The 57,671-nt window shown below is 57.2% G+C and carries 51 protein-coding genes (2 of these 51 running past the window's edge); 21 read left to right on the top strand and 30 right to left on the bottom strand.

The genetic code is table 11. The features are described 5' to 3' along the window. The 4 genes from QRN38_RS15855 to QRN38_RS15840 form a co-directional block, all read right to left on the bottom strand. On the bottom strand, positions 1 to 396 hold the 5' portion of the coding sequence (locus tag QRN38_RS15855) for an NAD-dependent deacylase (RefSeq protein WP_005766661.1). 369 nt of this gene lie to the left of the window's left edge; 396 of the gene's 765 nt are visible here — the first part of the coding sequence; it begins with the start codon at positions 394 to 396; its stop codon lies off the left edge, out of view. Beyond that, positions 390 to 1,094 carry a DnaA regulatory inactivator Hda gene (gene hda / locus QRN38_RS15850; RefSeq protein ID WP_003381589.1) on the bottom strand — a complete coding sequence of 235 codons (705 nt, stop codon included), beginning with the start codon at positions 1,092 to 1,094 and terminating at the stop codon, positions 390 to 392. Before hda ends, QRN38_RS15855 begins: the two co-directional genes overlap by 7 nt. A gap of 229 nt (positions 1,095 to 1,323) precedes the next feature. Continuing rightward, the gene (locus tag QRN38_RS15845; RefSeq protein ID WP_005616381.1) at positions 1,324 to 2,397 is read right to left on the bottom strand and encodes an AI-2E family transporter; all 1,074 of its coding nucleotides are present in this window, start codon (positions 2,395 to 2,397) and stop codon (positions 1,324 to 1,326) included. A 39-nt stretch (positions 2,398 to 2,436) separates the two neighbouring features. Next, a complete protein-coding gene (locus QRN38_RS15840; protein ID WP_057417964.1) occupies positions 2,437 to 3,537 on the bottom strand; it encodes a DUF2066 domain-containing protein in 1,101 nt (366 codons plus the stop codon). Positions 3,538 to 3,867: 330 nt separating this feature from the next. On the opposite strand from QRN38_RS15840, the gene purM reads away from it, so the two are divergent. The 4 genes from purM (at position 3,868) to QRN38_RS15820 (ending at position 6,971) form a co-directional block, all read left to right on the top strand. After that, positions 3,868 to 4,926: a phosphoribosylformylglycinamidine cyclo-ligase gene (gene purM / locus QRN38_RS15835; RefSeq protein WP_057417965.1), complete on the top strand. Its 1,059-nt coding sequence runs from the start codon at positions 3,868 to 3,870 to the stop codon at positions 4,924 to 4,926. Continuing rightward, positions 4,926 to 5,576: a phosphoribosylglycinamide formyltransferase gene (gene purN, locus QRN38_RS15830; protein WP_005766657.1), complete on the top strand. Its 651-nt coding sequence runs from the start codon at positions 4,926 to 4,928 to the stop codon at positions 5,574 to 5,576. The genes purM and purN overlap by 1 nt, the downstream gene beginning before the upstream one ends. An 8-nt stretch (positions 5,577 to 5,584) precedes the next feature. Continuing rightward, positions 5,585 to 6,298 (top strand): DUF3108 domain-containing protein, encoded by a 714-nt coding sequence (locus QRN38_RS15825; protein WP_003381583.1) that lies wholly within the window; start codon positions 5,585 to 5,587, stop codon positions 6,296 to 6,298. A gap of 493 nt (positions 6,299 to 6,791) precedes the next feature. Continuing rightward, a complete protein-coding gene (locus tag QRN38_RS15820; protein WP_003381582.1) occupies positions 6,792 to 6,971 on the top strand; it encodes a hypothetical protein in 180 nt (59 codons plus the stop codon). A gap of 99 nt (positions 6,972 to 7,070) precedes the next feature. Here the strand turns inward: QRN38_RS15820 and QRN38_RS15815 are convergent, their stop codons facing one another. The 5 genes from QRN38_RS15815 to cysM form a co-directional block, all read right to left on the bottom strand. Continuing rightward, positions 7,071 to 7,610 (bottom strand): DUF2058 domain-containing protein, encoded by a 540-nt coding sequence (locus tag QRN38_RS15815; RefSeq protein WP_005616372.1) that lies wholly within the window; start codon positions 7,608 to 7,610, stop codon positions 7,071 to 7,073. A gap of 30 nt (positions 7,611 to 7,640) precedes the next feature. Next, the gene (gene mazG, locus QRN38_RS15810; RefSeq protein ID WP_057417966.1) at positions 7,641 to 8,474 is read right to left on the bottom strand and encodes a nucleoside triphosphate pyrophosphohydrolase; all 834 of its coding nucleotides are present in this window, start codon (positions 8,472 to 8,474) and stop codon (positions 7,641 to 7,643) included. A gap of 113 nt (positions 8,475 to 8,587) precedes the next feature. Continuing rightward, positions 8,588 to 10,831, bottom strand: a complete 2,244-nt coding sequence (gene relA / locus QRN38_RS15805) for a GTP diphosphokinase (RefSeq protein WP_007247360.1) — start codon at positions 10,829 to 10,831, stop codon at positions 8,588 to 8,590. Between the two features lie 156 nt (positions 10,832 to 10,987). Continuing rightward, positions 10,988 to 12,343: a 23S rRNA (uracil(1939)-C(5))-methyltransferase RlmD gene (rlmD, locus tag QRN38_RS15800; RefSeq protein WP_122222957.1), complete on the bottom strand. Its 1,356-nt coding sequence runs from the start codon at positions 12,341 to 12,343 to the stop codon at positions 10,988 to 10,990. Then, positions 12,343 to 13,245, bottom strand: coding sequence for a cysteine synthase CysM (gene cysM / locus QRN38_RS15795; RefSeq protein ID WP_005616363.1), 903 nt, complete (start codon positions 13,243 to 13,245; stop codon positions 12,343 to 12,345). Before cysM ends, rlmD begins: the two co-directional genes overlap by 1 nt. A gap of 272 nt (positions 13,246 to 13,517) precedes the next feature. Between cysM and QRN38_RS15790 the strand changes: the two genes are divergently transcribed. The 3 genes from QRN38_RS15790 (at position 13,518) to QRN38_RS15780 (ending at position 17,196) form a co-directional block, all read left to right on the top strand. Continuing rightward, on the top strand, positions 13,518 to 16,271 hold the full coding sequence (locus QRN38_RS15790) for a response regulator (RefSeq protein WP_057418687.1): 2,754 nt from the start codon (positions 13,518 to 13,520) through the stop codon (positions 16,269 to 16,271). An 83-nt stretch (positions 16,272 to 16,354) separates the two neighbouring features. Beyond that, positions 16,355 to 16,792 (top strand): hypothetical protein, encoded by a 438-nt coding sequence (locus tag QRN38_RS15785; RefSeq protein WP_005766645.1) that lies wholly within the window; start codon positions 16,355 to 16,357, stop codon positions 16,790 to 16,792. Further along, positions 16,789 to 17,196: an META domain-containing protein gene (locus QRN38_RS15780; RefSeq protein ID WP_007247363.1), complete on the top strand. Its 408-nt coding sequence runs from the start codon at positions 16,789 to 16,791 to the stop codon at positions 17,194 to 17,196. The genes QRN38_RS15785 and QRN38_RS15780 overlap by 4 nt, the downstream gene beginning before the upstream one ends. Before the next feature lie 146 nt (positions 17,197 to 17,342). Here the strand turns inward: QRN38_RS15780 and QRN38_RS15775 are convergent, their stop codons facing one another. Beyond that, positions 17,343 to 17,810, bottom strand: a complete 468-nt coding sequence (locus QRN38_RS15775) for a TlpA disulfide reductase family protein (protein WP_057418686.1) — start codon at positions 17,808 to 17,810, stop codon at positions 17,343 to 17,345. A 129-nt stretch (positions 17,811 to 17,939) separates the two neighbouring features. Here QRN38_RS15775 and arsC point away from each other — a divergent pair, with 129 nt between their 5' ends. From arsC to QRN38_RS15760, 3 genes are all read left to right on the top strand, one after another. Next, the gene (arsC, locus tag QRN38_RS15770; protein ID WP_005766642.1) at positions 17,940 to 18,293 is read left to right on the top strand and encodes an arsenate reductase (glutaredoxin); all 354 of its coding nucleotides are present in this window, start codon (positions 17,940 to 17,942) and stop codon (positions 18,291 to 18,293) included. Continuing rightward, complete coding sequence (gene wrbA, locus QRN38_RS15765; protein ID WP_003381567.1) at positions 18,290 to 18,895, top strand: NAD(P)H:quinone oxidoreductase; 606 nt, start codon at positions 18,290 to 18,292, stop codon at positions 18,893 to 18,895. Before arsC ends, wrbA begins: the two co-directional genes overlap by 4 nt. A 95-nt stretch (positions 18,896 to 18,990) precedes the next feature. Beyond that, positions 18,991 to 19,662: a DNA-3-methyladenine glycosylase I gene (locus tag QRN38_RS15760; RefSeq protein ID WP_005766640.1), complete on the top strand. Its 672-nt coding sequence runs from the start codon at positions 18,991 to 18,993 to the stop codon at positions 19,660 to 19,662. Positions 19,663 to 19,668: 6 nt separating this feature from the next. Here QRN38_RS15760 and ttcA read toward each other — a convergent pair whose 3' ends face one another. Next, positions 19,669 to 20,493 (bottom strand): tRNA 2-thiocytidine(32) synthetase TtcA, encoded by an 825-nt coding sequence (ttcA, locus tag QRN38_RS15755; RefSeq protein WP_005766638.1) that lies wholly within the window; start codon positions 20,491 to 20,493, stop codon positions 19,669 to 19,671. 204 nt (positions 20,494 to 20,697) lie between these two features. On the opposite strand from ttcA, the gene QRN38_RS15750 reads away from it, so the two are divergent. Continuing rightward, complete coding sequence (locus QRN38_RS15750) at positions 20,698 to 21,192, top strand: SprT family zinc-dependent metalloprotease (RefSeq protein WP_007247368.1); 495 nt, start codon at positions 20,698 to 20,700, stop codon at positions 21,190 to 21,192. A 65-nt stretch (positions 21,193 to 21,257) separates the two neighbouring features. Here the strand turns inward: QRN38_RS15750 and QRN38_RS15745 are convergent, their stop codons facing one another. From QRN38_RS15745 to QRN38_RS15730, 4 genes are all read right to left on the bottom strand, one after another. Further along, positions 21,258 to 22,610, bottom strand: a complete 1,353-nt coding sequence (locus QRN38_RS15745; RefSeq protein ID WP_005766635.1) for a dicarboxylate/amino acid:cation symporter — start codon at positions 22,608 to 22,610, stop codon at positions 21,258 to 21,260. Between the two features lie 356 nt (positions 22,611 to 22,966). Further along, positions 22,967 to 24,313: an ATP-binding protein gene (locus tag QRN38_RS15740; RefSeq protein ID WP_005739017.1), complete on the bottom strand. Its 1,347-nt coding sequence runs from the start codon at positions 24,311 to 24,313 to the stop codon at positions 22,967 to 22,969. Further along, positions 24,310 to 24,987, bottom strand: coding sequence for a response regulator (locus tag QRN38_RS15735; RefSeq protein ID WP_003381559.1), 678 nt, complete (start codon positions 24,985 to 24,987; stop codon positions 24,310 to 24,312). The genes QRN38_RS15740 and QRN38_RS15735 overlap by 4 nt, the downstream gene beginning before the upstream one ends. 27 nt (positions 24,988 to 25,014) lie before the next feature. Then, positions 25,015 to 25,365 (bottom strand): hypothetical protein, encoded by a 351-nt coding sequence (locus QRN38_RS15730; RefSeq protein WP_007247370.1) that lies wholly within the window; start codon positions 25,363 to 25,365, stop codon positions 25,015 to 25,017. 177 nt (positions 25,366 to 25,542) lie between these two features. On the opposite strand from QRN38_RS15730, the gene QRN38_RS15725 reads away from it, so the two are divergent. Then, entirely contained in the window at positions 25,543 to 26,331 is a 789-nt protein-coding gene (locus QRN38_RS15725; RefSeq protein ID WP_024666369.1) for a dienelactone hydrolase family protein, read from the top strand. Between the two features lie 465 nt (positions 26,332 to 26,796). Here QRN38_RS15725 and QRN38_RS15720 read toward each other — a convergent pair whose 3' ends face one another. Next, positions 26,797 to 27,330, bottom strand: coding sequence for an REP-associated tyrosine transposase (locus QRN38_RS15720; RefSeq protein WP_007245643.1), 534 nt, complete (start codon positions 27,328 to 27,330; stop codon positions 26,797 to 26,799). Between the two features lie 199 nt (positions 27,331 to 27,529). Between QRN38_RS15720 and QRN38_RS15715 the strand changes: the two genes are divergently transcribed. Beyond that, entirely contained in the window at positions 27,530 to 28,255 is a 726-nt protein-coding gene (locus QRN38_RS15715; RefSeq protein ID WP_217997754.1) for a 4'-phosphopantetheinyl transferase family protein, read from the top strand. Here QRN38_RS15715 and fhuF read toward each other — a convergent pair whose 3' ends face one another. From fhuF to QRN38_RS15700, 3 genes are read right to left on the bottom strand one after another with little or no spacing between them, the layout of a single operon-like run. Then, positions 28,256 to 29,002 carry a siderophore-iron reductase FhuF gene (fhuF, locus tag QRN38_RS15710; RefSeq protein WP_057418684.1) on the bottom strand — a complete coding sequence of 249 codons (747 nt, stop codon included), beginning with the start codon at positions 29,000 to 29,002 and terminating at the stop codon, positions 28,256 to 28,258. Further along, entirely contained in the window at positions 28,960 to 30,570 is a 1,611-nt protein-coding gene (locus QRN38_RS15705) for an ATP-binding protein (RefSeq protein ID WP_057418683.1), read from the bottom strand. Before QRN38_RS15705 ends, fhuF begins: the two co-directional genes overlap by 43 nt. A gap of 4 nt (positions 30,571 to 30,574) precedes the next feature. Further along, entirely contained in the window at positions 30,575 to 31,318 is a 744-nt protein-coding gene (locus QRN38_RS15700; protein ID WP_007245647.1) for a response regulator, read from the bottom strand. A gap of 697 nt (positions 31,319 to 32,015) precedes the next feature. Between QRN38_RS15700 and QRN38_RS15695 the strand changes: the two genes are divergently transcribed. Continuing rightward, on the top strand, positions 32,016 to 34,928 hold the full coding sequence (locus tag QRN38_RS15695) for a ribonucleoside-diphosphate reductase subunit alpha (RefSeq protein WP_007245648.1): 2,913 nt from the start codon (positions 32,016 to 32,018) through the stop codon (positions 34,926 to 34,928). A 115-nt stretch (positions 34,929 to 35,043) separates the two neighbouring features. Here QRN38_RS15695 and QRN38_RS15690 read toward each other — a convergent pair whose 3' ends face one another. From QRN38_RS15690 to QRN38_RS15680, 3 genes are all read right to left on the bottom strand, one after another. Then, a complete protein-coding gene (locus tag QRN38_RS15690; RefSeq protein ID WP_057419027.1) occupies positions 35,044 to 37,551 on the bottom strand; it encodes a phosphoketolase family protein in 2,508 nt (835 codons plus the stop codon). A 72-nt stretch (positions 37,552 to 37,623) separates the two neighbouring features. Continuing rightward, positions 37,624 to 38,847: an acetate/propionate family kinase gene (locus QRN38_RS15685; RefSeq protein ID WP_057419026.1), complete on the bottom strand. Its 1,224-nt coding sequence runs from the start codon at positions 38,845 to 38,847 to the stop codon at positions 37,624 to 37,626. A 314-nt stretch (positions 38,848 to 39,161) separates the two neighbouring features. Further along, complete coding sequence (locus QRN38_RS15680) at positions 39,162 to 40,052, bottom strand: universal stress protein (RefSeq protein ID WP_007245652.1); 891 nt, start codon at positions 40,050 to 40,052, stop codon at positions 39,162 to 39,164. Between the two features lie 250 nt (positions 40,053 to 40,302). Here QRN38_RS15680 and QRN38_RS15675 point away from each other — a divergent pair, with 250 nt between their 5' ends. The 5 genes from QRN38_RS15675 (at position 40,303) to QRN38_RS15655 (ending at position 44,899) form a co-directional block, all read left to right on the top strand. Beyond that, complete coding sequence (locus tag QRN38_RS15675; RefSeq protein ID WP_011103659.1) at positions 40,303 to 41,055, top strand: helix-turn-helix domain-containing protein; 753 nt, start codon at positions 40,303 to 40,305, stop codon at positions 41,053 to 41,055. 34 nt (positions 41,056 to 41,089) lie between these two features. Next, complete coding sequence (locus QRN38_RS15670; protein WP_005766615.1) at positions 41,090 to 41,539, top strand: potassium channel family protein; 450 nt, start codon at positions 41,090 to 41,092, stop codon at positions 41,537 to 41,539. 121 nt (positions 41,540 to 41,660) lie between these two features. Then, positions 41,661 to 42,308, top strand: a complete 648-nt coding sequence (locus tag QRN38_RS15665) for a BON domain-containing protein (protein WP_024668026.1) — start codon at positions 41,661 to 41,663, stop codon at positions 42,306 to 42,308. 105 nt (positions 42,309 to 42,413) lie between these two features. Then, the gene (locus QRN38_RS15660; protein ID WP_057419025.1) at positions 42,414 to 42,983 is read left to right on the top strand and encodes a GNAT family N-acetyltransferase; all 570 of its coding nucleotides are present in this window, start codon (positions 42,414 to 42,416) and stop codon (positions 42,981 to 42,983) included. Between the two features lie 668 nt (positions 42,984 to 43,651). Continuing rightward, the gene (locus tag QRN38_RS15655) at positions 43,652 to 44,899 is read left to right on the top strand and encodes a ribonucleotide-diphosphate reductase subunit beta (RefSeq protein WP_005766612.1); all 1,248 of its coding nucleotides are present in this window, start codon (positions 43,652 to 43,654) and stop codon (positions 44,897 to 44,899) included. Positions 44,900 to 45,407: 508 nt separating this feature from the next. On the opposite strand, the gene QRN38_RS15650 is transcribed toward QRN38_RS15655, so the two are convergent. Genes QRN38_RS15650 through QRN38_RS15625 form a run of 6 tightly spaced genes read right to left on the bottom strand, consistent with a single transcriptional unit; the run spans position 45,408 to position 55,114 of the window. Then, positions 45,408 to 47,363, bottom strand: a complete 1,956-nt coding sequence (locus QRN38_RS15650; protein ID WP_057419024.1) for a hypothetical protein — start codon at positions 47,361 to 47,363, stop codon at positions 45,408 to 45,410. Continuing rightward, positions 47,360 to 49,732 carry an ATP-binding protein gene (locus tag QRN38_RS15645; protein ID WP_057419023.1) on the bottom strand — a complete coding sequence of 791 codons (2,373 nt, stop codon included), beginning with the start codon at positions 49,730 to 49,732 and terminating at the stop codon, positions 47,360 to 47,362. The genes QRN38_RS15650 and QRN38_RS15645 overlap by 4 nt, the downstream gene beginning before the upstream one ends. 14 nt (positions 49,733 to 49,746) lie before the next feature. Then, positions 49,747 to 50,574, bottom strand: a complete 828-nt coding sequence (locus QRN38_RS15640) for a phosphoadenosine phosphosulfate reductase family protein (RefSeq protein ID WP_285362441.1) — start codon at positions 50,572 to 50,574, stop codon at positions 49,747 to 49,749. Continuing rightward, entirely contained in the window at positions 50,552 to 54,010 is a 3,459-nt protein-coding gene (locus QRN38_RS15635) for a hypothetical protein (protein ID WP_057419022.1), read from the bottom strand. The genes QRN38_RS15640 and QRN38_RS15635 overlap by 23 nt, the downstream gene beginning before the upstream one ends. Beyond that, positions 54,003 to 54,908 (bottom strand): DUF4007 family protein, encoded by a 906-nt coding sequence (locus tag QRN38_RS15630; RefSeq protein ID WP_057419021.1) that lies wholly within the window; start codon positions 54,906 to 54,908, stop codon positions 54,003 to 54,005. Before QRN38_RS15630 ends, QRN38_RS15635 begins: the two co-directional genes overlap by 8 nt. Next, positions 54,908 to 55,114 carry a hypothetical protein gene (locus QRN38_RS15625; RefSeq protein WP_057419020.1) on the bottom strand — a complete coding sequence of 69 codons (207 nt, stop codon included), beginning with the start codon at positions 55,112 to 55,114 and terminating at the stop codon, positions 54,908 to 54,910. Before QRN38_RS15625 ends, QRN38_RS15630 begins: the two co-directional genes overlap by 1 nt. Positions 55,115 to 55,376: 262 nt before the next feature. On the opposite strand from QRN38_RS15625, the gene QRN38_RS15620 reads away from it, so the two are divergent. Both QRN38_RS15620 and QRN38_RS15615 read left to right on the top strand, forming a co-directional pair. Further along, positions 55,377 to 55,889, top strand: a complete 513-nt coding sequence (locus QRN38_RS15620) for a hypothetical protein (protein WP_057419019.1) — start codon at positions 55,377 to 55,379, stop codon at positions 55,887 to 55,889. After that, positions 55,886 to 56,509 (top strand): class I SAM-dependent methyltransferase, encoded by a 624-nt coding sequence (locus QRN38_RS15615; RefSeq protein WP_081025499.1) that lies wholly within the window; start codon positions 55,886 to 55,888, stop codon positions 56,507 to 56,509. Before QRN38_RS15620 ends, QRN38_RS15615 begins: the two co-directional genes overlap by 4 nt. Positions 56,510 to 57,092: 583 nt before the next feature. On the opposite strand, the gene QRN38_RS15610 is transcribed toward QRN38_RS15615, so the two are convergent. Next, positions 57,093 to 57,341, bottom strand: a complete 249-nt coding sequence (locus QRN38_RS15610) for a hypothetical protein (RefSeq protein WP_080395300.1) — start codon at positions 57,339 to 57,341, stop codon at positions 57,093 to 57,095. Between the two features lie 232 nt (positions 57,342 to 57,573). Further along, on the bottom strand, positions 57,574 to 57,671 hold the 3' portion of the coding sequence (locus QRN38_RS15605; RefSeq protein ID WP_057419018.1) for an McrC family protein. It continues 1,189 nt past the right edge of the window; the window shows 98 of its 1,287 coding nt (coding positions 1,190-1,287); the start codon falls outside the window, past its right edge; its stop codon occupies positions 57,574 to 57,576.

Genomic DNA, 57,671 nt, shown 5'->3' with positions numbered 1-57,671 from the left:
CGAGAGTTGCCCGTGAATTTCGATCAGACGCTCAGGCGGGCTGCCGGCAGCGCGATGATAGCCATCGACGTTCTGGGTCAGCACCCAGCACTCGGGCTTGATACGTTGTAACTGGGCAATGGCGTAATGCGCAACGTTGGGCTCACCGCCCAGGCAGGCCTTGCCCAGTTCGGCGATGTATTTCCAGCACAGTTCGGGGTCACGGCGCAGCATAGGGCCTGACAGGGCCATTTCGATGGGCAGCCCGTCCTCGGTCTCGCCGTTGTAAAGCCCGCCTACACCGCGATAGGTCGGTAGACCGGAATCCGCCGACAGGCCCGCACCGGTGATGACCAGAATACGCTTCGCATGGCGTAACGCGGATGCGGCTTGTAACACCAGCGCCTGATCTACCACCCAAGCGTCTCTTTAAGGAAAGGGATCGTCAGCTTGCGTTTTTCCTGCAATGACGCCTGATCGAGGCGCTCGAGCAACTCGAACAGGGCACTCATGCTGCGCGTACCACGGGTCAGGATGAAATGGCCGACATCATCGGTCAGGTGCAGGCCGCGCCGCGAAGCGCGCAGTTGCAGGGCGCGCAGTTTGTCTTCATCAGACAGCCCGCGCATCTGGAACACCAGCGCCATGGTCAGGCGGGATTTGAGATCGGGAAGTTTGACCGGCAGTTCGCGTGGCGACTTGGACGCTGCAATCAGCAGACGACGGCCGCTGTCACGCAAACGGTTGAACAGGTGAAACAGGGCTTCTTCCCATTCCGGCTTGCCGACGATCGCTTGCAGGTCATCAAGGCACACCAGCTCGTACTGCTCCAGATGGTCGAACAGCTCGATGCCTTCATCGATGACTTCGGCGAGCGGCAGATAGACCGCAGGTTCGCCCAGTTGCTCGAAACGCAGGCACGCAGCCTGCAGCAGGTGCGTGCGCCCTACTCCATCCTTGCCCCACAGATAAATAAGGCTTTCCGTCCATCCGGCGTCGGCTTCGCACAGCCGCTCGACATAGCCGAGTGCAGCGGCATTGGCGCCTGGATAGTAATTGACGAAGGTGGCGTCATCACGCAGACGCACACTCAGGGGCAGCTGAATCGGTTTCATGCTGACTAACGGCTCATGCAAACCGTCAAGGGCCTCTGTGTAAAGAGCGCAAAGTTTATACCCGTGAGGCGGGTCGCACAATGCAACAGACCTCAAGCAAAATCAAAGGTTTGCGTCAGGACGGCGAAAGCGGGAACACAGGAAGGAGGTTTTGCGCAGTGAAGCCGGTGTATCAAAAGGCCTCTTCGCAGCGCTGCGAAGAGGCCTGCTTCGATGTCACAGGCGGGGGCTACAGATCAGGATCTTCCGCACCGGCATAGACTTCGGAGCTTTTATAGACGTCATGCATGTGGCGCACCAGCACCATGATGACTGCCGCAACCGGCAACGCCAGCAGGATGCCTGTGAAGCCGAACAGCTCGCCACCCGCCAGGATCGCGAAAATGACCGCAACCGGGTGCAGACCGATACGATCGCCCACCAGCAAAGGTGTGAGCACCATGCCTTCGAGGGCCTGACCGATCATGAACACGGCGACAATGCCCATCATCGGGTACAAATCACCACCAAACTGGAACAGCCCGGCAACCAGCGCCGAGCCGATGCCGATCACAAAGCCCATATAAGGCACGATGGCTGCCAGACCGGCGATGACCCCGATCAACAGGCCCAGCTCAAGGCCGACCAGCATCAGGCCGGCAGCGTAGATCACCCCCAGGCCGACCATGACCAGCAACTGGCCGCGAATGAACGCGCCCAAGACTTCGTGGCACTCGCCCGCCAGTTTGACGATCTGGCTTTCGCGCTGGCGTGGCAGCAGGCCGCGCACCTTGCCCATCATCAGGTCCCAGTCACGCAACAGGTAGAAACACACCACCGGGATCAGCACCAGATTGGTCAGCCAGCCGATCAGCGCCAGGCCGGAAGCCGTGGCCTGGGACAGCACGATGGACACAATATCCCCGGCCTGGCCCATGTGCTCGGAAATGGCTGCTTTTATCTTGTCGAACTTCCAGAAGCCATCGGCCAGACCGAATTTGGCCTGCACCCACGGCATGGCCGAGTGCTGAAGCCAGTCAAGTATCTGCGGGGCCAGCTCGTACAGACGAAACAACTGTTTAGCCAGCATCGGCACCAGTACCAGCAGCAACGTCATTAATACCAGGGTGAACAGACCAAACACCGCCACCACACTTAACGTCCTGGACAGACCGGCACGCTCCAGACGATCCACCAGCGGATCGCCCATGTACGCCAGCAGCAACGCCACCAGAAAAGGGGTGAGGATTGTGTGCAGCAGCACCACGAATGCGATCAGCAAGGCCAGGCCGCCAATCCAGAACCAACGCCGCGTATCAGTCATCAACATCCCTCTACCCAATGGAAAAGCGTTCTTGCCGGGTTACCAGCGGAAATACAGTTGTGGCGCAGACGCCGGGACAATCATCGGTGCAGCTGCTGGCGCAGCGGCCGGTACAGAAGCGGCGCCGGCAGCGGGTGCAACCGGGGCAGCGGCATCGACCGGGGCAGCAGCCGCCGCCATTGCGTCACTGGCGGGCACTTCCTGCAGTTTGGCCAGCGACAACTGCGAGCGTAGCTGATCGGCACTGCCGCTGACGTCAAACACCACTTTATCGCCCTCGACAGAACTCAGACGCACGCCGAACGGATCAAGTAACTGAAGCAGTTGCGCGTAACGCTCAAGCGTCATGCCCTGCACCTGCATCAGCAGGCCGGTCGATGCGCCGGGCCTGGCGACAAAACGCGGCGCCAGACGCTGGCTCACCGACAACAGCACCGCGTCGGCCAACGCTTCGGAGGTAGCGCCTGTAGCGGTGCCCTGCTCGCGCTGGTCGCCCAGCCACAAACGCCATTTGCCTTGCCATTGCCCGGCGTCTTCTTTGGCGTGTACGGCGAGTATCGCGTCGGCGCCGTAACGCTCTGAAGCCTCTTTTAGCGGCGCCGGGTCAGTGCCTTCCAGGGTTTTTGCATCGCCCACGCCCTGCTCGCTCAAGTCTGCCAAGGGCAGGCGCAGCGGCAAGCCACGGTGCTGCGCGGCACGGCGCAACGGTTCGGCCGCCGCCTGCCCGTCGCCGACCAGATTGGCGCCTTCGGCCGAATCATTCAGCCACCAGCCGAGAATCGAAGGGCGATTACTGCCCCAGATCGACAGGCCAGCATCGCGCAAGGCACGGTCGGTGGTTGCCGGGTCGAAATCGACCAACAGGGTTTCCGGCGGGCCGGCCTCGTAGCCGTACTGGCTGATGATCTGCTGCGGGTCCTTGCGCAGCGCGGCCATCGCCGAACCCTGCGCAGCCTTGGCGTCGCCGGTCAGGCGCAGCACCAGCGTGTCAACGGCGGCCTGAGTGGCGCGCGTACGTTCGTCGGGCGACTGACCGCTGACGGGTTCGCGAACCTGATAAAGGTTGGTGAGTGTTTCGGCAAGGCCTGGAAGGCTGACCAAGGAGAGACAGCCGGCTAGAAGAATTCTGGAAAAACGCATGGACAGTTCCCGAACGGAAAAAAGTGAAAAACAAGCAGTATCAGGAGGCGTACACGTCTGGGACAGCCGTGAACCGCCATTCATTCAATTTGCGCATAAAGTACACCTTAAACGCCGCATGCCGAACTGATCCGGGTTTTATTTGGCGCAACAGCGCCCTACCGTCGGCGCAAGGATGGCCCCTGGGGAGCAAGCCTGATAAAATCGCGCGCCTTCGCAGACCGGCAATCGCAACGGCCCCACATTACCATCGCATGACAACGCGGTGCTGAACGGGCCCTAACGCAGCGGTCGATACCTCCGAATCCCCCCTAAAGGCCTGGATTTTCTATGAGCAAGCAACCCTCCCTGAGCTATAAAGACGCCGGTGTAGACATCGACGCCGGTGAAGCATTGGTCGAACGCATCAAGAACGTCGCCAAGCGCACCAAGCGCCCGGAAGTCATGGGCGGCCTGGGAGGCTTCGGCGCCCTTTGCGAAATCCCGGCTGGCTACAAACAACCGGTTCTGGTTTCCGGCACCGACGGTGTGGGCACCAAGCTGCGTCTGGCGCTGAACCTGAACAAGCACGACACCATCGGCATCGACCTGGTCGCCATGTGCGTCAACGATCTGGTGGTCTGCGGCGCAGAGCCGCTGTTCTTCCTCGACTACTACGCCACCGGCAAACTGAACGTCGACACTGCCGCTCAGGTTGTCACCGGTATCGGCGCTGGCTGCGAACTGGCCGGCTGCTCGCTGGTGGGCGGCGAAACCGCTGAAATGCCGGGCATGTACGAAGGCGAAGACTATGACCTGGCCGGCTTCTGCGTCGGTGTCGTAGAGAAAGCCGAGATCATCGACGGTTCCAAAGTGGCCGCCGGTGACGCGCTGCTTGCCCTGCCATCGTCCGGCCCGCACTCCAACGGTTACTCGCTGATCCGCAAGATCATCGAAGTTGCCGGTGCCGATATCGAAAACATCCAGCTGGACGGCAAACCGCTGACCGAGCTGCTGATGGCGCCGACCCGCATCTACGTCAAACCGCTGCTCAAGCTGATCAAGGAAACCGGCGCGGTCAAGGCCATGGCGCACATCACCGGTGGCGGCCTGCTCGACAACATCCCGCGTGTGCTGCCAGAAGGCGCTCAGGCAGTGGTCGATGTTGCCAGCTGGCAGCGCCCGGCGGTCTTCGACTGGTTGCAGCAGCAGGGCAACGTTGAAGAAAACGAAATGCACCGCGTGCTCAACTGCGGCGTCGGCATGGTCATCTGCGTGGCTCAAGAGCACGTTGACGCCGCCTTGAACGTCCTGCGTGAAGCCGGCGAGCAGCCATGGGTGATCGGCCAGATCGCTACCGCCGCTGAAGGTGCAGCGCAAGTCGAGCTGAAAAACCTCAAGGCGCATTGATGTCTGCCACCTGCGATGTCGTGGTGCTGCTCTCCGGCACCGGCGGCAACCTGCAAGCGATGATCGACAGTTTCAAGGACGGGGCCAGCCCCGTCCGCATTCGCGCGGTCATTTCCAACCGTGAAGATGCGTTCGGTCTGCAGCGCGCCCGAGACGCAGGTATCGAAGCCTGCGTGCTGGATCACACCGCCTACGACGGCCGCGAGGCCTTCGACGCAGCACTGATCGAACTGATCGACACCTTCCAGCCGCACCTGGTAGTGCTGGCCGGATTCATGCGCATTCTCAGCGCAGGGTTCGTGCGCCATTATCAGGGTCGCCTGCTCAATATCCACCCCTCCCTGCTGCCGCGCTACAAAGGTCTGCACACGCACAAGCGCGTGCTGGAGGCCGGCGACGCCGAACATGGTTGCAGCGTGCACTTTGTCACTGAGGAACTCGATGGCGGCCCACTGGTCGTACAGGCAGTTATTTCGGTACAGTTGCACGACACGCCCGCCGCGCTCGCGCAACGGGTCCATGTTCAGGAGCACCGTATTTACCCACTGGCCATTCGCTGGTTTGCCGAAGGCCGATTGAGCCTCGGTGAACACGGTGCCTTACTGGATAGCCAGTTACTCCCGGCCAGCGGCCATCTGATTCGACATTAGGAGATATTATGCGTCGCGCTCTGCTCTTCGCTTTCGCTCTGCTCGCCTTGCCTGCCGTACAGGCCGCAGACCTTCAACCCTTCTCCGCCAGCTACACCGCCGACTGGAAACAGCTGCCCATGAGCGGCACGGCTGAACGCAGCCTGCAAGCCGGGGCCAACGGCATCTGGACCCTGAACTTCAAGGCCTCGATGATGATTGCCAGCCTGACCGAAGTCAGCACGCTGAAAGTCGACAAGGAAACCCTGCTGCCACAGACCTACAGCTTTGAACGCAGCGGCCTGGGCAAATCCAAGAAGGTTGACCTGGCGTTCGACTGGAACACCAAATTCGTTACCGGCACCGACCGTGGCGACGCGATCAAGCTGCCGCTCAACCCTGGCATCCTCGACAAGTCCACTTACCAGTTGGCGTTGCAACATGACGTCGCTGCGGGCAAGAAGAGCATGAGCTATCAGGTGGTCGACGGTGACGAGGTAGACACCTACGACTTCCGCGTACTGGGTTCGGAGAAAGTCACCACCAAGACCGGCCAGGTCGATGCAATCAAGGTCGAGCGCGTGCGTGACCCGACGCAAAGCAAGCGCACCACCGTGCTGTGGTTCGCCAAGGACTGGGATTACCTGCTGGTGCGTCTGCAACAGGTCGAAACCGACGGCAAGGAATACAACATCGTGCTGCTCGACGGCACCGTCAACGGCAAGGCCGTCAAAGGCAGCTGATTGCCCTGACACCCCGCACCACAGAGCCCCGCTTTTTAGCGGGGTTTTTTATTAGCTGAAGGCATGCGACGCAGAGCGCCGCACGATAGTCGGGATGATCGTTCCCCACGCTCCAGCGTGGGAATGCAGTTCGCGACGCTCTGCGTCGTCAAAGAGGACGCAGAGCGTCCAGAACGGCATGCGACGCAGAGCGCCGCACGATAGTTGCGATGATCGTTCCGCACGCTCCAGCGTGGGAATGCAGGTCTCGACGCTCCGCGTCATCTTTCTACACCGCTCAAGGCACATGAAAAATCCTTCACTTTGCCACCACTGCGCCATAAGCCTCGGCATACAAGGGCTGTAGGCGAACGATCTTTTTTTGATCAGCCGAGAACCTGAACAGGCTATTTACTTAGGCAGCTAACAAATTCTATAAAAGAGTCCTGCGACACATCGCCGCAGTATCCAGAGGCCTAATCATCAAGGCCATCAAAGTCAGGAGCTTACTACTATGACTGTCAGAGTGACTGAACGCGACGACGCCCACCTCTCTCACGAAGCCGTAGCCGACGGCATCCAGATCTGGGACGTGCATCAACAGGACCAACTCGTAGGCATGTTTCATATCGAGTCGGATGCCCTTCGATACAAAGAAGAGCTGGAAGCACTGGAAAGCCAGGGCAACCACTGAGCACCATCGCTGAACCGAAGCAGAAATCCCAGAACAAGAAACGACAAAACCCGCTGAATGCGGGTTTTGTGTTTTTGAACGTAGCAACAGTTCAGCGAATTACCACATCAGATCGTCTGGCACCTGATACGCGGCATACGGATCATCAGCATCCGGGGCTTCGGTTGGCGTGTTGAGCAGCACCACACGGCGCGGGTCACGTTCCTGAATCTTGAGTGCTGCTTCACGCGGGATGATCTCGTAACCGCCGCCATGATGAACGATGGCCAGCGAGCCGCTGCTGAGCTTGTTGCGCACCAGCGCATTGACCGAGATGCGCTTGACCTTCTTGTCGTCAACGAAGTTGTAGTAGTCCTCGGTGATCAACTTGGGCAGGCGCGACACCTCGATCAGTTGCTTGACCTGCGCGGTACGGGCCTTCTGCTCGACCTTTTCCTGCTGTTGCCGGTTCAGCTCCTGATCGCGTTTGATCTTCTCGGCCTGCGCTTCCTGGGCCGCACGCTTTTGCGAGTCGTCGGCCTGAGCCTGCCCCTTGTGCACCAGACGCTGCTCTTTCTGCTTTTCTTTGCCGACCTGTTTGGCCTGCTTTTGGTTGACCAGACCTGCCTTGAGCAACTGGTCGCGAAGGGAAAGGCTCATTGTCTACTCACTTATGCCGTTACCGCACCCTCAGCCGCAGCCGGGCGTGCTCTTTTCCTGACGTTTGGCTTCGCCCCACAACGCGTCCATTTCTTCGAGCGTGCACTCTTCAATGGGACGCTGGAGGTGGCGCAAGGCCTGTTCAATGAATCGAAAGCGTCTGTCGAATTTGCTATTGGCCGAGCGTAACGCAGTTTCCGGGTCAACTTTAAGGTGTCGGGCCAGATTCACCACGCTGAACAGCAGATCACCGACTTCCTCGGCAATGCCCTCGGCGTCATTGTCGGCCATGGCCTCAAGAATTTCATCGAGTTCTTCGCGCACCTTGTCGATGACCGGCAACGCCGCGGGCCAGTCAAAGCCCACCTGTGAGGCACGCTTCTGCAGTTTGCTTGCCCGACTCAGCGCCGGCAAGGCAGCCGGCACGTCGTCAAGCAGCGACAATTGCTCGGGCACGCCAGACTTTTCAGCGCGCTCCTCAGCCTTGATCTCGTCCCAGCGAAGATTGACCTGCTCGTCGGTCAGACGCGGAGTTTCCGGCGGCGCGTACAGCTCGCCGGTCGGGAACACATGCGGATGACGACGCAGCAGCTTGCGGGTAATGCCGTCCACCACGTCATCGAACTCGAAGCGCCCTTCTTCCTTGGCCAACTGCGCGTAGAAGACCACCTGAAACAACAGGTCACCCAGCTCACCCTTTAGATGATCAAGGTCGCCCTGCTCGATGGCATCCGCCACTTCGTAGGCTTCTTCCAGCGTATGCGGCACGATACTGGCGTACGTCTGCTTCAAATCCCACGGGCATCCGAACTGCGGATCACGCAGCCGGGTCATGAGATGCAGCAGGTCCTGAACTGTGTACATGGGGCTCCCGTATAAAAACAGCAGTTTAGCTTCAAGCTAAAAGCTGCAAGTTAAAGCAGATTGCGTTGGCTTCTCGCTTGCAGCTTGCAGCTAAAAACTTGCAGCTGCCTCTCTCAAGGCGTCCTGTTTCGGCGTGTTTCAATAATGTTCGGCAACTGGGATATCCGCCCCAGCAAACGGCCCAGCGCGTCCAGCCCCGGAATCTCGATGGTCAGCGACATGAGCGCGGTGTTGTCTTCCTTGTTCGAGCGGGTGTTGACCGCCAGTACGTTGATGCGCTCGTTGAGCAGCACCTGGGTGACGTCACGCAGCAGGCCGGAACGGTCGTAGGCACGGATGATGATGTCCACCGGGTAGGTGAGCACCGGCACCGGGCCCCAACTGACCTGGATGATCCGCTCGGGTTCGCGACCGCCCAATTGCAGCACCGAGGCGCAATCCTGACGGTGAATGCTGACGCCACGCCCCTGCGTGATGTACCCGACAATCGCGTCGCCCGGTAATGGCTGGCAGCAGCCGGCCATTTGGGTCATCAGGTTGCCGACGCCCTGAATCTGGATATCGCCGCGCTTGCCGGGCTTGTAGCCGGTGGCCTTGCGCGGGATCAGTTCCAGTTGTTCATTGACCCGATCCGGCTCGACCTGCTGTTGCGCCAGGTTGACCAGTTGCGCCAGGCGCAGATCACCCGCGCCCAGTGCGGCAAACATATCGTCGGCGGTCTTGTGGTTGGCTTTGTCTGCCAGCTTGTCGAAATCGACCTGTGGCAACGCCAGCCGCGCCAGCTCACGTTCGATCAGGGTTTTACCGGCCGCGACGTTCTGGTCACGGGCCTGCAATTTGAACCAGTGAACAATCTTCGCCCGCGCCCGGGACGTGGTGATGTAGCCCAGGTTGGAGTTCAGCCAGTCGCGGCTCGGCGTGCCGTGCTTGCTGGTGATGATCTCGACCTGCTCGCCGGTTTGCAGGCTGTAGTTGAGCGGTACGATGCGGCCGTTGATCTTCGCACCACGGCAGTTATGGCCGATCTCGGTGTGCACCCGATAGGCGAAGTCCAGCGGCGTCGCGTTCTTGGGCAGGTCGATGGCGTGGCCGTCGGGGGTGAAGACGTAGACACGGTCCGGCTCGATATCGACCCGCAACTGCTCGGCCAGACCACCGATGTCACCCAGTTCTTCATGCCATTCAAGGACCTGACGCAGCCAGGAAATCTTCTCTTCGTAATGATTGGAGCTGGATTTGACGTCGGTGCCTTTATAGCGCCAGTGCGCGCAAACGCCGAGCTCGGCCTCTTCGTGCATGGCGTGGGTGCGGATCTGCACTTCCAGCACCTTGCCTTCCGGCCCGATGACGGCGGTGTGCAGCGAGCGATAGCCGTTTTCCTTGGGGTTGGCGATGTAGTCGTCGAACTCCTTGGGAATATGCCGCCACAGCGTGTGCACGATACCCAGCGCGGTGTAGCAGTCACGCATTTCCGGGACCAGCACGCGCAATGCACGCACGTCGTAGATCTGGCTGAACGCCAGGCCCTTGCGCTGCATTTTGCGCCAGATGGAATAGATGTGCTTGGCACGGCCACTGATGTCCGCCGTCACGCCGGTGGCTTGCAGCTCATTGTCGAGCTGGGACATGACGTCGCTGATGAAGCGCTCACGATCGAGCCTGCGCTCGTGCAGCAGCTTGGCGATCTGCTTGTATTGATCGGGCTCCAGGTAGCGGAAAGAAAGGTCTTCCAGCTCCCATTTGATATGGCCGATGCCCAGACGGTGGGCCAGCGGCGCATAGATGTCGAACACCTCGCGGGCCACGCGGTTGCGCTTTTCGTCGTCGGCGTTCTTCACCGCACGGATCGCACAGGTGCGCTCGGCCAGCTTGATCAGCGCAACGCGCACGTCATCGACCATCGCCACAAGCATCTTGCGCAGGTTTTCGACCTGCGCCTGGCTGCCCAGCACCAGCGATTGTCGCGGGCTGAGGCTGGCGCTGATCGCCGCCATGCGCAGCACGCCGTCGATCAGCTTGGCGACCGTGGCACCAAAGCGCTGCTCGACGTCCGGCAACGGAATCACACCTTCGCGCACGCCACGGTACATGACCGCCGCGACCAGCGAATCCTGATCCAGCTTGAGGTCAGCGAGGATCTCCGCGATTTCCAGACCGGTCTGGAAACTGGAGGTGCCTTCTGCCCAATGATTCTTGTGAGCCTTGTCATTCTGCTCGGCTTGCCGGGCAAATTCACAGGCCTGTTTCATGACTTCCCGGTCCAGGACCAGGTCGACGCTGACAATATGATCGAGCCATGCGTCGAGATTGATACTGCCGTCTGTGTTTATCGGCTGGTTCGCTCTCACCTGTACCATGCTGCTTACCTTCCCTACGGCGCGATGAATAGCGCCATCAGTCGCCAGCCTTCTGAGCGAATGCCACTTGCCGGGCAAGCAAGGACCGGCATTCGCGGGCCAGTCGGATTAAATGAGGTCCCTGTCAGCAGCTAAACTCTATCCAATGAAGGCTGCTCACTTACTCACTTCAAATAAAGCCATCGCCTCGACATGCGCCGTTTGTGGAAACATATCAAGAATTCCGGCACGTTTTAATCGGTAGCCCTGTTTAACCAGTTCGACCGTGTCACGAGCCAAGGTTGCCGGGTTGCATGAGACATAAAGCAACCGTTGAGCGCCTGTTTTTCTGATCTGGCGCACCACTTCAAAGGCTCCGTCACGCGGTGGGTCCAAGAGTACCGCAGAAAACCCCTCTGCCGCCCAGTCGGCGTGTGTCAGCGGCTGGGAAAGATCCGCCTGAAAAAACCGCACATTGTGCAGATCATTACTCATTGCGTTGACCGCTGCACGTTCGACCATGGTCGCAACGCCTTCGACCGCCACCACGTCTTTTGCCAGACTCGCCAGCGGCAGGGCGAAGTTGCCCAAGCCGCAAAACAGGTCCATCACTCGTTCATCAGCCGCAGGTGCCAGCCAGTGCAGCGCCTGCTCGATCATCGCGGTATTGACCGCCGCGTTGACCTGAATGAAATCTCCCGGTCGCCATGCCAGTTGCAGGTTCCACGGTTCAAGCCGGTAACCCAGCGTATCGCCTGGGCTGGCCGGCTGTGGCTCACCTTCACCGTGCAGCCAGAGCTGCGCGCCATACGTCTTGCAAAACGCTTGCAGCGTTGCCAGATCAGCCTCCGCCAAAGGCGCGGTGTGACGCAGCAACACCGCAGTGGAAGAGCCGCTGAACAGCTCGACGTGACCCAACACTTGCGGTTTGCTGAAACTTTTGAGCATGGCCGGCAACTGACTCATGATCGGTTGCAAGGCCTGTACCAGCACCGGACACTCTTCGATACTGACGATGTCCTGGCTGGCCGCCGCACGAAAGCCCACGTCGAGCCGTTTGGCCTTGGCATCCCAGCGCACCGCGACCCGCGCGCGCCTGCGATAGGCCAGTTCGGCGCCGCTCAACGGCGCGGCCCATTCATCCGGCACCACGTTCGCCACGCGCAACAACTGCTCGGCGAGCATGCGCTGTTTCAGGGCAAGCTGTTCTTCGTGGGGCACATGCTGAACGCTGCATCCGCCACAACGGCCAAAATAATCACAGGCCGGGGCGCGTCGCAGGTCGCTGGCAACAAACACCCGCTCGGTGCGCGCTTCGACCACCTTGCCGCGCGCATTGAGCACCCGCGCCTCAACCTCTTCACCGGCCAGACTGCCCGCGACGAACCAGGTCTTGCCCTCAAGAAACGCAATGCCGCGACCGTCATCGGACAGCCGTTCGATGCTCAGGCGCTGCTTTTTACCGGCAGGAATCTGCACGCTTTTGACGCCGCCCGTGGGCTGGAAGCGCAGGCCTCGTTCATGCTTGGCCATCAGTTGGGCATGTCGTAGATACCGGTCGACAGGTAGCGGTCGCCTCGGTCACAGATGATTGCCACAATCGTGGCGTTTTCGACTTCGCGGGCAATACGCAGCGCACCGGCCACCGAACCGCCGGACGAAACGCCGCAGAAAATACCCTCTTCACGAGCCAGCCTGCGCATGGTTTCTTCGGCCTCGGTCTGCCCCATGTCGATGATGCGATCGACGCGATCCGACTGATAGATTTTCGGCAGGTATTCATAAGGCCAGCGGCGAATACCCGGGATCGACGCGCCTTCCATCGGTTGCAGACCGACGATCTGCACGTCGGGGTTCTGCTCCTTGAGGTAGCGCGAAGTGCCCATGATGGTGCCGGTGGTGCCCATCGAACTGACGAAGTGGGTAACGGTGCCTGCCGTTTGTTGCCAGATTTCCGGACCGGTGGACGTGTAATGCGCCTCGGGATTGTCGCCGTTGGCAAACTGATCGAGCACTTTGCCGCGACCCTCTGCCTGCATGCGATCAGCCAGATCACGCGCGCCCTCCATGCCTTCGTCCTTGCTGACCAGAATCAGCTCGGCGCCATAGGCGGTCATTGCCGCCTTGCGCTCGGCACTGGAGTTGTCCGGCATGATCAGAATCATGCGGTAACCCTTGATCGCCGCCGCCATGGCCAGCGCAATGCCGGTGTTGCCGGAGGTGGCTTCGATCAGCGTGTCGCCGGGGACGATCTGGCCGCGCAGCTCGGCACGGGTGATCATCGACAACGCCGGGCGGTCTTTTACCGAACCAGCAGGGTTGTTACCTTCCAGTTTCAACAGGATGGTATTGCTGGTAGTGCCCATCATGCGTTGCAGACGCACAAGCGGGGTGTTGCCGACGCAATCGGCGATGGTTTGATACTGCAGGGTCATGGCGTATTCGCGGTCCAGTCTGCGGGGGCGCCTATCATAACGGCAAACGCTCAAAGCCCATATCACGCAAAGTGCGGTCGTTATTCCCAAAAAGCATAACGCCGGATTGGCGAGCGCGTTCGTCGGCCATTTTCCAGCGCCGGCTTGCCACGGTGCGCAGAGTAATGTGCCCACACTGACGTTAAATGGCTAAACTCGTGCCCTTGTGCCGATACAGCCAGGCAGCCCTTGCCTGATATCGACGGATTGATACCTGTTGCTGGAGAAAAAGCGTGCTGACCAAGCTGGGTATAAAAGGCCGTGTGCTGCTACTGACGATTCTGCCTGCCAGCCTGATGGCCGCGATGCTGGGTGGCTATTTCACCTGGATGCAGTTGAGCGAACTGCAAAGCCAGTTGCTGCTACGGGGTGAAATGATCGCTCAGGATCTGGCACCACTGTCGGCCAGTGCACTGGGGCGCAAGGACAAGGTGCTGTTGAGCCGCATCGCGACACAGACACTGGAGCAGCCCGACGTGCGCGCCGTGTCGTTTCTGGATGTCGATCGCTCGCCACTGGCGCATGCGGGCCCGACGATGATCAGCCCCACGCCCATCGGCAACAGCTCGCAGCTGCTCAACTCGACGGGCACTGACGCCACGCGCTATCTACTGCCGGTGTTCGGCAATCAACGCCACCTGACCAGCCCGATCATCCCCGCCGAAGCCGACACCCTGATGGGCTGGGTGGACGTGGAAATTTCCCACAACGGCACCTTGCTGCGCGGCTATCGAAGCCTGTTTGCCAGCCTGCTGCTGATTTTCACCGGGCTGGCCATTACCGCCGTCGTTGCCGTGCGCCTGAGCCGGACCATCAACGGTCCGATGAGCCAGATCAAGCAGGCTGTCTCGCAACTCAAGGACGGCAACCTTGAAACCCGCCTGCCGCCACTGGGCAGTCGCGAGCTCGACGAGCTGGCCTCGGGCATCAATCGCATGGCGGCCACCCTGCAGAATGCGCAGGAAGAACTGCAAATGAGCATCGACCAGGCCACCGAAGACGTTCGGCAGAACCTGGAAACCATCGAGATTCAGAACATCGAACTGGACCTGGCGCGCAAGGAAGCGCTGGAAGCCAGCCGGATCAAGTCCGAATTTCTGGCCAATATGAGCCACGAGATCCGCACGCCGCTCAACGGCATTCTGGGCTTCACCCATTTGCTGCAGAAAAGCGAGCTGACGCCGCGCCAGTTCGACTATCTGGCGACCATCGAGAAATCTGCCGACAACCTGTTGAGCATCATCAACGAGATTCTCGACTTTTCGAAGATCGAGGCCGGCAAGCTGGTGCTCGACAACATTCCGTTCAACCTGCGCGATCTGTTGCAGGACACGCTGACCATTCTCGCGCCGGCGGCCCATGCCAAACATCTGGAGCTGGTCAGCCTGGTGTACCGCGACACGCCGCTGGCGCTGTCTGGCGACCCGCTGCGGTTGCGGCAGATTCTGACCAATCTGGTCAGCAACGCGATCAAGTTCACCCGCGAAGGCACCATCGTTGCCCGCGCCATGCTTGAAGATGAAACCGAAGAACACGCGCAATTGCGCATCAGTGTGCAGGACACCGGGATCGGCCTGTCCAGTCAGGATGTGCGGGCGTTGTTTCAGGCCTTCAGCCAGGCTGACAATTCACTCTCGCGCCAGCCAGGCGGCACCGGTCTGGGGCTGGTGATTTCCAAACGGCTGATCGAGCAGATGGGCGGCGAAATCGGGGTCGACAGCACCCCCGGCGAAGGCTCGGAGTTCTGGATCAGCCTGAAACTGCCCAAGGCCCGCGAAGACAAGGAAGAATCGCTCAATCTACCGCTGGAAGGGTTGCGCGCTGCCGTGCTTGAGCACCATGACCTCGCACGCCAGGCGCTGGAGCATCAACTGGAAGACTGCGGCCTGCACACCGTGGTGTTCACTAACCTGGAAAACCTGCTCAACGGCGTGACCGCCGCCCATGAAACCCCGGCGGCGATTGACCTGGCGGTGCTCGGCGTCACGACGCTGGAAATTTCCCCGGAACGCCTGCGTCAGCACATCTGGGATCTGGAAAACCTCAACTGCAAGGTGATGGTGCTGTGCCCGACCACTGAATACGCGCTGTTTCAGTTGGCGGTCCACGACGTCTACACCCAGTTGCAAGCCAAACCCGCCTGTACCCGCAAACTGCAAAAAGCCCTGTCCGAACTGATCGCTCCACGCGCGATACGTGCCGACATCGCCCCGCCGCTGTCGAGCCGCGCGCCCCGCGTGCTGTGCGTGGATGACAACCCGGCCAATCTGCTGCTGGTGCAGACTCTGCTTGAAGACATGGGGGCCGAGGTGATGGCGGTTGAAGGCGGCTATGCGGCGGTCAATGCAGTGCAGCAGGAAGCGTTCGATCTGGTATTGATGGACGTGCAGATGCCGGGCATGGACGGGCGTCAGGCCACCGAAGCGATCCGCGCCTGGGAAGCCGAGCGCGGCCAGAGTTCTCTGCCGATCGTGGCCCTTACGGCCCACGCGATGGCCAATGAAAAACGCTCGCTGCTGCAAAGCGGCATGGACGACTACCTGACCAAGCCGATCAGCGAGCGGCAACTGGCGCAGGTGGTGCTCAAGTGGTCGGGGCTGGCACTGCGCAACTCCGCGCCGGAACGCCAGAATGAATCACTCGAAGCCCACGTCGGGCCGCTGGTGCTCGACCCTGAAGAAGGGCTGCGCCTGGCTGCTGGCAAGGCGGACCTCGCCGCCGACATGCTGGCCATGCTGCTCGCCTCACTGGACGCCGACCGCGAAGCCATCCGCGTGGCGCGTGCCAGCCAGGACGTACAGGCCCTGATCGAACGCATCCACCGCCTGCACGGGGCCACACGTTACTGCGGCGTCCCGCAACTGCGCACCGCCTGCCAACGTGCCGAAACCCTGCTCAAACAGGACGCGCCGCACACTGGCGACGCCCTCGACGACCTGGACAAAGCCATCGTGCGTCTGGAAACAGAGGCGCGGGTGACAGCGTGATGCAGCCTCTCGTTAGTCATACTCACGCCCCAGGAAACGATCAAGGCTGAGCATGATAGGATGCGCGCAATTTTGGAGGACCCATGGCCGAACACGATTTTCGCTACAGCATGCTCAACCCGCAACACACCCTGACCGAATGCCGGACACTGGCACCTGGCCGCTATCAGGTCACCGGCAACGGCGGCTCGATCTATGACAACGACCAGTTGCTGGTCACCATCAAGGGCAGCAAAAGCCTGCACATGCGCCTGACGGTCGAGAAGGTCCGGCACCTGATCAACCCGCCCGGCCAGTGGATTGCAGTGGCCAAGGGCCCGGTATTCGACGAGCTGGCGATTCACCAGTGGCAAGTGCATTGCGACAGCTGCAACGCCGAACTGAATTTCGAGTTCATGGTAGAAAGCAAGCTGGGCGTCAAGGCGCAGAAACCTGCCGCCAATGCGCGTATTGCGGAGCTGGGCTGGAAAACCGATGGCGAGAAGCACCTCTGCAAAAAGTGCCAGGAGAAAGCGGCATGAAACAGTGTGCACTCCTGAGCCTGATCGGCGCCGCGCTGCTGGCCGGTTGCACTGCTGACCCGCTGCCGATCCGCCAGGATCATGGCTACGTGATGGAATGGATCGGCGAACGTCCGCTGATCGACAACAGCCGCCTGACCATGACCCTGGGCGCCGATGGCCGCGCGTATGGCAACGCTGGCTGCAACCACTGGTTCGCGCCCTATACGCTGAACGACCACACCATCAGCTTCGGCGCAGTGGGCAAGACCCGCAAAATGTGCGCCCCGGCACTGATGGAACAGGAACAACGCTTTATCAAAGCCATCAGCAGCGTGCAACGCTGGGACATCTCGCCCATTGAGCAACTGCGCCTGTGGCCAGCCCAGGGCAAGCCACTGCGCTTCTGGCTGGAAGATAGCTGACGGTGCCCCGGGCTGCTGCCCCGTGACTATCGTGCGACGCTCCGCGTCGCATGCCGTTCTGGACGCTTCGCGTCCTCTTGCGACGCAAAGCGTCGCAACCTGCATTCCCACGCTGGAGCGTAGGGAACGATAATCTCAACTGTCGATCAGCCCTCCCCGCGCAAGGCCTTGAGCTTCTGGATCACAGTCGCCGCCGATTGCTCGCCGAGCAATTGCTCACGCATCTTGCCTTTGTCATCGATGATATAGGTCACCGGCAGCGCTTCCGACGGCGGCAGGCTGTACTGCTCGGCCGGGTCCTGAGCCAGCACGGTGAACTTGATGCCCAGCGCATTGGCGGCATTTTTCAGCTCGTCGCCCTGCAGGTTGTCGAAGTTGACACCCAACACCGTGACCTTTTTGTCCTTGAGCTGCTCGGACAATGCATTGAATTCCGGCACCTCGGTACGGCAAGGGCCGCACCACTCAGCCCAGTAGTTCACTACCAGCCAATGGCCTTTGATTCGCTCGATGGCAACCTTCTGGCCATTCTGGTCAGTGCCCAGATCTACGCCACATCCGCTCAAAAGCAAGCTGCCGAAAAGTATCACTGCTGCTGTCAATCGCCTTGCCATGTGTTTCCTTCCTCGCCCCGTTCAACCTGCAATTACTTATACCCAAGCCACTGCTATTGACCATCCGATATGTCGGACAGTGCCATCGCTGGTTAGAATACGCCACCCCACACAAGATGCGACCTGCAAATGACCGATCTGACGCTGTATCACAACCCGCGCTGCACCAAATCCCGCGGCGCGCTGGAACTGCTTCAGGCCCGCGGCCTGACGCCCGACATCATTCTGTATCTGGAAACCCCGCCGGATACCGGCACATTGCACGACCTGCTCGGCAAATTGGGTATCAGCGCCCGGCAACTGCTGCGCACTGGTGAAGACGATTACAAGCAGCTCAACCTGGCCGACCCGAGCCTGAGCGACGAGCAACTGGTCGCCGCCATGGCCGCTCACCCGAAACTGATCGAACGGCCGATTCTGGTCGCAGGCAACAAGGCTGTGATTGGCCGACCACCCGAGAACATTCTGGAGCTGCTGCCGTGAGCACACCTTATATTCTGGTTCTGTATTACAGCCGTAATGGCTCAACCAGCGAAATGGCCCGGCAGATCGCCCGCGGTATCGAGCTGGGCGGCATGGAAGCGCGACTGCGTACCGTGCCCGCCGTTTCTGCCGACCACGAAGCGAGCGCCCCGGAGATCCCGGAAAACGGCGCGCTGTACGCAAGCCTGGATGACCTGAAAAACTGTTCCGGCCTGGCACTCGGCAGCCCGACCCGTTTTGGCAACATGGCCGCGCCGCTGAAATACTTTCTGGACGGCACCAGCAACCTGTGGCTGACCGGCGCACTGGTCGGCAAACCGGCTGGCGTCTTCACCTCCACCGCCAGCCTGCACGGTGGCCAGGAAACCACACTGATGTCGATGCTGCTGCCGCTGCTGCACCACGGCATGCTGATCATGGGCCTGCCGTACAGCGAATCGGCATTGCTGGAAACCGCTGGCGGCGGCACCCCCTATGGCGCCAGTCATCACGCCGGGGCCGACGGCAAACGCGCGCTGGACCGGCACGAAACCGACCTGTGCCGCGCGCTGGGCCAGCGCCTGGCGAAAACCGCGCTGCGTCTGGACGCACCGCGTAGCTGAACGACCCGCCCCCGAGCGTTCGGTTAAATCGCAAACTTGCAGCGCAAGGATCGGTCTGAATCCTTGCCCTGCCTGTTTAATTCTCTGGAGAACCGATGCACGACTACAAATGGCTGAACGAGTATTGCCTGAATCGATTCGGCTCCGCCAAAGCTCTGGAAGCCCACCTGCCCTCGCCCAAGACTGCGAAACAACTGCAAGCCATCAGCGCCGACCGTTACCTGTCGACCATGGCCCTGCGCGTGTTTCGTGCAGGCCTGAAACACAGCCTGGTGGACTCCAAATGGCCAGCGTTCGAAGAAGTGTTCTATCGCTTCGACCCGGAAAAAGTCGTGCTGATGGGCGCCGACCATCTGGAACGTCTGATGCAGGACGCACGCATCATTCGTCACCTGGGCAAGCTCAAGAGCGTGCCGCGCAATGCGCAGCTGATTCTGGACATCGAGCAGGAACACGGCAGTTTCGGCACATTCATCGCGCAGTGGCCGGTCGATAACATCACCGGGCTGTGGCAGTACCTCGCCAAGCACGGCAACCAGATGGGCGGGCTGTCATCGCCGCGGTTCCTGCGCATGATCGGCAAGGACACGTTCATTCCCACCTGGGACGTGGTCGCCGCATTGAACGCGCAGGATATCGTCGACAAAGTGCCGACCAGCAAACGCGATCAGGCCATTGTGCAGGACGTGTTCAACCAGTGGCATGCCCAGAGCGGTCGGCCGATGTGCCAGCTGTCAGCCATGCTGGCCTTCACCGTCAACCACTGATCGCAATCAGATATTGACCACATTGACGAACCGTGAGGCTGCGGTTTCGTCGATGCGCAACTGGCTGAAATCGAACAGCTTGCGGTCAGCCAACTGTGACGGCTGCACGTTCTGCAGGGCGCGGAAGATGCTTTCAGTGCGGCCCGGCGTCTTGCGCTCCCAGTCCAGCAGCATGTCCTTGACCACCTGACGCTGCAGGTTTTCCTGCGAGCCGCACAGGTTGCACGGGATGATCGGAAACTGCTTGAGGTCCGAGTAAGCCTGGATGTCCTTCTCGTGGCAGTAGGCCAACGGGCGAATCACCACGTTGCGGCCATCATCGGCACGCAGCTTGGGCGGCATGGCCTTGAGCGCGCCGTTGAAAAACATGTTGAGGAAAAACGTCTCGATAATGTCGTCGCGATGATGCCCCAGCGCCATCTTGGTAGCGCCGATCTGGTCGGCGAAGGTGTACAGCGTGCCGCGCCGCAGCCTTGAACACAGCGAACAGGTAGTCTTGCCTTCGGGGATCAACTCCTTGACCACCGAATAGGTGTCCTTTTCAACGATGTGGTACTCCACACCCAGCTCTTTCAGATACGCCGGCAGCACGTGTTCGGGAAAACCCGGCTGCTTCTGGTCCATGTTGACGGCCACGATGTCGAACCTGATCGGCGCAACCTTCTGAAAATGCATCAGTACATCAAGCAAGGTGTAGCTGTCCTTGCCGCCGGACAGGCAGACCATGACCTTGTCGCCCTCTTCGATCATATTGAAGTCGGCAACCGCCTCGCCGGCCAGCCGACGCAGACGTTTCTGCAGTTTGTTCTGATTGACTGAGAGGGTGCCCATGTACTGAAGGTATCCGCCGATGACGTTAGAAAAGGCCGCTATTTTACGCACAACCAACAAAGGGTTAAACAGGCTGCCTACGGGCCGGCGCTGCCATCGATAGCGCCCATCAATGGCTAGAGTCTGAAACGACCACCGGGCAGCCGGTATTGTCAGAGCATAGCGACATTGCGGCATACTTGGCGCACTGGAGACCCATAAAGCATGCACGAACAACTCAATTCCCGCGTTGAAACCTGTTACCTACAAGCCGAAACCTTCTTCAAACGCACCTTCAAACGCCCGGTGGTCAGCTTCCAGCTGCGTGGTCAAAAGGCCGGTGTCGCGCACTTGCACGAGAACCTGCTGCGCTTCAACCCGCAGCTGTACCAGGAAAACGCCGAAGATTTCCTGCGCCAGACAGTCCCCCACGAAGTCGCGCACCTGGTCGCCCACCAGCTGTTTGGCGGCGACATTCAGCCGCACGGCGAGGAGTGGCAACTGATCATGCGCGGCGTCTATGAACTGCCGCCCAACCGCTGCCACACCTACGCCGTTCAGCGGCGCAGCGTGATCCGTTACATCTACCGCTGCCCTTGCCCGGACAGCGACTTCCCGTTCACGTCTCAACGCCACAGCATGGTACGCAAGGGCCGGCGCTACCTGTGCCGCCGCTGCCGCGAGCCGCTGATGTTCAGCGGCGAGACGCGCACGGAATAATCCCCGACAAAACGCAGGCCTAAAAAAACCCATCCGAAGATGGGTTTTTTCATGGCCTGAAGTTATCAGACGGTCTTGGTGGTGTTCACCGCGTTGGCCGGAGTCGGGCCTTCGGCAACGCCGAGGTCGTCTTCAGGACGGGTTTCCAGGATGGCACTGCCACCGGAAGCCAGCTCGGACTGCAGCTTGTCGGTGTCCAGCTCGCCAACCCACTTGGCAACCACGACGGTCGCAACAGCGTTACCGACCAGGTTGGTCAGGGCGCGGGCTTCGGACATGAAGCGGTCGATACCCAGAATCAGCGCCAGACCGGCGACCGGCAGGTGGCCAACAGCCGACAGGGTGGCAGCCAGTACGATGAAGCCGCTACCGGTTACGCCGGCAGCACCTTTGGACGACAGCAGCAACACCAGCAACAGGGTGATCTGGTGAGTGATGTCCATGTGCGTGTTGGTCGCCTGAGCGATGAACACGGCAGCCATGGTCAGGTAGATCGAGGTACCGTCCAGGTTGAACGAGTAACCGGTCGGGATAACCAGACCTACGACAGACTTCTGCGCACCCAGACGCTCCATCTTGATCAGCATGCGTGGCAGGGCCGATTCCGAAGAGGAAGTACCCAGTACGATCAACAGCTCTTCACGGATGTAACGAACCAGCTTGAAGATGCTGAAACCGTGAGCGCGGCAGATGGAGCCCAGCACCAGCACCACGAACAGCACGCAGGTAATGTAGAAGCAGATCATCAACTGACCCAACTGCACCAGCGAGCTTACGCCGTAGGCACCGATGGTGAAGGCCATGGCACCGAACGCACCGATAGGCGCCAGCTTCATGATCATGTTGATGATGTTGAACATCACGTGGGCGAAGCGATCGATGAAGTCCAGAACCGGCTTGCCATACGAACCCAGACGATGCAGGGCGAAACCGAAGATCACCGAGAACATCAGGACTTGCAGGATATCGCCGTTGGCGAACGCGCCGACGATGGTGTTCGGAATCACGTTGAGGATAAAGCCGACGATGCTCTGGTCTTTACCGGCAGTCACATAAGCCGCGATCTTGGAGGCATCAAGCGTGCTGACGTCGATGTTCATGCCGGCACCCGGCTGAACCACGTTGACCACGATCAGACCGATCAGCAGGGCGATGGTCGAAACGATCTCGAAGTACAGCAGCGCATAACCACCGGTCTTGCCGACCGACTTCATGTTCTGCATGCCGGCGATACCGCTGACAACCGTACAGAAGATGATCGGAGCGATAACCATCTTGATCAGTTTAATGAACCCGTCACCCAGTGGCTTTAAAGCCTTGCCGGTTTCCGGGTAGAAGTGACCGATCAGGATACCGATGACAATCGCTACGATTACCTGAAAATAGAGGGATTTGTAGATGGGCTGACGAGTCGTCATTGCAGTTTTCCTCAAGGGCGTCGTCGGCATCTTCACCTGATGCACGCGAGCCTATAAAGCGCTAACCCTCCTGCACTGGAGGGATTTGTTTTGTCGAGCTGCACAAGGCAGACATCTACCCTCTGGATAGCAATAGCTGTGCCACGCAGTCAAAATGATATCAAAACCCCGCTCAGCAAGGCTTACACGGGTAACAGTAGCCGGGAATGGGAAGATGAGGTGGCGGTTTTCCGCCGTATGAATGAAAAGTCGGGGTATCAGTGGCGGATATCCGCCTTTTGCGTGTTGGTGATAACCCCAGCTATCGTGCGACGCTGGAGCGCCATGAACGATAACCTGGACCGTCGTGCCGACCATCACTGCGCCAGAAAATGAATCCTGAACGCCGCGCCGCCCAGCGGTGAGTCCCCCAGCGTCAGTTGTGCGCCATAGCTTTCGATGATGTCCTTGACCACCGCCAGGCCAATGCCCTGCCCGGGGTTCTGGCGGTCCAGTCGTTCGCCACGCTCAAGGATACGCGCGCGCTGGCTGTGCGGGACGCCGGGGCCGTCGTCTTCGATGCACAGCTCATCGCCGTCCGCTGAGCGGGTGAAGCTGACGCGTACTTCGCTCAGGCAAAGCCGATAGGCGTTTTCCAGCAGGTTGCCGAGCATTTCCAGCAGCGCGCCCTCCTCCATGTGCACCTGACAAAGCTCCGGCAGGTCGAGCGTGGCCTTGACCTGCTTGTCGCGGTAGACCTTGTCCAGCGTGTTGCACAGGCTTTCGACCACTGGCCGCAGCATCACGTGGTGGCGCACCAGACCGCTCTTGCGCAGGCTGGCGCGTTGCAGTTGATAGCCGATCTGCTGGCTCATGCGCTCGATCTGCGATTGCAGCACCCAGGCCTGCTCAACGTCCTCGGGGCGTTTGGCGATGTTTTCACTGACGCCCTGTAACACCGCCAGCGGTGTTTTCAGGCTGTGAGCCAGGTCGTCGAGGGAATCGCGGTAACGAATCCGTTGCTCACGCTCGCTGCGCAGCAGGCGGTTGAGCGAGTCGGTCAGGCGCAGCAGTTCGCTGGGATGCTCTTCACTCAAGCTGTCGCGCACGCCCGATTCCACCTGATCGAGCTCCTGACTCAGGCCGCGCAACGCACGCAACCCCCAGGTCAGGCCCATCCACAACAGCCCGAGCAGCACCGCCAACGCAGCGCCAAAGCCCAGGTAGAGTTTGCGGCGCAAACCGTCGATGGTTTCCTGGTAGCCGCGCAATGGCTGCACGGCGACGATACTGTAGGCGGCGTTGCGACCGCCGAGCAGGCGAATCTCGACGTCATAGACGAAGAACTCGTCGCCGTTGATTTCCTTGATCTTGGTGAATTCGCTGCCCTGCCCGTCATAGTGCGGGTGGTAGTCGATGTTCTCGGACTCGGTAGACAGCGAACGCCAGACCATCTGCCCCTGACGGTTATAGATGTAGCCCAGCAGCCGGCTGCCGGGCAGGTTGAACTGTTCGCCCGGCAGCACAGACGGCATCAACAGATGGTCGTCTTCGACGCGCGCCGCCGAAATCATGGTGGTCACATCGGAAGCCAGCCGTTGTTCGATCGCCCCGCGCAGCGCCAGGCTGAATGCGCCCTGCAGCGCAGGCAGCATCAGTAACATGAAGATCACCGCCAACGTGGCGGCGCCCAACATCAGACGCAGGCGAAGCGAACGAATCACGTACAGCGCTCATTGAACAGATAGCCCATGCCGCGCACGGTTTCGATGGGTTTGAACGCCACGCTGCTGTCCAGTTTACGACGCAGCCGGCCAACCAGCACTTCGATCACGTTCGGATCGCGCTCGTCGTCATCGGGGTACAACTGCTCCATCAAGCGCTCTTTGGGCACCACTTGCTGATGATGAAGCATCAGGTATTCGAGAATGCGGTATTCGTAGGCCGTCAGCGCCAGCGGCTGCTCGCCCAGCGCGGCGTGCTTGCGGTTGAGGTCCAGCAACAGCGGGCCAGCGGTGATGGTTGACTGAATAAAGCCGCTGGAGCGGCGTAACAAGGCGTTGAGCCGCGCTTCCAGCTCTTCGAACTGGAACGGTTTGACCACGTAATCGTCAGCCCCGGCGGCCAGCCCCTCGACCTTGTCCTGCCAGTTACCGCGCGCGGTCAGGATCAGGATCGGAAAAGCCTTGCCCAGCGCGCGCAACTGACGAATCAGGTCCAGCCCGCCGATGCCCGGCAGGCCGAGGTCGATCACGGCCAGATCGTGATTGAATTGGGCAACCTGATACAGCGCTTCTTCGGCGTTGGCCACCGCTTCCACCACGTGCCCCGCTTCGGTCAGACGGGTACGCAGGTGATGGCGCAGCAGCGCTTCATCCTCGACTACCAACAACTTCATGCAGCTCTCCCAGGCACAATCACAGCCTCAAGACAAAGAATGAAACGACATCGTCGCCTCAGTACTCAACAGGCGGGCGCTGACGGGCACAGGCTGTGTCACATCATAGCTGCCCAGCAGGATTTCGCGGCTGACAGGCACGCCATTGTGAGTCCCCGTCAGACTGCCGTAAACCGGCGGAGAATAAAGCGTCCCCACCGACACATTGGATCGCGCCTGCTCATTAAGCGCATGCCCCCAGCTGTTGGCGTCGTCGAACCTTTCACTGGTCTTGCCGAACTCGATGCGGGCCACGTCAAGCCTGCCATCGCCCGCCTGCGCCGCCGCACTGCCACCCAGAAAAGCCAAGGCCAGGAAAAACTTGTTGAGATTCAACATTTCGACTCCTTTTGCGCTCGGGGACGCTGTCAAGGTACGGCTCAACAGTAATCGCGCCGGGCTGAACCCCGACTGAACACGCGATGAACCGGCGCTGAACAGTCGTGCGCGCCGCAGGCGGCAGAATCGGCTATCTTTTGACATTCGTGCTGCACCCCACCCAAGAAGGAGCTGAACATGCGCTTGTGGATTGCAATGATCATGATGGGCCTGACTGGCCTCGGCCAGGCAGCGATCAAGACCGAGCAGATCGATTACAAAAGTGCCGACGGTACAAAACTGGTGGGTTACTACGCTTACGACGACGCCGTAAAAGGCCCGCGCCCCGGTGTGCTGGTGGTTCACGAGTGGTGGGGCCTGAACGACTATGCCAAGCGTCGCGCCCGTGATCTGGCGGCACTGGGTTACAGCGCCATGGCCATCGACATGTACGGCGAAGGCAAGAACACCGAGCACCCGAAAGACGCGATGGCCTTCATGCAGGCCGCGCTCAAGGACAGCGATGCGGCCGACAAGCGCTTTGATGCCGGGCTTGAGCAATTGAAGAAACAACCGCAGACCGACCCGAAAAAGATTGCAGCGGTGGGTTACTGCTTCGGCGGCAAGATCGTGCTGGACGCGGCCCGTCGCGGCGAACCGTTGCTGGGCGTGGTCAGCTTCCACGGCGCACTGGTCACCAATAGCCCGGCCAAACCGGGCATCAAAGTGCCAATGCTGGTCGAGCATGGTGCCAAGGACAGCATGGTCACACCGGAGAACGTCGCCGCCTTCAAGAAGGAAATGGACGACGCCAAGGCAGACTATAAATTCGTCAGCATCGACGGCGCCAAACACGGCTTCACCAACCCCGACGCCGACCGCCTGAGCCACGGCGAACACGGCGGCCCGGACATCGGCTACGACAAAGCTGCGGACCAGAGCTCGTGGTCAGACATGCAGGTGTTTTTCAAGAAGATCTTTGGTTGAGCGATAACTGAGACTCTGCGTCCACCCGAAACTGGGAGGACGCAGAGCGTCCGGAACGGCATGCGACGCGGAGCGTCGCACGATAGTTGATATCACGTTCCGCACGCTCCAGCGTGGGAATGCAGGTCTCGACGCTCTGCGTCGCCAAGAGGACGCGGAGCGTCCGAAACGGCATGCGACGCGGAGCGCCGCACGATAGTTGATATCTCGTTCCGCACGCTCCAGCGTGGGAATGCAGGTCGCGACGCTCTGCGTCGCCAAGGACGCGGAGCGTCCGGAACGGCATGCGACGCGGAGCGCCGCACGGTAGTTGATATCTCGTTCCGCACGCTCCAGCGTGGGAATGCAGGTCTCGACGCTCTGCGTCGCCAAGAGAACGCGGAGCGTCCGGAATGGCATGACGACGCGGAGCGCCGCACGATAGTTGCGATGATCGTTCCGCACGCTCTGCGTCGCAACACTTCGTTAATACCAGCGTTGAATATCGATCAAACCGCGCTGCCCTTCATAATCTCGGGCGCTGGAATATCTCCAGTGCTCGCCGACGTCCACATAGCCCCTCTTTACCGGGTTATGGTGAATGTAATCGAGCTTCTGCCGCATAACCTTTTCGCTCCACACCAGTTCGGCATGGGCTCCTTCCTGCCAGACCTGATAAACCCTGTCACTCTTGTGCAGGCGCTTGACAAACCGCAGACGCTCCAACGTGCTCTCGGCGTTGGCGTTCTCAAGTGCTTCGATTATCTGTCGAGCCGTAAACGACTTGAAACTGCTCACACATTTGTCCAGAGCGGGCGCTTGGGCCACAAAGTGCAAATGGTTTTCCAGTACGACATACCCGAAGAGCTGCAGTCCTTGATTAGCCTGTTGATAGCGCCAGGCATTCAACAGAATGTCTACCAGAACAGGCCGGGTAAAAAGCGGTAACCACTCCACCACTGTGCAGGTCAGGAAGTGAGGTTTTTCAGGTTCGGTGATGGTGTATCGACTCCGGCCCATCTGTTCATCCTTGAATCATCAGAGGTCCGAACGATACATCCCGACTGAGTGGGTGGAAATGATGAAAGTGTGACCAGTTTTTTGCTCTACTTGGCTTAGAGGACGCGGAGCGTCCAGAACGGCATGCGACGCGGAGCTTCGCACGATATGGCACCCAGCGCCCTTCCCTACAATCCAATCCCCCGGCAAAATGCCGCCCATGACTCAATTAACCAACCTCCCGCTTTGCTGCCCCGAACTCCTCCAGCACTGGCCACTGCCGCATGCGCTGCCGGGGGCGGTGCTGGTCAGTGGGCGTTTTGATCCGCACAAGCTGGGTGCCGATGACTTTCAGCGCTGTGCCGTCCAGACGCCTGCGAGCATTCAGCGCTCGGTCGCCAAGCGTCAGGCCGAGTTTCTCGCCGGTCGCCTGTGCGCCCGCGAGGCGCTAAGCCAGCTTGATGGCCGGCTGCATACCCCCACGCTGGGCGAAGACCGTGCGCCAATCTGGCCAAGTGATGTCTGTGGTTCGATCACTCACAGCACCGGCTGGGCCGCTGCGGTGGTGGCGCACAAGCAGCAATGGCGCGGGCTGGGGCTGGACACGGAAAACCTGCTGAGCCACGACCGCGCTTCACGCCTGGCCGGGGAAATCCTGACCGCCGCCGAGCTGGCCGACATGGCCGCCGGCCCGCAGGATCAACTAGCGTTGCGCGTCACTCTGACCTTTTCGATCAAGGAAGCGCTGTTCAAGGCCCTTTACCCCATCGTGCAAAAGCGCTTCTATTTCGAAGATGCACAATTGCTGGAGTGGTCCGCCGACGGCAACGCCCGCCTGCGACTGCTGATCGACCTGTCCAGCGAATGGCATGCAGGCAAGGAGCTGGACGGCCAGTTCAATGTGCTGGGCGATCATCTGTTGAGCCTGGTCGCGGTCGAAGGTTGATCACTCAGGCAGCGGGCAATGCTCGCAGCGCCCGACCCACTCAACCCGGTGGCTCAGACAACACACCCGCCGCTGCCGACGCGGCTCAGCCCCCTGCGCCTGCACCACATAACGCACCGCCTGAAACAACGGATTGGTCCGACCATCCGGCCGGCGTTTTTCAGTCAACAACGCCATACCCGCCGCCAGCGACGCATTGCTGCACTCAGCCAGTCGAGTAAGGCAGCCTTCCAGGTAATCACCGGCGCTGCTCCACAACACTGCGCCGGGCAGTTCGCCATACGCACTCAACGCGGTAATAAACGGTTGCAGGTTATCGTCCAGCAAACCGGCAAAGCGCTGAAACGGATCAACCGGAACATCCCGCCAGACCTCGCCCTGCCCCACCAACCTGACACCACAGGGCACGCCACGCTCGTCCAGCGCCACCCCCACCTGATCAAGCGTCAACGGCCAATGCCAGCCCTGCACCAGGCTGGCAACCAGCACCGGGGGAATGATCTGCATGAAGTAAAACTTGGCCCACTGCGAGACCAGCACCGGCAACTGACTGGGCATCAGTTGCGGCCCGTAAACACTCAGCAACAGTTGATCAAGCCGCGCGGGTTGCAGCAGTTCAGGCAACACCACCACCGGGCGCGGGTCATCTGCCGCCAGCAACGTGCACCCAAACGGCGCCAACGCTCCAGCAAACAAAGGCGAACTCAACGCGGCACCTGCGTGCGCGGCCAGGACAGGCTGAAACACGCCCCGCCCAGACCAACACTGCGCCCGACCAGCGCACGGCCTTCATGCCAGTGGATGATCCGCCGCACAATCGACAGGCCCAGCCCGTGCCCACCCGACGCGCGGGTACGGCTGTCGTCGATGCGCATGAAGGGCGTAAAAATCTGCTCCCACGCCTCTTCAGGAACGCCCGGACCGTCGTCGTCCACGTTGATGCGGCACTGCTGCGCGCCCAGTTGATAGCTGATGCGCACCTCGGTCTCGGCATGGCGCATCGCGTTGCTGACCAGGTTTTGCAGCGCCCTGTGCAGATAACGCGGCTCGGCCTCGACCCAGGCCGCCTCGCCCTCTTCAGACGTGAAACACTCGCCGCGCGTGATCCTGACATCCGCGCGCAGCGGGGCCAGTTCGGCGATAACCTGATCGATCAGCGCACCCAGATCGATGCGCTGAAAATTCAGGGTAGGCGCGCCCTGCTCCAGGCGCGCGTAAGTGAGCATTTCATCGACCAGCTTGTCGAGGTCCTGAATGTCGCTGTCCATGCCGCGCATGTACTTGAGCCGCGCCTCGGGCGTGGTGGCGTCGCTGACCATCTCCAGACCAAAACGCAGCCGCGCCACCGGCGTGCGCAGCTCGTGAGACACGGCGCGCACCAGTTCGCGCTGGATCATCAGCGAGCGTTGCAGGTTCTCGGCCATGCTGTTGAACGCCGACGCCACACGCCCGACCGAATCAGAACCCTCGGTGGGCACGCGGGTTTGCAGGCTGCCTTGCGCGATCAACGTGGCTGCGGCTTCCAGTTCCAGCACGCGTCGCTCCAGGCGCCGCACCAGCAAATAAACCACCAGACCGATGAAACACAGCCCCAGCAGGGCAATCAGCAGCAGCCAGTGCAGCGGATAGGGGGTCATCTGGTACAGCGGGCCGATCTCCAACACCCAGTTGGTGTCGACAATCCCGGCCAGCACGCGAATCGAATCGCCGCCCTTGCCCAGCGCCATCACCGTGTCGCCTTCATAGATGCGGCGGCGCTGATCGTCATCCAGGTCAGCCTGATCCAGCGCCAGCAGGTGCATGTCGAAGCCAAAACCCTTGTCGATGCGCAGCGCTTGCAGACGCGCCGGTTGCTCATCGACCGGAAAACGCACCAGCTCGTCGATCAACAGGTAGATAGTCGCCCGCGCCAGTTGCTCGGTGATCTGCTGAACTTCGCCGGTCAACAGCAGCGGCTCCGTGTCACTCAACTGGCGATAGACCCTGGCGGCGTGCGGCCCCATTTGCTCGACCACCACCTGGCCACGCGCCAGCCGACCGCGCGCGCCGCTGTCCAGATGAGCCTGCTCGACGCTTTGCAGGCTCAAGGGAATGCCCATCAGCCGCTCCCAGACCGCAAGCGCACGGCGCCGCTCGATGGCGTCGAGCGAAAGCAGATTGTCGGCCAGGACCGTAAATGTGCCGTGGGCCAGCCGCTCGCGGTACTGCTCGCCGCGCTCCTGATTGAGCACATGCAAGGCCAGTACGCCGAGCAGCGCGACCAGCACCAGAACGCCGAGCATACCGCCGTAGATGCGCAGAAAGATCGAGTTCATCAGGTCAGCCGCTGAACACGTGGCCGCTCATGTCCTGCGCTGCTTCAGGCACAAACAGGTAGCCCTTGCTGCGCACGGTCTTGATCAGGCGCGGATGAATGGGGTCGTCGCCGATCTTGGGACGAATGCGCGAGATACGCACGTCAATCGAGCGATCCTGGCCGTCGTAACCCACACCGCGCAACGCAGTGAAGATTTCTTCGCGGGACAGCGTGCGCCCGGCATTGGCCACCAGCAGCCACAACAGGTCGAATTCGGCACCGGTCAGCTCGATGCTTTGTTCGCGCAGCCAGGCCTCGCGCAACGCGTTGTCCACCACCAGTGGCCCGAACACCAGACGGCGCAGCTCGGCGGCCGGCACTTGCGGCGCTTCACTGCGGCGCAACAAGGCATGAATGCGCGCCAACAACACACGGGGGTGGACCGGTTTGCAGACAAAATCATCAGCCCCGGTGTCCAGCCCCTGAATATGATCGGTGTCGTCGGTGCGCGCGGTGAGCATCAGAATCGGCCCGTCGTAGCGGTCGCGCACGGTGCGGCAGATGCTGAAGCCGTCTTCGCCGGGCAGCATCAGGTCGAGAATCACCAAGTCCGGCTGTTCATCGATGATCCGCGCCGCCGCCAGCGCGCCATTGCCTTCTATCGACACGCTCAGGCCGTTATTCTGCAGATAATCGCTGGTCAGCTCGGCCAGGCGCAGGTCGTCTTCGACGATGAGCACGTGCCAGGTGTGCGGCTCCAAAGGCATCTCCCTACTGTTGTTATTGTGTGTTGCAACGCGGGGTTGCGGCCCCTTGTCGCAGGCGAGTGTAGCAACCGCAGCCGCTGCCGAACGAGAAGAAAGCAACGCGGCAAACGACATGCCAGATTGCCCTTGCAGCGCCGTTTTTTTGTGATAGGGTTCGCGCCCTCAAAAATCAGTCCCGTGGCGACGGTGCCTACAAAAATCGGTGACAAACGGTCCGGTCCAGTAGTTATGCGGCCTACACGCATGGTGTGCGTTTCATACACAAACTACACACACTTTATCCACAGGCCGTGCGTTGCAATTCATGTCCAAAACGCATTATCTTGTAGCCCGACGGCTAGGGACACCCTACATGTAGGGTTTCCTGCAAAAAACCCAGCACAACTCAATCGAGAAACTCAAGCACTTTTCTTGCGTTTGCGGGGTTGAAATTAAAGTCGTTTTCGTTACGCGTTCGTTCGCGCGGGGAGCAAAGCCGCGCAGTACACGGCTTGCAACATCGAACACGCATTCTTCATCAGATTTTCAAAGGATCGGGCTTGGCCCGGTCCTTTTTGGCTTCAAAACCTGGCAGCGGAAAAACACCCCCGCTGCCGCCTTCGTTTTGGAGCCTTGGGTCGCCTTTTGCGACTCACTGCTCGAAACGAAACGGTGGGCAGCAATGCCCAAACAAACTTAAAGGAACGTGGAGTCACACATGCAAACAGACACAACTCGCGAGAACTCGCCGACCGGCGCGCCGCAGGCAAGCCAGGCCCAACAGGATCTGTCTGCCACGGCCCCCGGTCAACTGCGCGTGATCAAGCGTAACGGTACTGTCGTCCCTTACACGGATGACAAGATCACCGTCGCCATCACCAAGGCGTTTCTTGCAGTTGAGGGCGGCAATGCTGCTGCCTCGTCGCGCATCCACGACACCGTTGCCCGCCTGACCGAACAGGTCAGCGCCACGTTCAAGCGTCGCATGCCTTCGGGCGGCACCATCCACATCGAAGAAATCCAGGATCAGGTCGAACTGGCCCTGATGCGTGCCGGCGAACAGAAAGTCGCTCGCGACTACGTGATCTACCGTGATTCACGTGCCAAGGAGCGTGCCGGTCGCGCCCCCGAAGATCAGGTTCAGGCTCACCCGTCGATCCGCATCACCCTCGCCGACGGCAGCTTTGCGCCGCTGGACATGGGTCGCCTGAACACCATCGTCACCGAAGCGTGTGAAGGCCTGGCTGAAGTCGACGCCGACCTGATCCAGACCGAAACCCTGAAAAACCTGTACGACGGCGTGGCGCTGAAAGACGTCAACACCGCACTGGTCATGACCGCGCGTACCCTGGTCGAGCGCGAGCCGAACTACTCGTTCGTCACCGCCCGCCTGCTGATGGACACCCTGCGCGCCGAAGGCCTGGGCTTCCTCGGTGTCGCCGACAGCGCCACCCACCACGAAATGGCCGACCTGTACGCCAAGGCGCTGCCTGCCTACGTCGCCACCGGTATCAAGTTCGAACTGCTCAACCCTGTGCTGGCTGAATTCGACCTCGAAAAACTCGGCAGGGCCATCAACCACGAGCGCGATCAGCAGTTCACCTACCTGGGCCTGCAAACCCTGTACGACCGTTACTTCATCCACAAGGATGGCGTGCGTTTCGAACTGCCGCAGATCTTCTTCATGCGCGTGGCCATGGGCCTGGCAATTGAAGAGAAAGCCCGTGAAGACCGCGCCATCGAGTTCTACAATCTGCTGTCGTCGTTCGACTACATGTCGTCGACCCCGACACTGTTCAACGCCGGCACCCTGCGTCCACAGCTGTCCAGCTGCTACCTGACCACCGTGCCGGATGACCTGTCGGGCATCTACCACGCGATCCACGACAACGCCATGCTGTCCAAATTCGCAGGCGGCCTTGGCAACGACTGGACACCGGTTCGTGCGCTGGGCTCGTACATCAAGGGCACCAACGGCAAGTCGCAAGGCGTCGTGCCGTTCCTCAAAGTGGTCAACGACACCGCCGTTGCGGTCAACCAGGGCGGCAAGCGCAAGGGCGCTGTCTGTGCCTACCTGGAAACCTGGCACATGGACATCGAAGAGTTCATCGAGCTGCGCAAGAACACCGGTGATGATCGTCGTCGTACCCACGACATGAACACCGCCAACTGGATCCCTGACCTGTTCATGAAGCGCGTCTTCGACGACGGCCCGTGGACCCTGTTCTCGCCTTCCGAAGTGCCGGACCTGCACGACCTGACCGGCAAGGCCTTCCAGGAGCGTTACGAGTACTACGAAGCGCTGACCGAATACCCGGGCAAGGTGAAACTGTTCAAGACCATCCAGGCCAAGGATCTGTGGCGCAAGATGCTCTCGATGCTGTTCGAAACCGGCCACCCCTGGCTGACCTTCAAAGACCCGTGCAACCTGCGCAGCCCGCAGCAGCACGTGGGCGTGGTTCACAGCTCGAACCTGTGCACCGAGATCACCCTGAACACCAACAAGGACGAGATCGCGGTCTGCAACCTGGGCTCGATCAACCTGCCGAACCACATCGTCAACGGCAAGCTGGACACCGACAAGCTCAAGCGCACCATCGATGTAGCCGTTCGCATGCTCGATAACGTCATCGACATCAACTACTACTCCGTGCCGCAGGCCCGCAACTCCAACCTGCGCCACCGTCCGGTCGGCCTGGGCATCATGGGCTTTCAGGACGCGCTGTACCTGCAGCACATTCCTTATGGTTCCGATGCTGCCGTGCAGTTTGCTGACAGCTCGATGGAAGCGGTCAGCTACTACGCCATTCAGGCGTCCTGCGACCTGGCTGACGAGCGCGGTGCCTACGAGACGTTCCAGGGTTCGTTGTGGTCCCAGGGTATTCTGCCGCTGGACTCGCAACAGATCCTCATCGAGCAGCGTGGCCAGAAGTACATCGATGTCGACCTGAAAGAATCCCTGGACTGGGCGCCGGTTCGTGCCCGTGTGCAGAAAGGCATTCGTAACTCGAACATCATGGCCATCGCACCGACCGCCACCATCGCCAACATCACGGGTGTGTCGCAGTCGATCGAACCGACCTACCAGAACCTGTACGTGAAATCGAACCTGTCCGGCGAATTCACCGTGATCAACCCGTACCTGGTTCGCGACCTCAAGGCCCGCGACCTGTGGGACTCGGTCATGATCAACGACCTCAAGTACTACGACGGTTCGGTGCAACAGATCGAGCGCATCCCGCAGGAGCTCAAAGAGCTTTACGCGACTGCCTTCGAAGTGGACACCAAGTGGATCGTCGACGCGGCAAGCCGTCGTCAGAAGTGGATCGACCAGGCTCAGTCGCTGAACCTGTACATCGCTGGCGCTTCGGGCAAGAAGCTGGACGTGACCTACCGCATGGCCTGGTACCGTGGTCTGAAAACCACTTACTACCTCCGTGCCCTGGCCGCGACCAGCACCGAGAAGTCCACCGTCAACACCGGCAAGCTCAACGCAGTATCGAGCGGCGGCCACGGCCCGGACGACTCGGCGATCACCGCCCCTCGCCCGACCGAAGCCGCACCTGCTGGCCCGGCCCCGGTGCCAAAGGCCTGCGCGATTGACGAGCCGGATTGTGAGGCTTGCCAGTAACCGTCAAGGCCTGACTTGCCCCCACGTTGGCAACACCAACGTGGGGGCAAACTGCTCTGCCCCTCACCCGCCTGAAAACGGCTCGCGCAACAACCCCATTCGCTAACCTTCCTCCTCACGCATCGGTAAATGTCTGCCCTCGGCTGTGCCCCTTGGCCAATGGCGGCGGTGTCTGAGATTCGCTGAAATCGGCCGTCCAGCTCCAGTTGCGGATCTCCGGCATGTCTTCAAAATGTTCGCGTATCCAGGTGTGATGCTTGCGTAACTGACTTTCGAAAAAATGCACTGCATCCAGACTCTGCGCGCGTAACCGGGGTACATGGCTCAATGCGTCGATGGCCAGTTGATAACGGCTCAGGCGGTTGAGCACGACCATGTCGAATGGCGTCGTCGTGGTGCCACGATCACTGAAACCACGAACGTGAAAGCGTGCCTCGTTGGCGCGGCCATGCACCATGGAATGGATCACCCAGGTCGAACCGTGAAACGCGAACATCACCGGCGCATCTCGGGTAAACAATGCCTCGAACGACACATGGTCCATGCCGTGCGGCCGATCTTCTGGCGCGCTTAAAATGCCGAGGTCGACAACATTGACCAGCCTTACCCAAATACCCGGCACGTGTTTTTGCAGCAACCAGGCTGCGGCTACTGCCTCGGTGGTCGGTACATCGCCGGCACAGCCCAGCACAACATCCGGCTGCTCACCGTCGTCACTGCCTGCGAAGTCCCAGATCGACGCACCCTGGGAGCAATGCTTGAGCGCTGCGTCGAAATCCAGCCATTGAAAGTCCGGCTGCTTGCCGCAGGTCACGACATTTACGTAGTTGCGGCTGCGCAGACAGTGGTCGAAGACGTTGACCAGGCAATTGGAATCCGGCGGGTAATACACCCTCACCACGTCGGCCCGGCGTTGCAACACGTTGTCGACGAAGCCGGTGGACTGATGGCTGAAACCGTTGTGGTCGTTACGCCAGGCGTGGCTGCTGATCAGAATGTTGAGCGAAGCCAACGGACGCCGCCAGGCAAACTCGCGGCTTTGCTGCAACCACTTGGCATGCTGGGTGACCATGGAGTCGACCACCTGGGCGAACGCTTCGTAGGTCGACCACATGCCGTGCCGGCCAGTCAGCAGGTAACCCTCCAGCCATCCTTCGCACAAGTGCTCACTGAGCACTTCCATCACCCTGCCCTCCGTGGCCAGGTGTTCGTCAATCTCCAGGCAGGGTCCTGCCGCGGTACGGTTGCTGGCCTCGAACACAGCGTTGAGGCGATTGGAATTGGTCTCGTCAGGCCCGAAAACTCGGAAGTTATGCGGGTTGTTACGCATCACATCACGCAGGTACTCGCCCAGGCGGCGCGGTGCTTCGGCGATGACCTGGCCGGGGCCTGGCACCTCCAGGCCATAGTCGGCAAAGTTCGGTAGCTCCAGCGCTACCAGCACGCGGCCACCATTCACACTTGGGACAGCGCCCATGCGCAACGCCGATGGCGGGGTCAGCGCCTGAAGCTCGGGCAACAACCGGCCCTTCTGATCGAACAACGTCTCGGGCGAGTAACTGCGCATCCAGCTCTCCAGTTGCTGGAGGTGTTGCGGGTTACCGATGACATTGGCAAGCGGCACCTGATGAGCGCGGAACGTGCCTTCCACCGGCACGCCATCCACGACTTTCGGCCCGGTCCAGCCCTTGGGGCTGCGCAGGATAATCATCGGCCAGCGTGCACGCGCAGCGCCACCGTCCTTTCTGGAGCGCGCCTGTTGTTCGCGGATCGCGTCGTGACAGGTATTGAGTGCGGCGGCAAACCGTTGATGCATGCCTGGCAAGTCATCACCCGCGACGATAATCGGCTGGTAACCGCGCCCTCGGTACAGTTCGATCAGCTGCTCGTCCGGCAAGCGCGCTTCGACCGTCGGCCCGGAAATCTTGTAGCCATTGAGGTGCAGGATCGGCAGCACCGCACCGTCCCGGCGAGGGTCAAGAAAGTGAACACTTTTCCAACTGCCTTCCAGCGGGCAGGTTTCAGCTTCCCCATCACCAATGACGCAGGCGACCAGCAGGTGGGGGTTGTCAAAGGCCGCGCCATAGGCATGCATCAGCGAATAGCCCAGCTCTCCGCCTTCATGCATCGAGTTGGGCGTGTGCGGGCCGCAATGGCTGGGGATGCCACCGGGGGTGGAGAAGCTGCGAAAGAAACCCAGCATGCCCTCTTCATCCGAAGAGATGTCGGGGTGCACCTCGCTGTAAGTGCCTTCAAGCCAGGCGCAGGCATTCATGGTCGGGCCGCCATGACCTGGGCCGGAGATGAAAATCGTCTCGATCCGCCGCTCGCAGATCAAGCGGTTGAGGTGCACATAGATAAAATTCTGCCCAACCGAGGTGCCCCAGTGCCCCAGCAACCGAGGCTTGATGTGCTCGGCCAGTAACGGCTCGCGCAGCAGCGCATTGGCCTTGAGGTAGATCTGCCCGACGCACAGGTAATTGGCGGCATTCCAGTAACGATGCAGCCGTGACAGCAGATCGGCGTCCAGCGGTCCGGCTTCGCTGCCTGGCCGTTCAGGAGGGGTAACCGATTCAGCGTCCGATTGTTCGGCGCTGGAAAGCGTTGAGTTGAAGTGATACATGGCGACTCCATAGGGTGCGATGCACAAACCTTGCGACTCGCAGGTTTCGATGTGTGGAAGGCGTGAAAGGGTTCAGGTGCGCTCGTGCAGCAGCCCGAGCGCATGGCGGGCGATGATGGCGTTCTCGTCAGTGGCAATCACCCAGGCCGAAACAGCGCTGTCGGGGTGCGACAGTCGGGCGCCAGGCTGAGTCGCTACCGCCCTGTCGCGCTTGAGGCCCAGCCAGGCGCAACCGTCAAGAATCGCGTCGCGCACGTCGGCAGCGTGCTCACCGATACCGCCGGTAAAGACCAGCGCATCAATACCGCCCAGAATCGCGGCCAGGCTGCCGATCTCGCGCACCACGCTGCGCACAAACAATGCAATGGCGTCTCGCGCCTCTGGGGCCTGGCTGACAGACAGCTCGCGCATGTCACTGGAAATACCACCGGAGACGCCCAACAGCCCGCATGCGTGATACAGCAAATGCTCCAGCGCCTGCACACTCATGCGGCGCTCGCGCAGCAGGTACAGCAGCACGCCGGGGTCCAGGCGCCCCGGGCGCGTTCCCATCAGCAGACCGTCCAGGGTACTGAAGCCCATGGTTGTGCCGCGACTGACCCGGTTGTGCATCGCGCACAAACTTGCGCCATTGCCCAGATGAGCAACGATTGTCCGCCCTTGTGCCGCACGCTGATCGTAGTGCGGGAGCACGCTGGCGATGTATTCGTAAGACAAGCCGTGAAAGCCATAGCGCCGAAGGCCCTGCGCGGTGAGCGCCGCAGGCAGGCCGAAACGGGTTTCGAGCGCGTCCAGAGTGTGGTGAAAGGCGGTATCGAAACAGGCGAATTGCACCAGCCCGCCGTGCTCACGGCTCAAATAGGTCATGGGTGCCAGGCACAACGGCTGATGCAAGGGCGCCAGCGGAACAAGCGCCTGCATGTCAGCCATGAGCACAGCATCGACCCGCGCCGCCACTTGCGTGCGGCTGCCCCCATGAACGACACGGTGCGCAGCGGCGCAAATCTGCCCGTCTGCGTGGCGCTCGATCCAGCCCATCAGGTTGGCCAGCGTGCCGCTGTCTGGCGAGGCCTTGTTTAACGAGGCATCGTTGCGTGGCCACTCCTCGCGCTTTTGCGCACAACCGTCAGCGCCCTGAAAGATCAACCTTTCAATGTCCTTGCGCACCTCGAAACTACCATTGCCCAGGCACTGCGGCCCGGACGCTGCCAGCGCAGCCGCGCTGTACAGAGAGAACTTGATGCTGGAAGAACCTGTGTTGAGCACCAGCAGCAAGGGTTGTGATTGATCCGTCATGGAGCACTCCGCAGATGGCTCTGGATTCGCCTCAGCGAGACCTTGGTCAATGCAAACAACCGGAGGTCAGTCTGAGCGTCGCAGACACAGCGGTATTGATCTGGATCAGAAAGCCACGACAGACAGGGCGTAGATGTAGGGACGACGAGCTGTTTTCACTCGCGTATCGACCTTCTCAGGAACTCACCCATGCGCCACCTGGCCAGGGCGTTGGGTTTCACGTCCAGCGGTGACCCGCTGGACGCCACTCAAGTGGTGTACCGGTTGAAGCTCAACTAATACCGGCCACCGCCACTCCCGTGCCGAACCAAAACTCAAAGCGCAGAAAGGCGCGGGTTCAGCGCCAGCAGGCTGCCTGACAGATGATGAGCGACCTGCTCGGTGGTGCTGCCCAGCAACGTATCGACACGATTACGGTGCAGCGTGCCCATGACAATCACATCGATGCCCTCGGCCAGAACAAACGCGCTGATCACCTTCGCCGGGCTGCCCGTGACCACGTGCCTGCATTCATCGGGCACTCCAAACCGGTCTGCCAACTGATCAAAGGCTTCTTGATCGGTCTCATACAGCGTGTGCTCCAGGCTCGTTGAAAGCCCCAGATCACCCGCCGAAGCAAAGATGTAGGCCATGTCATGGGCGTAAAGCAGATGCAATTGCGCATTGCACTGCGCTGCCAGCTTCTCGGCACTCTTGATGATGACTTCATTGACGTCACCGAACTGCTCCTCGGTCCGATACGGATCGACGGCCGCCAGTATCTTGCGCGGCAGCGCGTGGTCCACGTTAGCTACCAGGTGCAACGGCACCGGACAGTCATGCAGCAGCCGGATGTCCAGCGAAGTGAACATGGCGCGCGTCAGCCAGGATTCGTGTCCGATGTCCTTGATTACCATCGAGGGCTTGATCTCATGCACATGCGCCATGATTTCATCCAGTGGACGCATGACCCAGACCACTTCCGTGGTCACTTCCACACCTGATTGTCGTATCAACTGTGCCTGCTGCTCCAGCCATTGGCGGTGGCTGGCCAGATAACCATCGCGCATCTCGTTCAATGCCCTTTCGTTGAGCAGTCCGGCTGCGGCCAGGCCCTCGACGTAATCGAAAGCGACAATATGCAACGCCGCACTTTTAGCCCGAGCAAGCGCCGCGGCACGTTCAAAAGCCGGGGTCCTGCTCATCAATGGCGACGCAATCAACATTAAACGCTCTGACTCGAACACGGTGCACCTCACTGACACGGGTGACGATCACACGGCTGAAAAGCGATCGGGGGGGATTACTGCCTGTTCATTCTCGATGGCCCGGCACACTGCGGCTTGATCTAAATCAACACCGGCAAGGAGCTCACGCACACAACAACCACGCAACAGCCCCGCTCATCCACATTTGAAATGCCTGCTATCACTGCACGCTCGACGCGCCTATGCTGATTTGAACAAGGAGCACCCTATGACCGCCCATCTGGCAGCCATCAACGGTTTGCGTCTCAAGGCAGAGTGCTCCAATTGCGGTGTTCGAGAGCTGTGCCTTTCAGTCGGCATGAGCCTCACCGACACTGATCGCTTGTCCGCAATCATTCCTCAGCCCATCAAGGTGAAGAAAGGCGCAGCGCTTTATCACGCTGGCGATCCATTGCAATCGCTGTATGCGGTGCGGTTCGGTTTTTTCAAAACGACGATCTCTTCGCAGGACGGGCGCGACCAGCTGACCGGGTTTCAGATGTCGGGGGAATTGCTGGGCTGTGACGCCATCAGCAACGACTGCCACGTGTGCGATGCCATTGCGCTGGAAGACAGCGAAGTGTGCCCCATTCGTTTCACCCATCTGGAACGACTGTCGCGAGAAATGCCGTCACTGCAACACAACCTCAATCGCGCACTGAGCAAAGAGATCGTTCGCGACCATGAGATGTTGCTGCTGCTGGGCAACCTCAATGCAGAAGAACGCATGGCCGCCTTCCTGCTCAACCTGTCTGGCCGGATGTTCAACCGGGGCTATTCAGCCACAGCGTTTGTGTTGCGCATGACCCGTGAAGACATCGGCTCCTACCTTGGGCTACGGCTTGAAACCATCTGCCGCGCCATCGCCAACCTGCGCAATCTGCGCATCGTCAGCATTTCCGGACGCCAGGTGGAGATTCTCGACTTAAACCGCCTACAGGCATTGATCCACGGATGCAGCTACCGCGCAAAAAGCCTGTGAACCACCGCCGCCGGTTCTGGCTGGAAACCCTTCAATGATCGCGGTCACACTGATCAATATTCTGATCATCACCACGGTGGTCATTGTTCACTACGAATGCCTACTGCGTCTGAACGGGCTGATGCCCAGGCTCAATCTCTGGCACCGGTTCAGGATGGTGTTCGGTGTATTGGGCGCGCTGGTCGCTCACGCCATCGAAGTCTGGATATTCGCGCTGGGCTATTACCTGATGAACCGCTCGGATTCACTGGGTCGCCTGACGGGCAACTTCGACGGCAGCTTCATGGATTCGGTGTACTTCTCGTTCACCACGTTCACCACCATCGGTTTCGGCGACATCACGCCCACTGGCCCGCTCAAATACCTGACAGGACTTGAAGCCCTGACGGGGCTGGTGCTCATCACCTGGACGGCGTCCTTCCTGTTTATCGAGATGCAGAAGTACTGGGGCACCCACACCGACCGCTCAGCACGGCGCAGATAAGCGGGTGTAACGCAAAGGGCTTTAACTGACAAAACTCAATGTTTGACCTGCCGGAGGGTATTCAATGATGTGACTGCGGCACGGAATAAGCAGCCGCAGTCCATCATTTAGAGGGCTCAGCATGAGCGACCTGACGTTACGTAGAACGATTCTGGACGAGCTTGAGTTTTTGCCCCACATCGACGCTGCCGCAATTGGCGTCACGATAGAAAACGGCGTGGTGGTGCTCAGCGGGCATGTGAAAACCTTCGCCGAAAAAATCGCCGCCGAACGCGCAGTCAAGAGCGTCAAAGGCGTCAAAGCCGTGGCCGTGGAACTTGAAGTACGGGTGCCGAGCAGCCTCTACATCGACGACAGCGTGATCGCCTCGCGTTGCCTGGACCTGATTGGCTGGAACACGATATCGCCCGACCAGGCCATACAGGTCAAGGTGCAGCACGGACGGGTAACGCTTGAAGGCGATGTGCAATGGCAATACCAGAAAGAAGCCGCACAAAAAGCCATCAACACCCTCGCAGGCGTTACGGGCTTCGACAACCGGCTGATCGTCAGGCCTGAAAATGCGTGCCTGGACATCAAGACACTGATCGAACAAGCCCTGGCCCGAAGCTCGGAACTGGACGCCAGCAAAATTCGCGTCACCGCCGAGGGCAATCAAGTAAGGCTTGAAGGCTACGTTCACCGCTGGCGTGAACGCCAAGCGGTCGAACATGCGGCCTGGGCAGTGCCAGGTGTAAAGAACGTGGACAACCATCTGCTCATCAACTGACCGACTGTCTGCCGACCCGGTCAGCGAGCCGATAACAGCGGTGTCGCACCTTGACCGGACTAGGCTGCAAAAGGACATTTCCCTCGTTCATCCGGAGCTACTCGCATGCCCTACACAGCAGACATCCTCAAACGCTTCAACGAAGACACTGACGATCTGGCGGGCGGGTTCTGGATCGAGAAGCTGCGCGATGGCACCCCGGTCCTGATTCGCCAGCTGGCCGATAAAGACCGTGCCCGGGAGTTCTCCTTTTTAACGAACCTCGGCGAGGACATCGCGCATTTTCGCTTTCTGGGATCGTTCAGCACACATGCGAAGGTGCATGATCAGCTCATGGACATCGACCTGCATAATCGCATGGCCTACATCGCACTGGCCTACGACAACGATGAACTGACGGAGATTGGCGTTGCTCGTTACGGTGCCTATGAAGGCGACGCGCATTGCGAATTCGCCATTGCCGTTTCTGAAAAATGGCAACGTCGAGGCGTGGCCACAGCGCTGCTGAAGCGACTCATGGAAACCGCGACGAAGGAGGGTTTCAGCAAAATATCATCAATGGACGCCTCTAAAAATCTGGCCATGGACGGGCTGGCAACCAGCATGGGTTTCACCTGCCGCGTGGACGAAAAATACGGGCCCAGAATTTTTCATGAGTATGTTCTGGTGCAGTGAGCGAGCACCTCAGGCATGCGCAACACGTAGGGTATGAGCGATGCATGATTGCACCGCCCATAACCATTCGTCGCCTGTCATTGCGAGCAATCCCTTGCGTGCAATCCGCCCTTCTCCGCCCCAGACCGCGTTCTGCATGTAGCGGGCAAGCATTGACCCGCATCACATCCCGAACACTGATCAGAAATCCGGGCGCGCAGCCGATTGCAGCAATTCACGCATCACTATATGCTGCGCCCCTGATTCGAAAAAAACACTACATAAGGGATTTACGCCCGGACACCGCGCCTTCATGAGCCTGCTCACTGAATCCCGGAGTCATTCACAACAGGCGTAATGTCCACATCAAAATCAGTCACACATGCGCAGGGGTCGGACAAAATCTGTATAATCTCGCGCTCGCTCAAGGGTACTCAAATGACCATTTGCAAAACCTGCAAACCTGGCTTGTCTGAAAGCAACCTCGAGCTTTCGATCTGCTCGCCTGTAAGGCACAGCCTCGGCAGCACATTCAAAGAGCGACCGGCACACTCATAAGCCGGCCGATCGCGACAGACCCCGAGTAAAAATTCCATTGCCAGCGCACGTTCAGCGCGACGCTGGCAGCCCATACTTTGAAAATCCAACAGGGGTGCCACAGGCAACCCCTCAGGCAGGAGACGTACACCATGCTGAGCTGGGACGAATTCGATAAGGAAGACGGCGAAGTAGTCGCCAAAGCGACCAACGCCGGTCACGCCAACGAAGCCAACATGGACCGCCTCGACAGCGCTGGCGGCCTCGCAGCCCAAGAAGCCCGCGCCGTGACCGCCGCCGACTCCGCAGCCCTGATCCGCGCCAAGAAAGCGCTGGACGCACTGGACGTCGCCGAAGGCCTGGCCGAACTCGAAGGCGCCAGCGCCCGCGTCGCCGTTGACGAAAAAATGATGATCAACTGCCGCGCCGACCTCAATCAGCTCGTGCCGTTCAAGTACGACTGGGCCTGGCAGAAATACCTGGACGGTTGCGCAAACCACTGGATGCCGCAAGAAGTCAACATGACCGCCGACATCGCCCTCTGGAAAGACCCGGAAGGCCTGACCGACGACGAGCGCCGCATCGTCATGCGTAACCTGGGCTTCTTCTCCACCGCCGACTCACTGGTTGCCAACAACCTGGTACTGGCCGTGTACCGCCTGATCACCAACCCGGAATGCCGCCAGTACATCCTGCGCCAGGCCTTCGAAGAAGCGATCCACACCCACGCCTACCAGTACTGCATCGAATCGCTGGCCATGGATGAAGGCGAGATCTTCAACATGTACCACGAGATCCCGTCGGTCGCTAAAAAAGCAGCCTGGGGCCTGAAATACACCCGTTCGATCTCCGATCCGAAGTTCGAAACCGGCACCGTCGACACCGACAAAGAGCTGCTGCGCAACCTCATCGCCTACTACTGCGTACTGGAAGGCATCTTCTTCTATTGCGGCTTCACCCAGATCCTCTCCATGGGCCGCCGCAACAAAATGACCGGCGTCGCCGAGCAGTTCCAGTACATCCTGCGCGACGAGTCCATGCACCTGAACTTCGGCATCGACGTGATCAACCAGATCAAAATCGAAAACCCGCACCTGTGGGATGCCGAGATGAAAGAAGAAGCCACGCAGATGATCCTGCAAGGCACCCAGCTGGAAATCGAATACGCCCGCGACACCATGCCTCGCGGCGTGCTGGGGATGAATGCGGCGATGATGGAGGACTACCTGAAATTCATCGCTAACCGCCGTCTGAGCCAGATTGGCTTGAAGGAAGAGTACCCAGGGACGACGAATCCGTTTCCTTGGATGAGCGAGATTATGGACTTGAAGAAAGAGAAGAATTTCTTTGAGACTCGGGTTATTGAGTATCAGACTGGTGGGGCGTTGAGCTGGGATTGATGGGTTTGGGCCTAGTTTTTCAATAACCGCTGAATTTTTTTCACTTTTATTGAATTTTCACCGGCTCTATAGTGTTTAGTCAGAAAAAATGTCACTCGAGTTGGACTGAACACACCAAATCAGCATAGAAACGTAAAAAGCTACCTGGGCCGTAAGCCGAAGGTGGCTTTTTTGCATAAGCGAATTAAATGAAAGATTGAGCTGAGACGTCTTTGCACGCTGATTCTCCATAAAACGCCTTGCCGCATGCCAACATTCGCTAGGACTTGATGTGCCTCCAACCGGCACACTGCTACTAAGGTTATCCACATTTGCTGGAGAAAAATCCATCAGCCCCCCCTGGGTCAACTTTCAATCGGAAGGGTGGGTCAGTTTTCAGTTAACGCCAGCACGCTCCTAGCTAGATACAGCAAAAAATCGCCAACCCGGCGATCTTTGCTGTTAATCACTTCGTACACGTTACAACTCGGCACGAAGACTTACGCAAGAGTTATTAGCAAAAAAATTGCTATTTACTTTTGAACAGTGAAATCACCAAAACCGCTTCTTGCTCGGGACTGACATCTCGCCCCCCATTTACTTTCGCATATGCAGTAGTAGAGTTTGGCCGAACAAGAACCATCTTTGCGCATTCCTCTTCGCTGATACCGTCTACACCTGCCATCGGTCTTACAATATCATCTTCGGGGGCAACACCTTCTGCTCGTGTATGAATCATATACATCAACTTTTCTTCAAAAGCCTCAGACTCCACTATTTTTCTAAGGGTTACAGCAGAAGGGAATGTTGAATTTCGATCCAGCCATGCTTTTATCTTTTTACGAATACGCCGCACTGTGGCGTCAGATATGATGTACAAAGCTTGCTTGCCATCCTCTGTGTCTGCCACAGCTGCTGCACATGGCTCATTCACGTCATCATTGTCCACTGCTACCCACTTCACGCCATTTGATACACAGACACCGATCCCCATGGGCTGAAGCATGTTTGGTGCACGTTGCACACCAATACGGCTGAGATCCGCCGTGATGGCATGCTGGAGTTGAATCGCGTAAAGCGGACGCAATCTTCCGACCCTAACGTAATCAGACTCATCTTTTTCAAAGGCGGACATTTCTTCAACATGCCAAGTATGAAGCCGCTTCTTATTCCAGTCGATTGAAAACTGTTTTAATGTGTCGTTAGGACTACTGATAATAGTTGTCGGTATGCCACCATCGCCAGTAGGTGTGGTAGCAAGAGTAACCTTCTTGACACGCCCTTCACAAACAAAAATGGTCCTTTCTTTAAGCTTTTCGGGTCGTACCAAATCACAAGCAGGCGTTGCAATTACATAAGCTTTTTTAGGACTTCCTGAAGCGTATTCATCCTTTAAAAAGAAAACATCTCCTAGATAAAAATAACCATCTTTCGGTCCAAGGCCTCTGGCGGCTTCACTTTCAAGTCGGAAATTTGAATGTAGTATATTTCCAGAGTAAATCTTACCCGCCGCGTAGGTCAGACCAAAACGGGAGCGAGGCAATTTTTGCAGCTTCCAGCCGTCAAGTTCAGCAGCAAGATTCCATAGCTCGGGAGACGACTCCACTTCGTTGACCAGATATTCCAACAACAGATCGGAAATATAGGTACCCAAACCGACCTTCTCTATCGCCGCGGTATTATGATGCAGAACAAAGTAATCGGGTAAGTCCAAGCTTCTTAACGTATTCCCTACATTTACCGCAGCTTTTCTTATCGCACCTTCAATAAAACCGATCCTATCATGCAAGCGATGAAGCTCTGGCAAAAATCGAATATAATTGGTAAATACCGCCTGCATTTCATCTTCATCACGGAAATTCTGTTTTGATATCGCTTCAAACTGTGAAGCAAAAATCTGCGCCTCCAGAAAAAAACTTTCCCTAAAGTTTCTAAGTGGCGTTGTCAGAGTTGACATTAAAAAAACAAACGGCTTGCATGTGGGATACATTTCCCGAGTTTTTTTATATACCTCTACAGCATCAGCTGTTGTTATAGGATCGCCATTTTCACGCAATCGCAAATCGATAAAAACCAATTGCGGCTCAGACTTACAATCATGATAGCTGTCAACACCAAAGCGCTCAGATTCCACACCGCTTTTCTTTAAAAAGTCTATCAAAATTTCAAGATCTGACTTTTTCCCACTGCGATCTGTAAAAAAATCAGAAAACAATACCTCTCCAGCTTCTCCGAATTCCGCTCGTGAGTTGAAGATCGAGTGTGTATGTTCTAGCACCTGTAACGCCTCTATCGCATCAGCGTCAGTGATATCTGCAATACCAGTAAGCTCCCCAATTCGCTCTAGGGCTGGCAGATCAATTCTGTCGATAAAGTGCTGCACATCCTCTTGAGCTAGCCCTTTAGTCGGAGCCAAATCAAAAGCGTCATCAATAAAATGTGCGTTCTTAACTCCGACGCTTGCAAAAAGCTCCATCAAACTCATTCCATTGACTCCTTCAATTCCAACTCAAATGTATTAAAACGATTGCTTCGGTAGCGACCTTCATCGACGAGGTATAGCCCGCCTCCAAGCATCTCCGCATTTTGCCTTGCTATGTATAAACCTAGCCCCTGGCGTCGTGCAGCAGAAGTATTTTTCGTCGAATAAAAAGGCTCAAACACGGACTCCTGCCGCCCCACGGGTATACCCGGCCCGTTATCCGAGTACTTAATCCTGAGGGGTGACTCTAAGACTTCTATAACTAGCTCCCCCTCAAAACTAGCGTGCTCACACCTAAAAACATCAATCCAGTAAATCGAGTTATTAATTAAATTTTCTAAAATTTGTACTACATGACCTTCAACAATAAATGCATTAACCACTTTTGACTTAGACACAATTGAGGGCGCTATTCGATGCCGATCAAACTGAGCAGTGTGAGCGTCCAACACGTATGTCAATACATCATATATATTGACATTGCTTCGTCGCTGCCTTGCACTCACTGACAGTGGCTCTAAGGTATGGAGTCTCTTCTGAATAACTTTAATCTGCTGACCAAGCACTTTGAAAGCAGCAGAAGTCTCTTCATCTACGCTTTTTTTTCCGATTCTTTTTAGGGTAACTTGTGTTAATTCTGTCGCACGGGTTAGCTCATGCGCGATCACTTCGACCATCAATCCAACACCTGCCAACTGGGTCAGTCGTTCCTTTTCCTCTTCAATGGTGCTTATCCGCAGAACGGCCCGCGCATGTGCGTCTTTGACCTCAAGAAAGGCGTCTTTCACTTCTTCCAACAGCCTCGCATCACCACTAAAGTCTTTTCTAATGGCCTTCAAACTTGCTTTGGTTCTTTGCTCCAATGTATCTACGGCAGAGCTTTCCTTCAGTGAGTCGAAGGTTAATTCAGTTTGTCGCTTTTGTACCTTACCGGCATCATTAAGATAATCGTGCCACCACCTAGAGACCACCACATTCAACAGCTGGACCAATACCTCACTTTCTGGACAATCCTTTAGTCCCTGCCGGTTAGTTTGATCCAACAACTTCGGGTTGTTATTCCTTGAAATATTGACACGCCCGATCAACTGCTTGGTGTTCAGCTTATACCCACTGGCGGCAAGTGCCTCACGATCCAAACCAAGCCAATCGTCCCCCGAATCACCGTATGGTAGTACCCGATATCCATCGCGAAAAAGACAAATACCGGTCCATGCTTTGATCAAAGACCTTACCGCTTCACGATCCCCCACACCCTCCATCGCTTTTAGTCGCTGCCGGTTAAACCAATAAAATTCAAAGGTGAAGGGGCCAAGCGTTTTGAGTATTGAGTGCGGCTGCCCGCTCTGCTTCAGGCCCGACTGAGAATACAGATCGCTCAAGTCAAAAACGTGCTCCGTCTTTGGACCATCATACAAACTGGATTCAAGGTTAACTATTAACCTCGGCAGACCAGAAACCACCTCATATCGCCCATGGCACTTACCATGAGCATTTTCCAACAGCCCTTTGGCAACAACCTTAACTTGATCAACGGCAACGCCATTGAATTCTAGCCGAACCTGAAAGCGGCGTTTCTCGGCCCACGAAAAAGGATCCATCATCCGAGAAATTTGGGATCTGGCTATACTAAGCAGACGCTCAGACGTCCAAGCTGCGGAGATGTCCGAAATTATTACTCTAGTGAACGAAACTCCAAGCTCTTTACGACCACCATATTCAGGCTTGATTATTACGCTGCTCGCCGGCTTATCATAGGCGCGTTCAAACTCACTCCAGTCAATTACCAACACATTGACCTTGTCATCATCCACAGTTGCAGTTTCAACGCGCAGATGCCGCCCTAAGCGCATGGCAGAGAGACGACCAACGCCTTTCTCGCCAAGATAAGGTGACTTATCATCGCCAGCCGCCAAAGATTCATTGACTGCTTTTGCTCGACTCGTCGTGCCAATGGTTAGAAATACTTCCTTAAGATCATCGCGAGACATCCCATGCCCGGAGTCTGAGACAACAATCCTATTGCACCACCTGTAGGCCTCAGCTACTTCCTCCTTAAATTCCTCAATAGACTTAGTGCTCTGCACCGCAGATAGAAAACGATCTTTAAGCTCTTCCGGGGCGTTAGCCAATACACGATTAGCCGTTTCGCTTTTTAGCTGTGCAAGCGTTACACCTTCACGACTCTCGATCATATCCAGCACGCTGGACACGTCAGATGATCTAATCACAATTTCAAAGACGACATCGACACCAGTTGTAGACTTCGCATCTATCGAGTTTTTTATAAGCTCGTATAGGGCAACAGCATCCGACGATATCAGGTCAGCCCCCAGGTGCAGAATAGTCCTTGCAGTAATTTCAAATGACATATATTAAAATCCTTTTATAACGAACAGACTAGACATCCTTGATCGTCGTCGTCTTCCGGACTTTCAGTGGAATCCAGTTCAGAAAAAACGGCTATAAGCGTGGAGTTATCTTTTCGTTGAGCCATCCTCTCGACACGCAGAGCATGATCACGCTTTATCTGAGCCATGCGCTCAGGCATCTCCAATTCAGCCAGACTCTCTCCCTGGCTCCAAGTGAAGAAATTGCCTGTCTTCTCGAACGGCACCTCATACTCTTTAGCTTTCTCATACAAATCAGGATGCGTTTCTTTTAACTTCACCCACTCAATTTTTTGCTGATAGAAGCAAAAGTAGCATCCAGAGCGTGTTCTTCCCCACTTTGTGTAGGGGGGCATCCCAACCCCAGAAACTCGAAGAATCTCTTCAATATCGCGCAGGATCAGCCCGTCCTCTTGGAACGGATAAACAGCTTCAATATTAGTCTTATGACTGATGTACCCCGTACGATTTTCATCAGCACGGAGCCCAACATAATTGATTATTGGTTGGTCGCCGCAAAAGTCCTCAAAAGGCTTAAGCTTGAGCATTTTCGTGCACCAACGACGATGATTGGAGGGAATCATCCCTCCATACATGTCATACCAGTGGTCGAAGCCTAGGTCTGCATTCAATCGATGCAGCGGCTTCCCGAGGTAATTTTCCAGGCGCTGTAAATAGTCATAAGTCTCTGGTAGCTCTTTACCAGTATCGCTAAAGATGTATTCCATTTCTGGCACACGATCTCGCATGTAAATCGCCAGCGCTGCGCTGTCCTTGCCCCCTGAGAGGCTAAGGATATGTCTAACCTGTGGTTCGTTGCTCATCGCTTAGCTCATTCTCATCGTGTTCAGTGGAGCCCTGCTGCAATTGCAGCAACGCTTGAGCAAGGGTTGAAGCGGCCAAATTCAAATTGCCGCCCACTTGCTTAGTGAGAGTCTCTAGCAGGCTATTGGCCATGATCTTGGTCTCATGATCAGAGGTCAATAGCATCGCTGCTTCTTCGCCACTGGGAAGAGTCAAAGTCACACCAACGAAGCGTTGCGCTTGACGCTCAAACTCGCCTTTACGCATAGCGACCCTAAGCCAACGCTTGTAGCGCCCGCATAGCTCAAGGACGGACTCCGCAAATGTCGGAGCGTCACTGTCTTTCCAGATATCTAAGGGTCTATGAACGACAACACTCGCAATGGAATCCATCCACTTGTCGTCAGTCAGAGTGATGTCCGAACAGCGCATGATGAAGGCTTTAAGATCTACCTCAGCAAGAGACTGCGCAGTATCAGCGCACTCTTCTTGGAGCTGCGATCGAAGGGCCCTCAGAGGGCCTGTGATCTCAAAAGCCTGAGCCATGGAAAAGCTAACCTCGTCCTGCAACCGTCGGTATGCCATACCGAGCTCAGTGAGGCTTTTCGCCAGCAGATCGGGGAAGCTACTAGCGTCCTTCCCCTTCCCAGCCATCACCACGCGCGGCATATCAACAGCGAGCAACGAAACTGGGTCCGTTGCTCTTTTGATTACGTCGCGAAGGGCTTTGGTTTGGTTTGTAAGTCGCAGTGTCTCTTGCGAATATTGCGGGAGACGCCCGTACCAGCGGATCAGCTCCCGCGCAGCATCCAGGTAAGATGCGTTCAATCCCAACTGCACGCCTACCGCTCCAAACGCCTTTGCATAATCTTTGATCAGATCTTTGCGCTCTGCCGCAATGTCGAAGCGGCGGAAGCTAAAGGTGTGAGGGCTCCTGAACATCCGTTGTTGATGATCGGAGGTCAACTCCAGGATCAGACTTCCTCGTTCGAAAATCGCGCACGACTCACTGTTAACAAGAAGGTAAACCATGAACCACACGCTGGCCGGTCCACTTCGGACCCCTAGCGGCGGTAATGCCAGGCTCGAAATGACCTGAGCAAAAGTGACCTGCCCGTCAATCATCAGTTGCTTATCAAGCTCCGCCCAAACTTTACGTATGCCGGCAGGAGAATTACCGTCCGGTGCCGTTAACAACCAACGGCTGCCAGCCCCTTTACGATGCAGTCCAGTGGATTGAAGCAGAGAGCTGTAGAGCAATCGTTCGGGTGGGAAGTCGACGATACCTAGCAGCTCTGAATCAACCTTTTTATCCAGCAGGTCAAATAGACGCTGCCGAGCTGCATTAATTGCAGATGAAGGCTTCTCTTTGTTGATCAATTCGTTATTGATCGCCGGAGCCGCCTCGTAAACCTTATCGAACAGCCAAGAGGCGGCTTGACTAAGGTTCATTGCTCCGCTATCGGCGACCACCTTTCCTTTATGCCAATACTGCATACCGGACGACCCTTTTGCTTGCCGGTTCAGCAATGCCAAGACCAGTCGGCTAACACGCTCACGTGCCGTGCTGAACCTCGACTCGACATAGCGCTCAGTCCAGGGATCCAAATGACTAAGCTTGACCTGGTCATGAACCATCAACCAGCGGGAGTATTCAATGAGAGCATTACGCTCATCTGGACCGACTTTGACAATTGCGGTAAGCGATAAAACGTCGTCAGTAGAGCGAGCTACCTCTTCAGCAGCACCGACTAAAGCAGACGATTCGGCGTCTGCAAATATCAGCCCCACACTGCCATCATGGCGACCATGATTACCGATGGACTGCGCAATTCTATCCGACGTGCCTGCAGTCACTCTTACCGAGCGGATTGTTCCTGTCTGCTGATAGTGACGACTTGCAATAACGCTTCTTTCAGATAGGGCTTGTGAAACGCCATTGAACATCAGTTCATCAGCCGAGCGCTGCATCGTTTCCTCGTATAAAGCCTCGACGTTGATAGCGTGACTGACGGCAAAACCATAATCATGACTCGCAGGACGATGTACTAGGATTCTTTTGGCAGTCAGCTCACTCAAAGCTTCAGAGATAGCTCCAAGGTCTTCCCCCATAGCAAATCTAAGGAGCTCAACGGTCAACACCACATGGAGGACTTGAGCGACCAGCTCGATGACGGCAATCGACTTGAGTAATTCAAGCTGTAACGCCGTCATCTCCCCGTCATTACGCTCTACGACAGAGCGAGCGAAATCCCAGCGTCGTTCAGCTTCAAGATCACGGAAGCGAAGCCCTACCCCTGTCGTGAGGTAGTCAAAAAGCTCGCTCATTCCATACCAAGAAGAATGATCGACAATATTATGCTCCGCGAAGTCTCTCAGTGCTCCGGACTCATATCCACGCATGAATGCGTGAAATGAACGCTCGCTCTGACCAAATCGCTTAGATATGACCGCTAAGCAAGCCAGCGCTGCTGGGTGCAACGGGTACAGGCGCTCTGCCTGAGAGAACAGCTCACTCTCACCAGTTCCGCGGAAGAAGTTGAAATCAATTGCTTGCTTGTAGATGCTGCGGGCATCTTTTTTCAGGGCAACCGACTCAGTAATGGTTGCATCTGCGCCTAGGGCATGAAGAGCGAAATGCGCATACCGCTCGACCGGCTCATCAAAAGGCACTTCATCGAAGCGTGCTGAGACCTTATGCCACTCATCGGAAAGCGTCCGACCTACACCTGTGGCATAAGCATCAAAGTGCTGGTGCAGCATTGATATGACTAGTAGACCATCGTCCGTAGGATGAGATGCGACTTCAGCGATTTGCTGCAAAGACATCAAATCACCGGCTTCCGGATTTAGAGCTGCGTACTCGATGAATTTGCCAAGCTCGTCAATTAGCAGTAGGACACCGGAACACCCAGCACCTTTGGTGATTAGAACAAAGTCATTCAGCAATCTACTCGTCGCTGCGTTAAGGGGTACATCACGATAGGTCTGAGCTTTCGTATCCAACTGGCGCTTAAGCTCAGTAGCCAGCTTACTTTTTGGCAGGTGCTCAAGTGCTTCAAGAATAGACTGTGCTAACGCGTCACCCAGCGATACGCGCGAACCGCTTATTGCCAGCGCAAAGCGGTTTTGCTCTTGGGGGAAAAGCTCAACGACTTCTGTGGAGGCCTCAACGAGCTGTTTATAAATTGCATGAGAGCTTTTTTGCCCTTCCAACAAACGGGCAAGCAGCAACCCTAAGGCCGACTTACCACTGCCATAGGGCCCAATGAGCTTCCAGGCACGTTGTGCGCTACCCGACTTCAACGCGCCGCCAATCTGGCGAAGCACTGCCAAGACAGCAGGTGTGATCAGATAACTATCGAGCGAATCTTGTGACCGCAAATCTCTGGCCAGCGAAATGGAGCGCAGGAATTTGGAGTCCAGCTCAAGGTGATCTATCAGTCGATCAGACATTCAATTCTTCTCCCACACCCAGCAAGCAATCAGCCCAAGCGGGCGCTAAAGTTTTATCCAGAATAATTTGCTGGGTATCAGCAGTATCAATAAATCGCACAACACCACCAAACTCTTTTTCTACACCTTCTATCAAGCTACTCACTTGAAAGTTATCCAATCTGAAAACGCTACCGGGACTGAATTCACCATGAACAATCTTGGTGAGACTTAGAGAGTTGGTATTTTGACGTTTGAAGTAGTCAATCAAGGAAAAAAGGAAAACTCTTGAAGACAGGCCTAAGGGCGCATTTCTACCTACCAGGTAAACAGTTCTGCCGTCGTCGGCAGTGACCTCTTCAAAAAGTCCCAAATCTTGCAGTGGACACCACGAGGTATCATCACCTGCAGACTCTTCCCGCTTGTAAGAATGCAGGAAAATGCTTGAATGCTGCTCAAGGGTGGAGACCGCCAGCTTTTTGTTACTAGCGGATGCCTGATTCTCGAGACCCGCGATGAGTGTCTTTCGATCAAAACGGGAATACGTTGCGCTCCCGAAGACCAAATTCCAAACTGCGATCTCCGCGTGGGATGAAATCCACCAGTGAAGCAGCCATAGCGACTCAGGTTGCTCAAGGTAAGGATCCCATCCGGCTTTTGAAAGAAGCAAACGCCCAATAGGACCAGATTGCAGGCCAGCAGAATCACGACCGTTAACTATCCCGAAGGCTTCCCCCCAGAACTGGATGGACTTGACCATGTTGCGACCGATGCCCAACGTGATCGTAGCCTGAGCTTCATCTCTGAGAGCAAGGGGATCGTTGACGATTGCTTGATGCAGCTTTGGCAGCCATCCGTAACGGCAAACGAATGACTCATGACCCGAGAAACGCTCATCTCGTCGTTGCACGCTCGACATCAACCTTTCCTCCCTGAAGCTAATTTCTCCGAAGCAGCTTGGTCGTAGCTCAAAGCTGCTGGCTCAATAATAATGCGTTTTGTAATGGCATCGAAATAAATATCTACCTGATCGCCTTCTTGAAGGCCAGCATTCCTTAGCAATTGCTCGCTAAGCGAAACGCGCCCTAGCTTCTGGATCCTGCGGGTGTCAAACAAAACCTTCATCCTACATACTCCAAGCCTCGTTGCAGGCTTCACCAATACTCGCAGGATACTTTATTGACACAGCTAATGCATGGTTTCGAGCCTACCAGAGGCATTTTTTCTAAAAATCTCGTTCGATTAGCTCTGACGCTCGGAATGCCCGTCGAGCAGCTTGCCCGGCTAGCAGATCTTGTGCTTCACATTTCACCCAATCACCATTGCGGTGCAGGTACGAATTCCAGTTAAACTATTAGGTACCCATGAGAAGACAGGCGGTAGTATAGTGAACGATTCAGCCTTTGAAGCAATAAAGCATGAAAACGCCAAAGAGCTTGAGCAAATAAAGTGGCGATTTAAAAAGGAAGAGCTCAGCTACTGTGAGGCAGGTCTACATCTGCGATCGCTAAATCAACAGCTGTGGCAGGTTCCGAGTATGGTCATTGCAATCACAGGAGGTATTTGGTATGGCGCAGCATCAATCAGTGGTGACTTACCGAAAGTATTAGCACTATCTTTCGCCGCGGCAGTTAATATCTTAACCATACCAATAATTGTTCGACTTAGGCAATTAATAAAAAAACACATCAACCACCAGCTTTTATTTAACCACCAACAAGATAGCAAGGGAAATTACACAGTCATTACCTGCTGGACCCTGCTTCTAATTACAGCGGCGTGTTTTAGCATCGCCAGCGCCAGCAACATAAAAAAATTCAATACTAAAAATAAGAAAGCAGAGCCTTATACCGTTATTAACTACATACACTTTCAAAAAACAGAAGTACAAAGCAAATGACTTTAAAAAATAGCGCATCATGGGCGAGCTATGACTCTGAGAGCATTAAATACTTCGACACATACAGTAAGCTGTACTTTTCCAACATACATAGACAATTTATAAGATTTCTTCCCGAAAGCCCCAATGCAAAAGTTTTAGATATAGGTTCTGGCTCTGGGCGCGATGCGTTGTCACTAGCCCGCCGTGGGTATCAGGTAACGGCCGTTGAGCCGAGTGAAAAAATGCTTGACCTTGCAAAGACAAAAAACAATCATAAAAACATAGCATGGCTAAATGACTGCCTTCCAGACCTTTCATCACTAGACAAGAACACTTACGACTTTGTACTAATGAGCGCTATATGGATGCATATAGCACCTCACGAAAGAAAATCATCATTAAAACGAATTAGCAGCCTTTTAAAAGAAGACAGCTACTTAGCTATAACGCTCAGGATCGGAAAACCTGACTTGAGCAGAACTATGTATTCGGTATCTGAGGAAGAGCTTCTAACACAATCATTTGAGACCAATCTCGACCCAATTTATATCAGCAGGGAAATTAAAGACCCTTTAAATCGAAACGAAGTCACGTGGAAGAAAATTGTGCTTCAGAAAAATAAAAAAACATTTACTTAACTCAAATCGCACCAGCCAATAAAATATATAAAGCATAGGTCTTGTAGAGACTTGCATTCTAACTTAAACTTACAAAGCCTGCCCGCATTCACACTACAATATGCACTCATAAATGCCCAAAAAAAACACACACACTAAAATCAGAAGACAAAGGCAACAACACCCCCAAAAAACTAGCCGCACCACACACAAAACCACGTAATCATTAAGCATCAATCATACTATCAGGTATGATCACTCAACATTTTACTAACAATCACAACCACGAACAGCCCTTTTTAAATGAGCAATATTCACGAAAAATGTCAGAGAGCAATGGCAAATAGACGATCACTATTTGAGGAAAGGGCTTCTGCTGCATTGATCAGAGCACTTGGTTGAGATGGTGAATGACTCGGTGCATGTCCACATCAAAAACAGTCGCACTGACCAAGGTTCTTTTAAAACGCCTCATACGGCGCATCTAATAATCCGGGACTGAAACAGGTGTAGACCTATTTCAGCACTGAACATAACCGTAACTAAAAATAAAACAACGATTCATTAAATTCATAAATCTTGTGAAAATAATGATGCTATTTTATTAGTCTTTTAACCACTTGTACAAGCCATACGCAATAGCGCCTACGGCGATCGGTGCGGCTGCAGTTACAGCTAATCCTGCTGCCATACCACCACCGACGACACCACCGACGGCTGCCAATCCAGAAGTTATACCCGCAGCCCCAAGACCAGAAACAGCTCCAAGTGTCGATACTGCGCCTACAGCACCTGCGGCACCAGTAGCAGCTCCAGCGCCTGTAGCAGCAATGGCTTTCACGTCATCGTCCATCATAAAACTCCAAATTAAGGTGGTAACAAGTCAATAAATACACCTTAATGAGGCATATTGCCACCACAAAATAGCAATGGCGCATTTTGGGTTCAAAACCCGAGATAAATGCCCGGTATTTCACCATTACTGAAACCTGATGACGAACGTATCCTGCCCACGCACCCTCTCGTCGAAGCAATCGCAGGATTTTAACTACTGACGGTTCGCCGGGGAGGAAACCGATGGGCACTCAATCAGGCTTATCAGCTGTAATACCTTGGAAGTCGAAAGGCACTCGTATCAAATATCCCGTATCCAAATCAAACGGCACCACCCACAACCTCAACC

Source organism: Pseudomonas sp. CFBP2511 (assembly GCF_030209255.1).
In the GTDB taxonomy this organism is placed as follows: Bacteria; Pseudomonadota; Gammaproteobacteria; order Pseudomonadales; family Pseudomonadaceae; genus Aquipseudomonas; species Aquipseudomonas avellanae.
This window is presented reverse-complemented; position numbering and strand designations above follow the sequence as displayed.

Excerpts from the sequence above, each read along its gene's own strand:
- hda (WP_003381589.1), bottom strand. The coding sequence starts at position 1,094 with ATGAAACCGATTCAGCTGCCCCTGAGTGTGCGTCTGCGTGATGACGCC.
- QRN38_RS15845 (WP_005616381.1), bottom strand. The coding sequence starts at position 2,397 with ATGACTGATACGCGGCGTTGGTTCTGGATTGGCGGCCTGGCCTTGCTG.
- QRN38_RS15840 (WP_057417964.1), bottom strand. The coding sequence starts at position 3,537 with ATGCGTTTTTCCAGAATTCTTCTAGCCGGCTGTCTCTCCTTGGTCAGC.
- purM (WP_057417965.1), top strand. The coding sequence starts at position 3,868 with ATGAGCAAGCAACCCTCCCTGAGCTATAAAGACGCCGGTGTAGACATC.
- purN (WP_005766657.1), top strand. The coding sequence starts at position 4,926 with ATGTCTGCCACCTGCGATGTCGTGGTGCTGCTCTCCGGCACCGGCGGC.
- QRN38_RS15825 (WP_003381583.1), top strand. The coding sequence starts at position 5,585 with ATGCGTCGCGCTCTGCTCTTCGCTTTCGCTCTGCTCGCCTTGCCTGCC.
- QRN38_RS15820 (WP_003381582.1), top strand. The coding sequence starts at position 6,792 with ATGACTGTCAGAGTGACTGAACGCGACGACGCCCACCTCTCTCACGAA.
- QRN38_RS15815 (WP_005616372.1), bottom strand. The coding sequence starts at position 7,610 with ATGAGCCTTTCCCTTCGCGACCAGTTGCTCAAGGCAGGTCTGGTCAAC.
- mazG (WP_057417966.1), bottom strand. The coding sequence starts at position 8,474 with ATGTACACAGTTCAGGACCTGCTGCATCTCATGACCCGGCTGCGTGAT.
- relA (WP_007247360.1), bottom strand. The coding sequence starts at position 10,831 with ATGGTACAGGTGAGAGCGAACCAGCCGATAAACACAGACGGCAGTATC.
- rlmD (WP_122222957.1), bottom strand. The coding sequence starts at position 12,343 with ATGGCCAAGCATGAACGAGGCCTGCGCTTCCAGCCCACGGGCGGCGTC.
- cysM (WP_005616363.1), bottom strand. The coding sequence starts at position 13,245 with ATGACCCTGCAGTATCAAACCATCGCCGATTGCGTCGGCAACACCCCG.
- QRN38_RS15785 (WP_005766645.1), top strand. The coding sequence starts at position 16,355 with ATGGCCGAACACGATTTTCGCTACAGCATGCTCAACCCGCAACACACC.
- QRN38_RS15780 (WP_007247363.1), top strand. The coding sequence starts at position 16,789 with ATGAAACAGTGTGCACTCCTGAGCCTGATCGGCGCCGCGCTGCTGGCC.
- QRN38_RS15775 (WP_057418686.1), bottom strand. The coding sequence starts at position 17,810 with ATGGCAAGGCGATTGACAGCAGCAGTGATACTTTTCGGCAGCTTGCTT.
- arsC (WP_005766642.1), top strand. The coding sequence starts at position 17,940 with ATGACCGATCTGACGCTGTATCACAACCCGCGCTGCACCAAATCCCGC.
- QRN38_RS15760 (WP_005766640.1), top strand. The coding sequence starts at position 18,991 with ATGCACGACTACAAATGGCTGAACGAGTATTGCCTGAATCGATTCGGC.
- ttcA (WP_005766638.1), bottom strand. The coding sequence starts at position 20,493 with ATGGGCACCCTCTCAGTCAATCAGAACAAACTGCAGAAACGTCTGCGT.
- QRN38_RS15750 (WP_007247368.1), top strand. The coding sequence starts at position 20,698 with ATGCACGAACAACTCAATTCCCGCGTTGAAACCTGTTACCTACAAGCC.
- QRN38_RS15745 (WP_005766635.1), bottom strand. The coding sequence starts at position 22,610 with ATGACGACTCGTCAGCCCATCTACAAATCCCTCTATTTTCAGGTAATC.
- QRN38_RS15735 (WP_003381559.1), bottom strand. The coding sequence starts at position 24,987 with ATGAAGTTGTTGGTAGTCGAGGATGAAGCGCTGCTGCGCCATCACCTG.
- QRN38_RS15730 (WP_007247370.1), bottom strand. The coding sequence starts at position 25,365 with ATGTTGAATCTCAACAAGTTTTTCCTGGCCTTGGCTTTTCTGGGTGGC.
- QRN38_RS15725 (WP_024666369.1), top strand. The coding sequence starts at position 25,543 with ATGCGCTTGTGGATTGCAATGATCATGATGGGCCTGACTGGCCTCGGC.
- QRN38_RS15720 (WP_007245643.1), bottom strand. The coding sequence starts at position 27,330 with ATGGGCCGGAGTCGATACACCATCACCGAACCTGAAAAACCTCACTTC.
- QRN38_RS15715 (WP_217997754.1), top strand. The coding sequence starts at position 27,530 with ATGACTCAATTAACCAACCTCCCGCTTTGCTGCCCCGAACTCCTCCAG.
- QRN38_RS15705 (WP_057418683.1), bottom strand. The coding sequence starts at position 30,570 with ATGAACTCGATCTTTCTGCGCATCTACGGCGGTATGCTCGGCGTTCTG.
- QRN38_RS15700 (WP_007245647.1), bottom strand. The coding sequence starts at position 31,318 with ATGCCTTTGGAGCCGCACACCTGGCACGTGCTCATCGTCGAAGACGAC.
- QRN38_RS15695 (WP_007245648.1), top strand. The coding sequence starts at position 32,016 with ATGCAAACAGACACAACTCGCGAGAACTCGCCGACCGGCGCGCCGCAG.
- QRN38_RS15690 (WP_057419027.1), bottom strand. The coding sequence starts at position 37,551 with ATGTATCACTTCAACTCAACGCTTTCCAGCGCCGAACAATCGGACGCT.
- QRN38_RS15685 (WP_057419026.1), bottom strand. The coding sequence starts at position 38,847 with ATGACGGATCAATCACAACCCTTGCTGCTGGTGCTCAACACAGGTTCT.
- QRN38_RS15680 (WP_007245652.1), bottom strand. The coding sequence starts at position 40,052 with ATGTTGATTGCGTCGCCATTGATGAGCAGGACCCCGGCTTTTGAACGT.
- QRN38_RS15675 (WP_011103659.1), top strand. The coding sequence starts at position 40,303 with ATGACCGCCCATCTGGCAGCCATCAACGGTTTGCGTCTCAAGGCAGAG.
- QRN38_RS15670 (WP_005766615.1), top strand. The coding sequence starts at position 41,090 with ATGATCGCGGTCACACTGATCAATATTCTGATCATCACCACGGTGGTC.
- QRN38_RS15665 (WP_024668026.1), top strand. The coding sequence starts at position 41,661 with ATGAGCGACCTGACGTTACGTAGAACGATTCTGGACGAGCTTGAGTTT.
- QRN38_RS15660 (WP_057419025.1), top strand. The coding sequence starts at position 42,414 with ATGCCCTACACAGCAGACATCCTCAAACGCTTCAACGAAGACACTGAC.
- QRN38_RS15655 (WP_005766612.1), top strand. The coding sequence starts at position 43,652 with ATGCTGAGCTGGGACGAATTCGATAAGGAAGACGGCGAAGTAGTCGCC.
- QRN38_RS15650 (WP_057419024.1), bottom strand. The coding sequence starts at position 47,363 with ATGAGTTTGATGGAGCTTTTTGCAAGCGTCGGAGTTAAGAACGCACAT.
- QRN38_RS15645 (WP_057419023.1), bottom strand. The coding sequence starts at position 49,732 with ATGTCATTTGAAATTACTGCAAGGACTATTCTGCACCTGGGGGCTGAC.
- QRN38_RS15640 (WP_285362441.1), bottom strand. The coding sequence starts at position 50,574 with ATGAGCAACGAACCACAGGTTAGACATATCCTTAGCCTCTCAGGGGGC.
- QRN38_RS15635 (WP_057419022.1), bottom strand. The coding sequence starts at position 54,010 with ATGTCTGATCGACTGATAGATCACCTTGAGCTGGACTCCAAATTCCTG.
- QRN38_RS15630 (WP_057419021.1), bottom strand. The coding sequence starts at position 54,908 with ATGTCGAGCGTGCAACGACGAGATGAGCGTTTCTCGGGTCATGAGTCA.
- QRN38_RS15625 (WP_057419020.1), bottom strand. The coding sequence starts at position 55,114 with ATGAAGGTTTTGTTTGACACCCGCAGGATCCAGAAGCTAGGGCGCGTT.
- QRN38_RS15615 (WP_081025499.1), top strand. The coding sequence starts at position 55,886 with ATGACTTTAAAAAATAGCGCATCATGGGCGAGCTATGACTCTGAGAGC.
- QRN38_RS15610 (WP_080395300.1), bottom strand. The coding sequence starts at position 57,341 with ATGGACGATGACGTGAAAGCCATTGCTGCTACAGGCGCTGGAGCTGCT.